Genomic DNA, 57,671 nt, shown 5'->3' on the forward strand with positions numbered 1-57,671 from the left:
CCTTTACTTTATCCTACTTCTTCTGTTTTTATTTCTTTCTTCGCCTTGTCAGCGAATCGGGATGCAAAAGTAGAAGTTGTTTTTGATTGCTGCAAGAAAAATCTAAAATTTATTTTCTTCTTTTTTTCTTACGCTGCTCGTCTTTGACTCTTTATTTGCGAGCAGGGTTACAAAAGTATATACCCCAATCCTTTTCTCCAAATATATTTTCAACTATTTATAGAGTAAAATCATGGTAAATCAATAACTCTCTCTATATCATCCAGAACAACAAATAAACAAATACGCCTTCTTCAACAGTAAAGTTGAAGAAGGCGTATTTGTTTATTTATAGGCAGAGACTGTTTCAATAGTGCCATTAGGTCGATGTGTTAATTCGGTAACTTTCACACTTCTTAAATGAGTTTTACCACCGGATAAAGAACTATCATGATAAAATAGATACCACTTCCCTTTAAACTGAACAATAGAATGATGATTTGTCCATCCAATAACAGGTTTAAGGATTACACCCTGATAAGTAAATGGACCATAAGGACTATCTCCAATAGCATATACTATATAATGTGTATCACCTGTAGAATAAGAGAAATAGTACTTGCCATCATATTTATGTAACCAAGAGGCTTCAAAAAAACGACGATTATGATCTCCAGCTAATAAAGGTTTTCCGTCTTTATCCAGAATCTGCACATCTCTTACTTTTTCATCAAAGTGGAGCATGTCTTTGCTAAGTCTGGCAACTTTAGGACTTAAAGCTACTTCATTAGAATCGGGCTCTTTACTATTTACATCATATTTGCCAGAACGCCATCTCTGTAATTGTCCGCCCCAGATTCCACCGAAGTACATATAATGTTTACCATCTGAATCCGCAAATACAGCAGGATCAATACTAAAGCTTCCTTCAATGGGTGTAGGTTCAGCTTTGAAAGGCCCTGTTGGAGAATCACTTTTAGCTACTCCTATCCGAAAAATATCTTGTTTGTCTTTTACAGGGAAATATAAATAGTAGGTTTTATTTGCATATGCCGCATCTGGAGCCCACAATTGACGTCCTGCCCAAGGAATATCTTTGATATTTAATGCGATGCCATTATCCTTTACACTTCCAGATACGCTATCCATAGATAAAATATGATAGTCTCTCATATCAAAATGATCTCCATTATCATTTTGGGGAATTCCAGCTTCAATATCATGAGAAGGATAAATATATAGCTTTCCATTAAATACATGAGCAGAAGGATCAGCAGTATAAATATCTGTAACCAATGGATCAGATATAGGATTCAAGCTATCTTCTTTAGTAGATGCTGTATGTACAGAGTCGGTAGCAGCGGATTCCTCTTTTTCGGAACTCTTGCTTGTGCAGGCACTCGTAAGACCCAGGACAAGTAACACAATGAAAGTAGGTACTTTTAAAGAGAGGTGTTTGATCATTTTTCTATAAGTAGATAGGTGAAAGATTAGATTGTCTTACTCTTTCGCTAAAGCGATCTGAATATGATCCAAATATAGAAAAATATTAAATGTTATCCTGACACTTTTATTATTTTTATAGATAATAGCATTTTTTACAGACTTTAATTAAGCTATTTTATACAGATAGTAGCTACTATTTAAATGAAGGCATTAAAAAAGCACCCCTGCTGGAACTATACAAATAGTTTGGCAGGGGTGCTTTATAGTTTAATAGAAAAACTATTTCTTCTTATTTTTAAAAGGAATACGGATTTTCATTTTTTGTGATACTGGCTTTCCGTTTTCCTGAGCAGGAGTCCAGCGGGATGCATCTTTTACAGCTTGTACTGCGGTTTGATCTGATTCGCCACCAATACTTTTCAGTACTTTTACATTGGTAAGACTACCATCAGGTTCAACAGTGAAACCTATTTTTATAGTACCAGATCCATAAGAACCAGCATTAGGAGATGCTTCCAGTTTTTGCTCTATTGTTTTCATAAACTCAGGCATACCTTTTTCGGGTTGTGCGGGAGTATAGGCTGTTTTACCACTTTTCTCATCTTCACTTCCTATTACTACTACCTCACTCAACGACTTCATATCAGGAGATAAGCTGGCATTGATAGTACCATGTTGATCCACAGGAATACGGTATGTTATATAACCTACAAAACTAAAGGCTAATTCTCCATCGGCCGGAACTGTAATTGCATATTCTCCATTCTGATTAGTATACGTTGTAATGTTTGTTCCCTTTACAGTAACAACTGTTCCAGGAATAGCCATGCCATCTTCTGCATCCACTACTCTTCCTTTTACTATGCGCGGAGTTTGTACTCCTCCTGTTGTAGCTTTTACTTTTGATTTAGCGAATGTATTTGAATCGTCAATAGCAGTAGTATTCTTCTGTGCTGAAGGTTTAACGGAAGCAAACGAATTTCCCTGGACAGATTCTGTTGGAGGCACTGCCATCTTTTCTTCCAGCAAAACAGGTTGATTGGATGTAGCAACTGGCAGGTCTTCTTTTGCCATCATTGTAGCTGTTGCAGTAGTTGCAGGACTCTTATCTTTAGATTCTATTACAGTAGATTCTAATACATTTTCAGCTCTTGTTATAACAGCTTTATGTTTTTCACTTGTAGCCAGAAACGATTTAGTCACATTTTTATCAGCCTCTACTTTATCAGATTTCTTGAATTCGCTATTAGTAGTAGCAGGCTCCTGATAAGAAGGTGCTTGCTCCAATGCAATCTCATTTTGGTTGCGTTCATTAGCTAAAGGTGTTGCATTGGAAGAAACAACGGGATGTTCATTCTGAGTTTTAGCCAGAGAAGGAGTTATTTTCTCTGAATATTTAACATTGAACATTACAACAACAGCACAGCATAACAACAAAGCCACTGACGCAGCAATGGCATAAGGTTGCATACCAAAAGGAATGCTAATACCACCTCGTTTTTGTTTCTGTTGGGAAATCCGCTGATGTAAACGTGATTTCAAATCGTTCATATTGCCCTTCATCTGCTGTGCACTTTGTTGAGTGCCCAAACCATCAACAGCATCTGCTGTGAATGCATCATTGGCTAATTTGGATTCCACAGGGTAAGAAATATCGCTATTCTCTTTGCTAAAGAGATATTTCTCAATAATATCCTGAGACAAAGGTGACTGTAGGGAAGGGCTATTTTTTTTATGTCGGGTCATTTCACTTAGCTATATACCTGATAAGTCTAATCTACTTCATAATTAGGAGTTAAAAGCTGACCGGAAGTCTTATCCGGTTTTGTCCAGATAGAGCTTAAGATTTCTCTTTCCATTCTGCAAATAGCTCTTAACCTGTTTAAAATCGAAACCAGTCATATCACATATCTCCTTGTATGACTTCTGGTCGATATAAAAAAGCTCAAGACAACGCTTTTGTTCTTCGGGCAATTCGTTCATTCCATCTTCTATCTGTGTCAACCGATACTCTATGTCTTCCTCTTCTGGATGCGATGCAACCTCAAATTCCATATTCTCATCAGCAGATAAATAAATCGTTCCCTGAGAAGTATAGGTTTTATGTACCCGTAACTGCATCAGACAGTGATTGCGTGCCAGTGTATGCAGCCAACTACTAAAGTTTTTTACTTCGTGAACTCTCAATTCAGTAACCAGCTTTTCAAAAATCTGCATGGTGGCATCTTTGCTGTCGTCTTCCTTTTTCAGATACTTCAGGCAAACCCCAAACACCAAATGCATATATCTTTCATAAAGCTCACCCAGTACTTTCAGATCACCAGACTCACGGTAACGCCGTAAGAGTTCTGCATCATCAGCTGGGGCTTTTTTAGGTGAACGGCGGAAAAAGAGCATGCAGCGACTGATTTAATAGTTAATGAATAAAATAATTTTCTCTCGACTATACTTTCTGCTCCACTTAGTATCAAGGTTCAAATTTGCTCTTCCTATAAAATTACAAACATCTCCTTAAATAGTAATACTATCTATTTATTCGATAGAGAAGATAAAAGTAATATTTTTTTTCACAAAACTAATAACTATACTATATTTTCTTTAATTATTTAAATTCAATCAAAAGAGCAAAAACTTCTCATTTTACTGTCTGCGCATACAATATACTGTAGATCAACACCATACTATTTGAACTGTATACTAATCTAAAAATCCTTCCCGTTAAAAATCCAATAGCATATTTTTAGCCTTCCTCAGATTTGATTGCACACAATTACAGTAGAAAAAATCGTTCCACATGTAAGCGGAAACAGAAGATTATCTGCAGGTTGATCTGGATTATGCGTAGAGTAAGTCTTGCTGTGAATTCACCGCAAATGATATATTGAAGAGTTAATTATGGTTGATCGAATCAAAACATTTTTGCTTATAACAAATCGTAGATATCACTAATGCACTGAATAAACCATAAATTTTGTATTTGAGCGGAATTAATCGCAAAAAGATCTCATGCACATAGTTCAGGTCAAAACAAAAAATCCATAGAACTATGCACATGAAAACTATTTCACAGCTGTATACAAACTAATATTAAAAGGCTAGCAAATAATCTTTGCAGAATAGGTGTGGAAATAAGAATAGGCATGCATCTATTGTAAAAACATCTAAAACCTATCACTCATGAGTAAACTACTTATAGTGCCTACCCTATTTTGCCTATCCTGGCTAGGTTTTGCCCTTATTCATACACACAAAACCATTACAGGTACAGTAACAGACTCTGTCACCCATCAAAAACTGGCAGGAGTAAAAATTACAGTATATGGTACTGCTACAGAGACTAAAACCGATGGGCAGGGAAATTATTCAATTCAGGTAGTAGGTAATAAGTCCGTTCTGGTTTTTACATACAGTGGGTATGCTCCCAAAAGTCTATCGGTAAATAACCTGTCACAGATTGATGTAAAACTTGTTAAAGGTCAACGTAGATCGGTAATATCAGCAAAAGACAAAGCCTATCAGCCAAAATATGAGACCAAACAGGAAGATTTAACATTGAATGAAACTTCGATTACAACTCAAGAAGGAGAAACATCTAAAGAGATGTATTTTATGGAGCCCAATATAGCTTCCAAAGTCGCTCCACCAGCTATAGCTTCTGATTACAATACAGAATCGTATAATACTATTCATGAAAATATATTCCAGGAAGCTCTTCGCAATCCGCTTTCAACCTTTTCCATAGATGTAGATGCTGCCAGTTACAGCAATGTAAGACGTTTTGTTGAGTTGGGCCAAGCCCCTCCCAAAGATGCAGTCCGGATAGAGGAAATGATCAACTATTTTGAATATGACTATCCTCAGCCTTCGGGAAATGTGCCATTTTCGATTACAACTGAAGTATCAGAATGCCCATGGAACCCAAAGAACCGACTTGTACATATTGGGTTGCAAGGCAAAAATATTCCTACCCAAAATCTGCCTCCTTCCAATCTGGTTTTTCTGATTGATGTTTCCGGCTCAATGCAGGATGCCAATAAGTTGCCGTTGCTTAAATCAGCCTTTGGATTACTTATTGAACAGCTACGTCCTCAGGACCATGTGGCAATAGTGGTGTATGCAGGAGCTGCAGGTTTGGTGTTACCTTCTACTTCAGGTAATCAGAAAGAAAAAATCAGGAATGCACTTAATCAGTTGGAAGCTGGGGGATCGACTGCGGGTGGACAAGGCATTGAATTGGCCTATAAAGTGGCTCAGGAATACTTTCAAAAAGATGGTAATAACCGGATTATTCTCGCTACTGATGGAGATTTCAATGTTGGTTCATCCAGTGATGCGGAAATGGAAAGGCTGATAGAGAAAAAACGTAGTACAGGCATATTTCTGACGGTATTGGGCTTTGGAATGGGTAATTACAAAGATTCTAAAATGGAAATTCTAGCAGACAAAGGAGATGGCAACTATGCCTATATTGATAACCTGCTGGAAGGCAAGAAAGTGTTTGTCAATGAATTTGGAGGTACATTATTTACTATTGCCAAAGATGTAAAGATTCAGATTGAGTTTAACCCGGCACAGGTTAAAGCCTATCGACTGGTTGGTTATGAAAACAGAGCCTTAAAAAACGAAGACTTTAACAATGATAAGAAAGATGCAGGAGAGTTAGGTTCGGGACATAATGTAACCGCTCTGTATGAAATTGTTCCTACAGGAGAGTCTTCAGACAATTCATCGGACACTATAGATCCACTTAAATACCAAAAGAATGTTGTTGATCCCAAAGCTTATAAAGCCAGGGAAATGATGACAGTAAAATTACGGTATAAGAAACCAAATGAAACTACCAGCAGTCTTATTGAAACAACATTGGCTGATAATAAAACACCTCTGAGTAAAACGTCTGACAATTTCCGGTTCTCAGCAGCAGTAGCAGAATATGCTATGTTATTACGTGATTCAGAATATAAAGGTACCGCTACTTATAATCAGGTGATCACATTAGCTACTCAAGCAAAAGGTAAAGATGAGGAAGGGTATCGAATTGAGTTTATCAATATGGTAAAGGCTAGTGAATTTCTACAAGCCAAAAGATAAGTTGATAGTACCTTTTGTTGTACAGGTCTGCCCTAAAACAAAGCTTCCCCAGCAGAATTACCGGGGAAGCTTTGTAGCAAAAACATTCTGGCATTCCAATAGAATGAGATGTTTATCGTGTCTTTGTGCATAAACTCTTAATTCCGGCAAGATAGGAAAGATTCAAACTATTTAGCCACCGTATTTTCACCCTTTTTTTATTGAGTATTTTTCCTTTCTTTGCGGAATTAATTAGTGCAATCTCCTGCCTTTTATAAATCGCATACCCAAAACAGCTTACAGATCGTTTGTGATACAATGCTGGGTCAAACCTATACCTCGTTTTCAGAATAAGATACAGGTACTCATTTTGCGTTGATTTTTGTTTACACAACTAAGCTAGTAACGCTCTTCTTTCAGAATTAGGAAATTCATGTAGTTAACTACATGAAATCAAAGAGTAAAATTGGATTCTATAAAAGAAAGTCGTTTGATAAATACAAAACATAGTATATTTTTCAGTACATTTCACACCCTAACAATCTGAACTACCAAATGGTAATAGTTCGTGAGCAGTTATACTATGAAAGCGCCAGAAATTCCATCAAATGAAGAATCTCGTCTACAGGCCTTACAAGGATATCACATTCTGGATACTCAACCTGAAAAAGATTTTGATGATATTGTGAAATTGGCGTCTCAGATCTGTCAGACCCCCATTTCGCTCATTTCACTTGTTGAACAACAACGACAATGGTTTAAATCACGTGTAGGAATAGACTATAAGGAATTACCCAGAGAGAGTTCTTTTTGTGGGCATGCGATTCTTCAGGATGGAGTATTTGTTGTAAAAGATACACACACTGATGGTAGATTCATAGATAACCCTTTGGTAGAGGGAGATCCAGGTATACGGTTTTATGCCGGTGTCCCTCTTATTAATCCAGATGGTTTTCGCCTCGGAACACTCTGTGTCATTGACAAAGTACCCAGAGAACTTACTTCCGAACAACAATTTGCCCTTCAGGTATTAGGCCAGCAGGTAGTACACCAACTCGAACTTCGCCGACGCAATTTTAGTCTGATATCAGCCATTGAACAATCCCAAGCACAAGCCAATCGGATTAATCATTTGAATGAGATGAACAGCAAAATCATTTCTGTTATTTCACATGATTTGCGTAGTCCACTAAATACCATTCGGGGAATGATTAACTTTTTGGAAATTGAAGAAGGATTTCCTGCACAACTTCAGCATTTAATCCAAAAACTTAATGAAATGCTGGATTCTACAGATGAGATACTGACAACTCTTGTTCAGTGGGGTGCATCTCAGCTTTCTGGCAATGACATGATCCATTCAATAGTAAATCTGCATGAACTGGTTGAAAAAGTAAAATTGGAACAGGAATATAAGGCAAAGCAGAAAAATAACACAATTGTTAATATGGTAACCCTTGAACAGATTCGTGCAGACAAAGATATGCTCTGGTTTATTTTGCGTAATCTGGTAGGGAATGCGAATAAGTTTACGGATAGCGGTACAATCAAGATTTCAGCTGAGAAGGTAGACAAACAAATTAAAATAAGTGTCAGCGACACCGGACATGGAATAAGCAAGGATATACTGGGCACCTTATTTTCCCAACGCCAAACCAGTAGAGGCACACAAGGTGAAAAAGGAATAGGCTTCGGATTGATTATGTGTCGAGAGTTTATTGAAAAACTGGGTGGAAGTATTGAAGTTGTAAGCGAAGAAGGAAAAGGAAGTCTATTTGCATTTACAATTCCTCATTGATTGTTACAATAAAATAATAATTCGGAAAAAATTAATTTATATATTTTTTTGTTAAAAATCTGTTCTTTGATTGTATTTTTTCTCTTATAAAATTGTCTGGTAACATAACATTAATTATATTTGATGTAACAACTGATTTTTGTTTTTCTTCTATAAGTTTTTTTTATGTTAAAAAGGACAAGTATTTTTCCGGCTGTTTTTGCAGGGAATCTCACTGTAATCAGCCAATATAGCTTGGCAATAGCACTCCTCTCTGCTTCTGTCATTTACTTAGTAAAGAATTTTTCATTACATGTCCATCCCAAATAAGAAACGGAATAAATGAGTTGTATTCTTAATTACAATAATACTAAGTAGTAGTATTGTAATAGTGGTATATACAGACTATCAAAATCATTATTTCTTATTTCCCTGCAATTTCAGTTCTTAAAATATAGGTTCGCTTCTCAATGTCAATTAATCTGTTCTATATCTAAAATAGCTTTTTTTGTAAAGTAAACTTTTTTCACTATCCAATAGAATATCTCTCATCACTTTACAACATACAGACAAAAATACAACCTTATCATTATAAGTTTATTAATAAGATTCCAATTAGGTAATTCATTATCCACTTATACTTTAATATTAATCAGTATAAAATTATCTATATAAAAAAACTTTCATATTTACTTATAGCGCTTGTATAAGAGGCAAAGATTTGTTTCTCACTGAGTTACTCCAAAAATTGAGTTACTAGCTAAAAGGAAGAATAAAGATAAATGTAAGCTTAGACTTTGGATAAGCCTTGACCAAGAACAATAAAACTCAGATCATGGGTCACATAATAGTGGCAAATATTCAACAAACAAAGAATACTAGAGATTATTTCTTATCCTCTATTCAATAGAGACTTAATAAGTATTTAAAAATACCATAATTTCCTACTCACTTGCAATCTATTACATTCGCAGATAAAAATAATTAATCATAAAGCACACACATATCAATCTTTTTAACATGTTACTCCACAATAAAAGACGATACAATATAGTTTAATATAACTCACAACCTCTTACGACCTATGGATTTCTTAATCTTCAATTCCACCAGCCCTTTTAAGATAATATCCAAACATATTGAACTGGTAAATACCAACGATATATGTTACCTAGAAGTAGACAATACATTCGAAAATATAGCTTCAATAGTAGAATGGAATATTGCATTGACAGTGGAAAATGAATCCCTGAAGGAAAGAATTAAGATTTTGGAAGATCGTTTAAAGATCACTAATCTCAATAACCAGGAGTAAGACCTTGATAAATTATATTATACCATAAAAACATTTTAAGATCACAACCATCATTTCGCTGGTTGGAATAAGGTGATAACCTTAATATTTAACAGACTATCAACAAGTTAATCTAAAAATCGGGATAAACGACTTGTGAGTTAAAAAAGATTAACTTGATAAAGTTATTCAAATTCCATCTGAATTTTATAGCTTAGAGCTGAATTTCTCCTGCTTCTATTATAATAAATCTCAATCTATGCAAAGCATTCCACTGCACTGTTGTTTCGCTAGTTTTAGTATTCTCTACTGAGAAAAAAGTGCTATTTTGTAAGCTTGCTTATGGTCCATTGTTATAGGAGAAGGTCAAAAATATGCAATATTGCTACTTATCACTCATAAAATCTATCAGTATCATCCTTTTCAAGCTGATAAAATAGTTTCATTGTACTTTTCAGATTTCAGACTTTGTTTAATAAAATCATAGATAACCACCTCATTCAATCTTGGATGGGTAATCAAAATCCTATTGCAGCACATATGTAAAATGCTCTCAATTATTCTACATTTCCTATCATAGGATAAGGCTTGGATAATAGAATAAAACTCGCTACTTTGAGCATCTCTATCAGTTATAATCTGCTTAATCTGACTCATCAAAATGGGAGTTTGTTCTTTTAGAAACTGTTTAATTTGTCTAAAGTTATTGGCGAGAATCTTTTTATGCTCAAGAACAGAAGTCAACTGAAATTCATTTTTAAAGTTTGAAGATAAATTTTCTATAAAGTTGCTCTTTTCCTCAGGGGACAGCCCCACTTTTTCCAGTATTCCCTGACAGCTAAGAAGAGCTACTATAATCCTATGTCTATGTGAATTTAAAAGTTTGACAGTATTTAGAGTTTCCAGTATGGCAATAGTACAATAGCTATCCATGTAAAAAAAGTGTTCGACCTGATCATAATCCAGTGTATAGCGATCTATTTCTCTTTTATAACTATCCAATTGGATAGACCAGATACTTCCAGCTTGAATATAATTTTTAAGCTTTTTATTGACCAGATCTAGAATCCGGAAGATTTTGCTTTTTACTTTTACTTTTAATCTTAAACGTATATGTGAATCAGGAGCATTGAACTTAACAAAAAAGTATCCTTCGACAATTTTCTGACTAATAAGACTTATTAATACTTTTTGTAATGAATGTACAATGATCTCATCCATTAATTGGAAATTGCAAAAGATATTAACTTGTAACCACTGACTTCCTGGAAAAAAATCAGTTACAATTTGTCTATTTATAGTTATATCAGCAGCATTAGCAGATAGGTTTAATTCGTTTTTGTTTAATTTAAGTGGTAATACAAATTCATGACTGTACTTTCCGGTTTCATTAGTAATGAAACACTGATTAGCGCTAAACAAACACTCTTCAATCTTAAGAGATCTGTTTTTAGATAATTCTTCCCAGAAAAGATCAAAACAAACTTTACTCTCCAGATTAATATATAAATTGAGATCATTGCCACCTTTGATCAAAAACTGTTGTGGAATCTTCACTTCTGAGAAATAATTTTGGACTTTTGTATAAGATGGTAATTGTTTATTTTCAAAGAGGTGATCAAAATCAGACAACTCAATTATCCATGACTCTTTAGAGAGGATACACTTTTTATATACTACTCTTGGAAGATGTTTAAAACCTCCCATTAAATTTCCCCAATTCCAATATAACCCGTATAGACCATCCTGAAAGTGCAAATCTGAAAGGAAATAGTAAAAATTAAGTGCCTGATAGGTATAGTTATGAGCACTAGTCAGACGAGGCTTAACAATTCTATTTAACGATCTGGATTTTAAGATAACTTTATTATCACTACAATAGACAGTTAGATCATCAATGTTCAACTTAATAGCTGAACTATCTGAATTATTGAGAAGTGGTATTTCAAATTTTCGAAAATCAGTTTTGGTAACCACATTACTTGCCTTCCCAGAAGGAGCATGAATGATTTCAGCAAAGATAATATCATTTATTCCCTCTTCTTCAGCATTAATACATTTTTGCAATTTTTGATCCAGATCTGAGTCCAGATTTGCGAATCTGCTTAATAGATTAATACTTGAAGGGCCTCCTGTATAGATATAATCAATTAAAAAATTGCCTTTATCAATTGCATCTTCATCTTGTGCAATCAATCGAAAACAACTAAACAAAGAAGAAGGAAGGTCCTTAGCTGATGTTTCTGCACTCTTAAACTCAGATAGATCTTCTTCGCTTAAAACCAGCATGCTTTTCTCAAAAGCATCTTTAGACTTCAGGTATTTATTAAATAAAAACAGATCCCAACTATTTAACATAAACTGATCAGCTGAATTATTGCTTAAACCTGCTAATCCTTTTAAAAACTCATTACCACCTGTATCAAGATGACTTTCCACTGGATACCCAATACCAGTTATTGTATCCAAAACATCTGCTAGATTTACTTCCTTACTACCATACCTTTCTCTGAACTTTTGTATAAAGGTTCGTAGTCTCGAGTTGGAACTATCTGCTTTTAATTTATTCAGATAATGGATACAATCATAAATCTCTGTCAATACATTCTTGTTAATTTGCTTTTCCTTGAAAGATAAATACATATCTGAATGGAGCAAATCCACATTAGAGTAGTACTTATCTAAATTTTTCAGATATTTACCAATCTGAATATAGGAATGGAAACCCTGTCCGATTTTGGTTTGGTTCAGTCTTTCAATCTCAGCTATTGCTAAAAGCAAATCCTGATTATCTGCTTGCTGTTTGAGTCTCTTTTGAAAGTCTTTGGTAATATTATCAGATAATATATCTGGATAAAAGTCTGGAAGCAAGAGATAATTATCAATTAAATGAAAGATAAACTTGTCAACATCCTGTTCTGATTGAGTGACTCTATTAAGTATAAACTTCCGAATTTGAGAAAAATTTTTTTTTCTTTTAGTGTACTTAATTATACTCTCAATCAAACTTGTGTTTTCTACTGTCATTTTAGAAAATGGATAATTATCTCCTTTTATATAATGAAGACCTCTAAAATTCTTATAGATTGTATTATTGCTAAAAAATTTCCCCTTAAACAGAAATTCTTTATCTGTGTATTTCCTTTTTAAATATTGAGTTATAAAATCAAAATTTAGGCGAACCTTTTTTTTATGCTTATCGCTACGGTTTAACTCAATTTTAGTTGAATCTGCAATATTTATAGATGCCAAACCTGCAGAAACTCCATAGGGTGTGCTTCGGTGAGAAATTCTTAGATAATATTTAAGAAGTTTGTTGACAACTTTTTTATCTGAAGCAGATAAATCTTGCTTCCGGTGCATGAGCTTTTCATAGGCATGAAATAATTCCTGTGATGAAAGCAAAAGAGCTTCTTTAAATAAGTCATTATTTAGAAAGTTTAATAACTCCAAATCTGAGTGGATATCTGCTAAACAAGATGTATACTGTTGAGTATTACCATTTCTGGAATAAATAGGCAGCAAAGGTGTCCGGATTATAATAAAACCAAAATCTTCGATCATACATTTATTGTTAAAAATTAGTGATTCAAATGAATTTAAAAATTCAACATTCATTGTATAGGTTAACAGTAGCTGTGAAACCCTATCTCATATAAATTTTGAAGACTTTTTATTGTATGCATCCTAAAGAAGAATTCTTATATCCAAACTATATATCCATCAGTCCATAAACGAAGAAGACATACAATTGACCTATGTATGCATTAGTAGCTACACTCTTTCAGCTTACTCTGCAACTACTGTAGATAGGGTATGGAAATTATTTAACAACATTAAATTATGCCATTTGGGTGATAGAAAAGATTGATCTTGAAATGCAACCAGACAAGCTCCCGACTTTCCATAAAGAAGGGAAGTATCATCAATAATCTTTTTTAAATCCAGGTTTTGGAGAGTACCTTCTTGTAATGTTTTAATTGTCTTTAAAGAACTATAAAGTAATCTCAGATAATAGAAATACTTACTGGAGAAAGTTCTTTCATGAGTAAATTCATAGAAAAGTCTATAAAAAAGACACACACCTGCCAATCCATGACAAATACCAATGTCATAAAATCCCTCTATATACTGAATCTGGGAGTCAGTGATGTTCCGTTTGCAAGAATGTAAAGCAATCTCTAATGCACTATAATAAATTTCATTATCTTTTAGCACTTGTGCTGCAACAAAAAGAGAGTAGGCAACTCCTAAATCTCCATAACACCACCCAAGTCTACTGGTTTGCTCGCTTATGTTTGCATTCGAGAAAGATGACAAACCGTTTTGTTGTTTTTTGGAAAGTAACCAGTTAACAGCCCCTCTAATCATTTGTAAAGAAACCATTTTTCGTGTATTTACCTGTACATCAACATATATATCTCCGGCAAGGTAAAAAAAACACAAGGTACAAATGATACTGGGTATACCATGAGCTAATCCATAATTTTGAATTTTCTCTCCCTTAAATTTCTTATCGTAGTAGTAGTCATACCAAAAATTCCCGTTACTGTCCCTTTCCGCTATCTGTTCAATACCTTCAACAATTGTAGTAACCACTTTCGTGTTATTTAACCGCAGGTACGGATAATCTAAAAATACCAGAGCTTTCCCTATCACGCCATACAACAAATCATAATCTCTATTCTCAATATCAACAGAGACAGACTTTTCTAATTGTCGAGAAATATAATTCATCAATTCTTCTTTTGCTGATGTCATTTGCAGCAACTTATGCTGTTTCAAATATTCTACCAGCCATAATATACCAGCAAATCCGCTTGCCAATGAAGAATCCTGACGTGAGATAACAGTCGGTATATCATCAAAATAGCTGGTGATTAATAAATCCAGTCGATCTTTGAATTGACTATTCTTCGTTCTATGATATAAAGAGGCGTTTAGTAAAATGGGCCCACCTAGTCCTATATATAAAGAACAGGAAGAGTATGATGGAGTGGCCTGAGCTGTATCACATATGAGTTGATTCAAAATACGCTACAATCTTTATGTTTAACATTAAATATACTGCAATATAAATATTTAATAAAATATAACGAATTAATTCATTATATTTTATTTTTTATTCAATATATTTACAAAAAACATATAAAGGTATGTCAATATGCAAATTGCAATTACTACAACAGTAAAATCATGTTCAGCAGAAACGCTGGCCAACTTTGCCAGTTATCATTTAAGTATCGGATTTGATTATATTTTCTTTTTTTTTGATGATGAAAATGAAATCCCTCCAGATGTTACGATCAAAGAGGAAAGAATTATTATTATCAAAAATGATGACCTATTACAGCGCTCATGGCAAAAGACTAAGCTAAGACATATGTTAGAATATACGTCTAGTGATTTAATTGCGCGTCAAGTACTGAATATAGAGGCAGCTATTAATCTTTCGCTTCAGTTAAATGTCTCCTGGATTTTGCATATTGATGTAGATGAACTATTTTATGCACCTGCCTATAACAATGTTAAAGATCATTTTAAGTATATGGAACAACAACATATACAATCTATTAACTATGTGAATTATGAGGCTATCTGTGAAAAAACCTATATTGATAATTATTACAAGGAAGTTACGCTTTTTAAAAGAAATCCACTCACTTTAACTTTAAAGCAGAAAGATCTGATTCAATGTCACTATCCAGGAGGGATGAAAAATTTCTTCTTGTTTTATGGTAATGGTAAGCCTGCCGGTAAAGTATCTGCCAGACTTACACCAAACGGGCCTCATTTTTTTAAGAATGCTATTCAATTTTATCCAAATACCGGACCAATTATATTGCATTATCCTGTTTGCGGCTTTGAAAATTTTTATAACAAATATCATACACTTGGATTCTTTCCTGATCTATGGCTAGGTGAATACTCTATTGAGCAACAGTTGCCCTTCCATATTCGCGCCAGAAATATAATCCATTCTCAAACAAGACAGCAGGCAGAAAAATTTTATAACCATGAGGTAGTTATTAGTGATCAGAAACTTATTGAACAGTTACTTATAAATGAAATTTTTTGTAGAATTCATAAGCCTTCACAAGCTTTTAAATAAAGTAAATTTGAACTTCACAACAAGATATATATTTAATTTATTGAGGAGTAACAAACTTTTGGCTGCTTAAATTAATAACCATCAGTAGCAACGGTTTTCTACTGCTTTTTGTAGACGCTTTTTCAGTTACAAAAAGCAGCTCTATTGCTACTTATTATTATATTTAAATTAAGTAGCGTACTTGTTTACTCTTCTGAATGAAACTATATTTGTATTCAAGATAATGAAATACCTTAACAAAAAATTACACGACAGGTGTTATAAAGTATTTTGTTAAGTGTTATTAGCCAACCTGTAGATTAGCTACCAGAGCTGTAAAAGTAAATCCAGGTCCCTGCCGGCTGTTAAGCGTAAATATACTCAAGTCCTTATATAGGCTTATTTTTATTATTTTTTATCTAAATATTCCTCATATGAAAAGTCCATGTATTGAAAAAAAACATTATTTATTTAATTTCATCTTATTGATATATATGGGTTTATCAGGTATGCAGGTATACAGTCAAAAGAAGGATAAAAACACCTCTGTATCTACCAAAGAAAATAATCTACAGAGCTCAAGCTCCAATAAAACCTTATCTCAATTACCTACTGACTTTATCGATGTATCTGCTGTGAAAGCTTACTTTGTCATTGCAGATCGATTTAGAGCTCATCAGGAACCAACTGTACAAGAATGGACATCTTTGTTTACTTCGCCTATTCACACAATGATGATAACAGCAGGTGTCTTAGATACAACAAAGTTTAAGCATGACATGCAACTAATCTACACTGAGGGTATGGCCAAAAACAAAACAGAAGCAAAGAATGATGCAAAAAATGTACAAACTGATTCTGATTTAGCTCATCATTTGAAGTATCAAAAGCTTGAGAAGCAACTTCTTGCCCATATTTCCTTTTTGGAGGCATCTTCTATACAACAAAATATCTTTAGTTACCTACAACCTTTTCTTCCTGCTCGTTTACTGATAAAAGACAAACTACCTAAGCAATATTATGTCTTTTATGGTAATGAAGATGCAACTGCAGGCCCAGGAATGGTCATCAACGACTTATTACTTTCTTACAAAATTGATAGATATAAATTGGGTATTTTATCAGCACATGAAACCTTTCATGCCATTGTTTCAGAAGCCTTTACAAACTTATTAAAGAACGATTTTTCCAATCAGGACCCTAATGCGATTCTATTGTATTTTTTGAGCAATGTATCACAAGAAGGGGTTGCAGACCTGATAGACAAACCAGCACTAACACAGTCAAATTCTCCTGTATTAAAGGAAATGGAATCCTTGACTGAAAATGAAATTATGCTTAGTAAAAGCTATATTACTAAGCTTGATAGCTTAATTCAAGCCAAGAGTACCAATATTGATTATAATTTATTATTTCAAAAATTTAGCAAACACGGCGGACACATTCCAGGAAGGGTTATGGGGCAAGCTATCAAACAGGCAGGCCTACTTCCTACCTTAATCCATTCAATAGAGGATCCCGTTTTATTCTTTGAACTTTATAATCAGGCTGTTCAAAAAAACAAATCCGAATTACCATCTTTATCAGTAACAAGTCTATCATACTTAAGAGAGATTAGAGAGCGTTATCTTAAGCAAATATGATCTGTTTTGATAATAATACTGAAATAGGTATCATCATCTTTAAAATGTAGCCTTACTTTGAGATTATCTTGAGAAAGGTTATCACCTAACCACAAAAGTTAATCAGAATGCTCAATCAGGCAGACTGCAGATTATTCAAGTCTATATTGTTACGATTCTTGTTATCGGTAATATTTTTGTAATGTTGAACTATATCTTTCAGATCCTTATTAGTTGAAGTTAGAACTTCAATTGAGTTCTTATAGGCATCAATGGTTAATCCTTGGTAGTTGATCATGCTTTCCAGAAACTGAATCTTATGTTTAAGTGTTTCAACGATTTCTTGTTGTTTTTTCTCCTGGTTAAAATCCTGATCTGTTTTAGGTACAAGATGATTCTGTTCGGAAGCGTTTTTATTCTCAATTACAAGCATTTTTCCTTTACCTTGTAAGAGCCAAAGCAAATTCAGATCTGGATAAGAATCAGTAATCTGAAGTAGTTTTTCTATACTAAAATTTTTACCGTGAACAATATTGGAAATCTGGGCACCTGAAATCCGGGTACTTCTTCCAAACTCGCTCATCTTTATATTCTTAAAAGTTAAATATTCTTTTAAGCGTTGTCCAACTAATCTCAGTTCCAGTTCCATACTATCTACATTAATGCTGTCCATAATTTACCAAAATAATTTAGTGAGGCTTCATATTTATATTATATCTCTGTATATAGATTGTATTGAAAAACCATTTTAGCTGAATTTAAATTCAACTAAAGCAAAATTATATTAAAAAATGATTCATTCAAATTTGTCTGTTGTATGTTTACATTATATTATTTTTTAATGTAGAATACCAAAAGTACTATAGCTGTAAGACTGACAGGAATCTATTGGGTTTATTATGAATTTCTGTTCAAATATATTTATAAGATATAGTATCTTCAGGCCAACCTTATATATCAGAATGAATGTGCCTATATGATATTATTTTTATCAAAGATGAGATTCTTTTATCATATATCTGAAGCTAAAAAAATGATATCAGAACTAGTATAATAGGAGATGTATAGACACAAAGATAGTAGTAATTACAAGCTATATTTTCCAATACCGCCTGTTATTGCTATCCAGCATTAAAGTAGCTATCTAAACTGAGGAAATACTTATCTTGTTCGTGCAGATAATTCTTATGAGATCTGTTTGTAATTTAATCATGTAATACAACATGTTTTCCAGACTTTCTCATAAAGCGTTTAAGATGTGATTGCCTGATTGTAATTATAAGTATCAGAACAATTCAAATTGTGGTAGTAATGTCTTTTTTATAAATCCCATTGTTACTATCGGGGATTAAAGAAACCATTATGGAGTATGAAACATTTGTTCAAGTCCAACAATAAATTTCTCTATAAGGCGCTTATCACGAGTTATAATTTCAGCAGAGGCAGTCATCCCTTGTTTAAAAACCAGTGTTTTATGATAAGATGTAAATAACCCTTTAGGTAAACGAACTCTGGCAAAAAATGTATTGTCACTTGAAGGAATCTGAGAGATAAAATCAACTTCCCCCTCTACTAAACCAAATTCCTGAAATGGATAAGCTTCAAACTTTATAAGCACTTTCTGGCCTTTTTTTACTTTTCCAAAATTACTCTGAGGAATCTTAACCATTCCCAACTCTCCAGAAGTGGAATTTCCAATATAAAACAATTCCTGACCTTCCTTAACCATTTGATCCTGCTGAAGCCAGTCAGATACTAAAATTACTCCATCCATAGGAGCCTGTATTATATATTGGCTTTTCCAAATAGTAATCTTGCTTTTTAAAATTTCAATAGATTGAATAATATTGGTTTTATGTTCAGCAATTACTTTATCCAACTCAAGTAGCTCCTTATATATACTGGCTTGTTTTACATTGTTATCAATCAGTTGAGTTTGTAGTTGCAAGAGAGGAACTCTTTTAGCTAAGTACTTACTTTCTTCTCTGTTAAGTTCCAGGTGGGTAATAACTTTTTCTGATGCAAGTTTTTTCTGAACCATGAACTCAGTCTGTGCTAGCTCTGAATCTTTCTCAAGAAGTACTACCTGATCTTGCAGATTCTGTTGTGTTCTCGTAAGAAACTGAAGATCCGTCTTTAAAAAGAGTCTTTTTTTCTCATAGTATCGATTGGAAAATAGAGAAAGGTATTGATTATATGCCTGATTAAATAGTTTAAACTCAGACTGGATCTCTCCCAGATTTTTAAAATTTATCTCTTCAAGTCTGGCTAGCTGATCCGGATTAGCAGAGATAATAATGGTATACAAAGAATCCAATTTTTTATCTAATTCAAGTATTAAAGTATGTTCGGCAGTACTTTCTAGAAAAGCCAAAATATCTCCTTTGTGAACCTTATCATTTTCATTAACCAGCAATTTTACCAATCTGTTGTTATTTTTGGCAGTTACTGGTTTAGCAGCATTAGCAGATGTAAGTTGAAAGGGTACTATAACAATGTCTGGATACTTTATAACTACAGACAACAGGAGAATGACCAGTAATAATATAAAAAAAATACTATTACCTGATCGAACAATTATGCCAGGTACTTTGCTTACAATCTCTTCAATTTCATAACTATGAATTTGAGAGTTCTGCTGTGGATAGGGTGTCATATTTACTAACTTAAGAATCCATAGGATGAAACAATCAATCGTCTAGTTCAAGTTGGTTCTTTATCAGTTCATAATATTTCCCTTTTGCTTTAATAAGTTCATTGTGGGTACCTTCTTCAACTAAAAAACCCTGATTTAAGACAACTATCTTATCTGCATTTTTTACTGTACTTAATCGATGGGCCACTACAATGACAGTTTTACCGGAAAAGAAACCTTCAAGGTTTTGTGTAATAATCTTTTCATTGGTAGCATCGAGAGCATTCGTCGCTTCATCAAAAAAAATAAAGTCAGGATCTTTGTAAATAGCCCGTGCAATTAATACACGTTGCCGTTGTCCTTGGCTCAGCCCCACCCCTTCAGTTCCAATTTTAGTATTATATGACATTGCCAGACTTTCAACAAATTCTTGCAAATTTGCTTTTTGTATAGCCTCCAACAAACGTTCAAAATCAATATTTTCTTCCCCTACAGCAATGTTGCGAGCGATAGTATCTGAAAAAATATATCCATCCTGCATAACTACTCCACATTTACTTCGCCATAAACTAGGACTGAGCCTTTTTAAGTTAGTATTACTTACATGAATAGAACCTTTCTCAGGATTATAAAACTTTAAAAGTAATTTTAACAAAGTTGTCTTTCCACTCCCGCTCATACCTACGATTGCAGTCTTCTTTCCTTCTTCAATCGTTAGGTTTATATTCTGAAGAACCAACCTATCTGTCCCTTCATAGGTAAAACAGATGTCTTTCAAGGTAACAGTTCTGCCTTGGGGTAAGAAATTTATCAGGTTAGCAGATATAGGTTCCTCATCAGGTAAGGTATGTATCTCATTCATTCGTTCAAGACTAATTTTAGCGTCCTGCAGATTTTGGAAGAATTGAATTAGCAAATAAACTGGTGAATTAAGCATTCCAGTCATATATTGAATAGCAAGCATTCCTCCCAATGTAAGTTGCCCATCTAGTACCAATTTGGCCGAAAGAAAAGTGATGATAATATTTTTGCATTCATTAATCAAAAATCCACCCATACTCTGATATTGAGATAGAGTTAAACTCTTCACATTTAAGTAAAATGTTTTAGCCTGAACCCGTTCCCATTCCCACCGTTTTTGTAACTCAGCATTTGCTAGCTTAATTTCCTGCATACCCGCAATCATCTGAATCAAAAGGCTTTGATTTTGCGAACCAATATCAAATCTTCTTGTATCCAGATTTCTGCGTTGTTTGAAGAAAATAGTAATCCAAAACCCATATAAAAGGCTCCCAACACAAAAGACTACAAAAATCAGCCAATTATAATAAGCTAAAGCAAAGCTAAATAAGATAAGATTAATAAATGAAAAGAGAGTAGTCAGAGCTGTTCCTGTCAGAAATGACTCTACACGCTGATGATCGCCGATTCGCTGAATTGTATCTCCAAACATTTTTACATCAAAGTAAGACAGCGAAAGCCGCATAAGTTTGGCTAAAAAATCCGAAAGCAAAGAGATATTGACTCTACTACTGATATGAAGCAGAATCCAGCTTCGGACAAAGTCTACAACTGTTCTTCCTGTAAGCAACGTCAGTTGAGCAGCTAAAACCAGATATATAAAATTAAGATTCTGTGTATTAAGACCGACATCAATGATTGATTGTGTTAAGAAAGGAAAAATCAATTGTAGAATACTTCCAGATAAAATTCCTAAAAAAAGCTGGAACAATAACCGTTTATAAGCAAGTAAATATTTCAGGATATGATCAAAAATCAGGGCACTTCCGATTGGTTGGGGTTCATCCACATTGTCAAAAAAAACAGGTGTGGGTTCTAAAAGTAGAATAATACCTTCCTTTCTTTCATTATATGAATTATTTAACCATTCTACTAGAAATTCATCCTTTGTATAGGTAAGTAATCCCCTTTCTGGATCGGCGACATATAACAGTTCACCAGATCGTTTCTTTGAGGGTAGAAAAAACTTATCTTTTATTTTGTTAGTGACTTTATAAACTATAACAAAGTGGTTTTGCCTCCAGTGTACAATACATGGTAATGTAGCCTCTTTTACCAAACTATCATACTCAATCCTTGCTCCTGTTGTTCTGAAACCTAATTTCTCTGCTGCTTTGCTGATATTTAGTAAAGACACTCCCTCTCTACCCAAATTGGAAATTTCTCTTAAGGACTGAAGTTTGTAGCTTTTGCCATAGTATTTTGCAATCATCTGCAGACATGTAGGGCCACAATCCATGTAATCATATTGCTTATAGAAAGGAAATGCCATCTGATCTCTTATTAAATAACCTTGTACTCATTATTTGTTTGTATATAACACTAACTCTATTGCACATCCACTGTATCAACAGTAGGACCACAGATTACATGGGTTTTATTAGAAACCGATTCCTCTATTACTGGATTAGATTCATATATAAGATTAGCAGGCTGTATATCTGAAGGGTGTATATTCATGAAGACATTCTTTACCAATTTCTCGTACAAAATCCCTTCAGCCCATACATAATTTACTTTTCCCCAACGTGTAGCACTATTTATGTCAGGAAAAAAGCCACTTCCCTTAAAATTAGCACTTGTGTTACAAAGTACAGGGATACCTGTTAATTTATAATAATGAGTCAATAAGCTGTACAACGTCTCATTATCCTGCCAGTTAACAGTCTGAAGACGAGCAGTTTGATCTGTATGGCAGATAGAAGGTATTCGCAGTTGCCACTCTTCGCTAACATGATGTTCAAATAGCATAAAAGGGTCACTTCCACCAGGCCTAAAAATGGTACTGGCTTTATCTTCCAGACAAACCGGAGCTATAGGCCTGTAAGATTCCCTGTATTTTATTTGATTCAATATATCTTTTATAAATATAGATGAGGCACTACAGAGAATGCTGCGATTACCTAAAGCTCTTGGGCCCAGCTCCGCTCTGGACTGTAGAAAGATGACAGGTTCGCCTGTATCATGTAGCAAGTGGGCTAGTTGTTCAAGTGTACAGTTTTTTTTCTCCCATCCTTCATAAGGCTTATTAACTAATAATTTTGGCCCTTTATATACATCCCAATCAAGTTTAGGTGTATGCCAACTCAAACGGTCAGAATATTTTTTTGTATATAGCCATTCGCTACAGGCAGTACCAATGGCACTACCTGAATCGTTTGGAAATGGGCATATCCATATCTTGTCAAAAAAGTTTGCAGATCGTAAAGCATTATTCCATTTTATATTTAGCGCAGCACCACCAGAATAACATAGGTTTTTAGAAGCCTGACTGGTTTTCATCAGAATCCTAGATAAATTATCAATGAGCATCTCTTGCAAAAATCCATGAAAAGAAGCCAATATATCCTCATCATAAAAATAGTGTTTTGACAGTTCCTCTCTGAAACGAGTAGTGAAATGATAAGGATATAGGGAAACGTTTTTGAGTTCCTCCTCACTGGCTGATTGATAAATATTATGAAAAAGCTTGATAAGGGTTGAATTCTGCTTACCAAATGCGGAGAATGCCATTACCTTTCCAGCAACAGATAATTCATCTTTAATTACATTTTCATTAATCTTGAATGGGCCAAAATGCTGCGAGAAGATAGAATAAATATTTACTCCCAATTGAAAAAGCTCATCTATATAGGTTATTTCCCAATTAGCCCCTGAAATAAAATAGAGCTTGGGAAACATACCTCCATCCCATACCAAAACGTATGAATCTTCTCTGTCAGCAGCAAACGGACTGGTACAATAACAACTAAAAATATGGCCTGCTACATGTGAATAGCTCGTATACGAAAATATCTTGTTACCGATAGGCAGCCCTGTAAAACTATACCGATGAGAAACGCTATGTATACTGGTCTGCTGATAGGGAGCAACGGGCAGCTTAAAAGGTAGAGACAAATTTTTTGTCTGAATCTGAGCCAACTCTTCGCCTACCCATCCATCTACTACATACTGATCTATATCTTCTACTCTGTAGCCATTTTCATTAAGTATGTTTTCAATGAATGAAAGATCTTCAATTATTTTAAACCGATTGTTGTTATTAACTTTTTCAAGTTCAATACAAAATTTAAGTTCGTTGTTTTCAATTAAAGCAATTGAACTATCATGAGTTAGTTTAAGACCACAGATACGCATATGAGTAATGGTTTAGGCAGTTAGTTTGTAATTTTATATCACCTCTTTTTGTTCAGCCCTCTATCGATATCCATAATAGGATACGATCATTGGAACGGAGAATTATTTACCCATAAGTTGCAAGCGTATTTGACTCCCGTTTTAACAGGAAGACCAGCATGTGCAGAGTAAGGTATAATATTTTCATACTCATCCATATTCTGGAATACTACACAGCGGCCTGTTTTAGGGGTTATTCTGATTCCTAATTCGGGAAAGCTGGTTTCGCCACCTTCAAAGGTTTCATTCAGATAGATCAAAAAAGTGTGAGTGCGTCTAATATCTTTATTAGAGTCAAAGTGATATTTAAATTCCTGTTTAGGGTGATATCTTACACATTGTAAAGATTCAAAATAGCTGAGATCTTTTTTTATCAGTTCTGATGCTTTTTGATAAATATGACAAAAAACTGGATCATTTCGACTTTCTATATAAGCACTGTAGCTGGTTCTGTGCATAGAAATTTCCTTGCCCTCTTTTCCTAACTTACTCCGGTTAAATAGATCATTTTTCTGACTAGTCTCTATAATATATTCACTTTCTGCGTTTGTAAGGAAATCATCAATAATGTGCAGGGATTTTTTATAATCACGTTTGGCTTTTTGTTCAGCTTGCTTGTTCTTCTTAAAAAATTCCTCTCCTGCAGTATTGTCAAAGTCTGGCACTAAAACGACTCCTGACCACTTTGCTTCAAACAAACTTACCGACTCACAACAGTGGCCCAATGACGGATGGATATACTTCACTTTGTCAGAAGTAACAAAGGTCACTACAACAAAGGTTGCGATGTTATCTTCCTTTAGATAAGCAATGATAGGTAGAGGTACTTGCTGCAAAGTAGCAGAATCCAGCTTACAACCAAGACCTTGAATATGCCATTCATTTAATACTGTTACTAAATCACTTAACGAAATATTAGGAAAATTCGGGTTTGAGTAGAGTGCATTTCTAATTGTAAATCGTGTGACATTAACTTTTAATAATTCTATTAGAGTAATTGCAGAATTAATTGTTTCATCAAAGTAAACAAAGTCGGGCAGGATAGTATTCATCTTAGCAGTCAGATTAAATTTGATATATTAAAATAACTTGTTTCTTATCCTCCTTATATGATGTATCCGAATTTATCTCAATAAAAAGATCCTGTTCCCAAACGCTTATAAAACATCATATTTATATAACTACATAATTCTCTCTTTTATCATCTTTATTTGCCCTAAATGATTTAACTCATCTTCCATAATATGAAACAAACAATAATAGTTGTTTACCGGGCTACCAAATGGATAACGTGTTTCAGAAAACAGCCATTGGTCATCCTTATATTTTAAACTTTCATAGGTTTTATTGCGAGTTTGCTCTAATATATTGATGTAGTAATTTAATTCATGTCCATTAACGAGTCTTAGATACAACTCTCCACTTAATGATCCTTTCCAGAATTCTTTTTCATTAGGAGTAAGATCCCGAACTTCAAATACTACACATTGAAATAAGGTTTCTAATGCTGCTATATGTCTGAGTAGTATACCAATAGAGTTAGCCTTTGAGTCTATATAGAAGTCCAGTTCATATTGTGTTAATGCATGAATACAGGTTAATGTTGAATACCTAGAATACCTTAATAATGAGACAAGATTGCCAATGCATGGTGTATAACACCCATCTGGTGGCATTATATTAAATTTAGTAATAGTATACGTAACGTTTTCTTTATCCATTACTAAAGGTATTTAAATATAATGAAAATTGCAAAATATATTAAAAATACTTTGTTTATATTTTCATTATATTTAATTTTAAAAACACCATTTTAACAACATATCTATGAAAAAACGTTCTCTCTCAGAGCTTTCTCTGAACATTTTATCAGAAAGCGAATTGTCTTCTGTAAAAGGAGGCCAGTCAGATTCGGCAGGTTTAACCTCCAGATGCTGGGGAAATACCTCAGGATGTTGGGGTGCAAGTGTAACTACTATCGGCGTTCAGTGCCAACCCGCACCTGCACCCACGCCTACACCGACACCTACAACGCCTACACCGACACCATCACCTTGGTCTGCTTAATAAATAGAAGACTAGTTAACTTAGTATTACAACCACATCAGCTTTTTATGAAGCTGATGTGGTTTTTTATAGAATGTAACTGACTATAACATTGGGAGATCCTTATATTCCAATTAAAATTTCACCAGAAAGCTTTCCATGGTGCTAGTATCTCCAGAAAATAGCTCATAAATCAAACCTATTTGTAACAAGCAGATTAGAAATTCTATAATACCTTACATTATACAATATCATATTTTTACCCTCTTGTTTTGCTACAGATCATTTAAACCTCTATAAACAATCGTTCGTCGATAGTTTGACTATGTTAGTCTTAAAGTAGTTAACTTATTACTTACCTATTCTATTCCAGCAGAATCTATCTGTACCAATCCAACAATATTTATTACATCCCTTAAAAACCTCTCTCGATCATGGAAGTTATAGAAATGTTCTCTCTGCCTGTTATCGCTGCTATATTCTTCGCTATGGGCTTATTGAGCAGCTACATAGGACGTAGCAGTAAACACAAGCCTAGTTAATAAGAAGAAATGCTTAGTATATATAGTGGTGGAGATAAGACTCTTTTTTCTCTAATCCAGATAAGATACCTGTTTATAGAAAACACAAAAGCCCTTCCAGAAGAAGGGCTTTGTTGTTAGTAATATCTGAGTATAACACTAAAGTATTAACTCTACAGCGATGCAATTTGCATATATGCAATTCTATTTACAAGTAGGTGTAAGGAAATTATTATTTTTGTAAAAACCTCATACTAAGACCTCTACCTAAATCAATAATTGCAAACATCCTACATCAGTATAGAAAATAAAGTCGAAGGTGTGTAGGTAGCAGAAAAGGTAAAGCTAGGGTATATTTGACACACAAAATGATAGATCTATGTAAAATGTGACCACACAAATGTATCTATAGGGCCGTCTTCATTGGCAATAAACCAACCCATATAACGCATCGTTTCTTTGTCTTCAGGAGTTATATCTGTTATGGATTTACCTCCTGGTGCACCAGCCCAGATCTGGTCATGTTCTGTTTCAAAAATATGCGTATCCATTTCTTCTGCATCATATTTTGCAATTATGGTTAATCCTGTAAGTATTTGATTAAGTGTAGCCATTTTCAGACTTGAATTAATTTTTCTCCGGTGATAAGATATTCTGTTTTATACTTTTAGTTAGTTCCTATTTTACCCCTTTCTGCCTTCAAAAGAAAAAAGAAAGCATCATTGTATTTATATAGATTACTACTCCAACTACTCGCTACCTGAAGTTTATACATATACTATTTTATCAAAACCAACATCTGTAATAGCAGTACAGAAATGCAATGCTTTTTATATAAAACTTATTTAAGTTTGTATAAACAAAAAAGGTGTTATCCTTTTTAATTGAAATTCAGGTGTATGAAAAATCCCGCCAGCTTTGCATGTGGGATTTTTTTTGGAAAAAATTCACTTACGCTGTAGTCAATGTACAAATTTCTAGATACAAAAAAAATAGGCCATAAATAAAAAAAGTACAACTCTGCAATGCCACTCATAAGATTGTACTTTTCTGAATTATTTTTATATTTTGCCAATATCTCCTAGCATTCTTGCTATTATTCTCATAAAGGCACTAACTAATCCTCAATTAATTATTTGACTAACTGTAACCAAAGCACAAAATTGTCTAATTTTCTCCATATGACAAAGAACTTAGGACTATGTGATATAGAATTATAGACTACAATTGATATTCTCTCTATTTTATATCTGATAATAACTATTCTGAAAACCTCAAGCATTTACTATTGTTAAGGAAAACTGATTTCTCACTTTTACTCTGCAGAGAGAATACTTTAACAAACAGAGCCTAGAACTTTTTAAGAGAGGGGTGTTAAATGGAAAGAGCTAAACTTGCCAAAATGAACAAAAAATTCTTAAACAGCTTTCTGTTAATGAGAATAGTCATAACAACCTGTATACAGATTATCTCGGAAAACAACCTTAACTCCAGTTGCTGTTTTGGCTCTTTTTCATTCCTAACCTATGTGCATGTTAAACAGGAGGACAACCGTAATTCCGGTTAGCTTTTTATACAACTGGAGTTATAGTTGTTTCTCTGAGTAACTGTAATTCCAGTTGTGCTTTTCGCCAACTGGTATACAGATCAAATTAACATACCAAGCGTTACTAACCATTTTAACACGAGGAGTTTACACATATCGGCTAACGTATTTATCATTTATGAGTAGAAATCCTGTAAATCCCTTAATGGTAGTTAGCTCAACATACCAAAACGACACAAGGCAATCTGCCCTTGCAGGAAAAGGAGCGCTCACTTCCCTCCCGCTTTTTTCTATAGTCTTTAGATATTACTTTTCACACAGATCTGAACTGGTTGATCACTGGAGAAGGCGAACCCATTCGTTCTTCTGGCATCAGACGCAAAACCACACAAACCGCTGAAAACCAACCATAACTGTAGTTACGACAATCGCAACTACAGTTGGACTGGTATCTGGATAATACCAATCTTTGTATCAGAAAATCGGTTAGAAAAGGGACTTACTTCCCTGTCTGCAAGCGATTCTGGATCTTTGATAGTAGTGCAACTAAAAACCCCTCTACCCTACCGTTCCCGTGTTCACTAGTCTATTACGATAACTTTCCACAAACCCAACTATGGCATTGCCGTTACCCTTACTGACAACCAAAGCCGACTGTGGCAAAGTTCTTGAAGAGCTTACAGACCTGAAAAGCGATCTGGAATTCAAGAAGATTACCCTAACCCATAGCCGTGAGAATGCGTATGACAGAGCCTCGATAGTAAATTTCCTAAGTTGACAGTACTGTGTGGATGTCGGTTTCCTATAGAAAGGTCGAATACTATTGGATGGCTTTCTCAAAAACAACCTGATAGTCCGGAAAAACTTCTTTGATAATCGTGAGTATGACTGTTAACTCTGCAATCGTGTTTTCTTTATGCCACCAGAAACGATCAGGAAGGTTTGTATCTTTTTAAACAATGTAGGCTATTTGTATATCTTCCAGCAGCCCAACTTGTGTAGGCTTCCAGTCCAGAATTGTATACGTCTTTTGACTTGATGAGGCACAATTTATAGAGGCAAAGTGTAAAAACCAGCTAAAATGTTTTTCAGCATCTGCTCCTTCCAGACCTTCTGTCGGTAGTTGTATACCCTTGCCAATTCTCTCGGCAATGTCTTTAAAGGTAATACCTTCTTCTGCCACTGCATGGAATACTTTCTGTTTAGGCTGCTTTTCTACAATCAGGCGGTATACCTTTGCAGCATCCAGCCGATGCACAGCAGGCCATCGATTTTGTCCATCACCTATAAAGGCAGATCGACCATTTGTTTTCGCCATGCCGATCAGGATAGAGATAAAGCCGTGATCGCCATGACCATGCACTGTAGGAGGCAAACGTACGATATATACATTTACACCTTTGGCAGCAGCAACAGCAGAAGCCTCTTCAGTGGCAACCCTTGGTAACACTTCCGAACTCACTGCAGGCTTATCATCTTCAGTTAGAAGACGATCGTATCGAAGCAGTCCTATTCCTGAGGTTACCACCAGTGGTTTTTCGGTGCCTGCTAAAGCATCACCTAATGCTTCGATGACAAGGCGGTCAGCCTCACAGTTAGCTTTAAATTTCGAAAAATCGTGGTTAAACGCTGTGTGAATAACTGCATCACAGCGAATGGCGCATTTTTTAATCGTTTCCAGATCATTCACATCACCCAATTGAACTTCGGCACCCATATCCTGTAGCTTTTGGAAAGCAATTTCAGAACGTACCAGTCCCAGTACAGTATGCCCTGCGGACAATAATTCATTTACAACAGCGGAGCCTACAAAACCTGAAGCTCCTGTAACAAATACATGCATAATAGTATAGTTTAAGGTGCTGCAAAGTAAAATAAACCCTATCCGAAAAACGTGGTCATTTGACCATACTTTGCTTATCGATACAATTGTGCGTGACGTATTCTCGTGAGTGTTTTGAGGGAAATGCCCAGATAGGCGGCTATCATATGCAAAGGCAGACGGGCAATGAGGTGAGGATTGTTGCGGATAAAATCATCGTACTTCTCTTCGGGAGTAGCACTTATCGCAGTTAGTAAACGTTGCCTATTTTCGTATATTTTCCTGGAAATCAATTGTTCCGAATACTTTTTTAATAGTGGAAGGCTAGCCAGCAATGCATTGAAATCATTCTTCTTCCAAAGAACCGCCTCGGTAGGCTCTACAGCTGCTATATTTACAATAGAAGGTATTTCCAGATCATAGCTTTCAATATCTAGTGTCCATTCCTTCTCAGATGAAAATTGCACTATATGTTCATTGCCATTGACCCCGATACTATATGTACGCAATATACCACTGACAATAAACACCTTATGACGGCAAACGTCCCCAGCCTGAAGCAACAACTCATTGCGACGCAGTTTTCTGGGTATAGCACTACTCAGAATAGACTGTATCTCTTCATCAGGCAATCCCAAATACTCGCTAAGATATTTTTTAAATTCGGATAACATCACAGACAGCAATGAAATAAATTCAGAAAACAATCGTAATTTTATAAAGAAGCGATTATAGACAATAAACACTAAATAACTTAAATAAATCCTCTCTTGAAAATTTTACTCTACCTGCTACCCTTCTGCTTTTTGGTAGGTGGCAATCCTGAAAATGATCATACCCATAAATCCACTATACATAGAATAGATGAATGGCATACCATTACTGTTTCAAAGAATGAGCAGATTTATGTTTATATTAAACAGGATTCACTATACAATTTGTTTATTACAGCCTATGACAAACACAGAAATGTGTATGGCTCTCAAGCTGTCATGTTCTCTGATGTAATCAGAAAACCTACTCTCATTACGGCTGTACAACTGGACAATACAACAAAAGAAAAAGAGTTTGTAATCAAATCTTTTAATAAGGGTTCTACTTATGGTGCACAAAGTCTATTTATTATATGGACAGACGATTATACATGGTATGTAACAAGAGACATATTCCAAAGAGCTATGTTAGAAGACCGCAACAAGGATGGCGTTTATGAAATAGTAGAATACTATGGTAGTTCGAATAAAAAAGGCAAAGTGTACCGATTCAGAAATGGAGGCTTCCAGGAACTGTAGTAGAGGAGAATTACTAAGCATTCCAAACTGCGTTTTTCTATCTTTTAAAGACGAATGTTATTCTTGTCTTCCCTGTGGCCTTGTAACAAAGCTCACAACCTTGCTTGTAGGATTCTCTTAGAATGTAATCGCTACCCTATTTGGTAAGAGACTTTTTCAGAAGGACAAAGATGGTATTCTTCCAGGAAAGCAACACCAATTGAAAAAAAAATTACGATTGCGTTCATTCTGAGACTACAAGTGAATACCATTTATCAGCTTGTTCTAATCACAAAAAAGATAATCGGGATTAGCGTTAGCACCGTCAATAACAGCAAATAAACCTTGGAGATGGATTTTTTGTATAAAAGGATAGATTTAATCACCAGGAAAATAAGTAAGTAATACAATGTCAGAAGAAACTGCACAAAGTAAACTACATAAACTCCAAACTCTCCATCTACAGAGATGAACAATGTGGCAAAAAGAAGCAGGCAAAAGAGTAAATTGGTATACTGTAAAATTTTTAAGAATGCCATACCATAACATCATACTTGTATTAGTATAGCTACCTGTTTTTTAATTAAACATATGTACTTAGATATCCAGCAATTTTGCCTAACCTAGACAATTCTTTCTGTAAATCTAGATTTATCTAGTCAATTTGGTAGTCTCGTCTTCTACCCTTATACCTTTTGCAAGAAGATACTTTACCATAAACTCTACTTCTGCTGCGTTCTCTATAAGCCATACAGAGTCAGAACGTTTATTATAAAGCAGGCCACCAGACAAGATGTAATCTTCAAGGTAAGGTATTATATGCTCTTCCATAAAAGCTATTACTTTTGGTTCATCCACAGACAAGAAGGAAGCATCCAGTTTGTATACAAATCCTTGTTTATCTAATTTATCAGCAACGTCATCTTTCGCTCCTATAAAGTCAACCTCTATCTCATTATTTACAAGGAAACATTCATTAATCTTAAATACATCCAATCTGTCAAATATATCTCTACTTTCTGTTAAAGAAAGACCTGTTTCTATCGAAAGAAATTTTATTCTTTCCATTCTATTCTGCGTATGTTGTATTCCCAGTAATGTTATTTTAGCCATACCAGATTAACGGAACATATAAAATGATAATGTTTTTTCTGTATCAAGAGCACATTAATCAGCCAGTATAATAATATTCTTTATATGATTTTTACTACCTTCATCCAAACCTATTGAATGTCTAATGTAGTTGGATTTGTGTGAAGATGAATTATCCAATGAACAATCCATTCTTAAAAATACTTTCGTTGATTTGTTTTAAAGGTAAATCAAATGTAGAGAAACCGACATAGGCATAATAATCATATCCAAACCCAATTTCGCAGATCCCATTATCGCTAAGTAATCTGGACCACACACATTCCCTTAAATTAAGGATTAATATATTTTTCATCTCATCCATACTATATACCTTATCCAATTCAAAGTTTTCAAATATAGTGATCAACGCAGGATCATTCTCTAACATTTTCTTATAAATAAGGGCTTTTGTTTGTACTGTTGTAAACTTCTCACAAGCTATCACGACAACCTGTTGGGTATTACATAAACGCAAGATCTCTGTGATTACTTTAATGTATCGCCCTTCTGTCTCTAAAGTATTCTTCTTTTGTAAAAACAGATTCCTCATATATTCTCCCTATATCACTAAACGAAGTCCATTCATCTTTTGTGTATGCGCCATTTTCATTCCTGTAAATAGGATTATATTTACTAATTCTCCATTCTAATTCCATAGAGCTATTAACTGAGGTAAATTCTACTATTGGTTCAGATATAAACAACAAAGGTAAAATCAGAAGTATTCATTAAAAGAAGTATTTGTTCTTGCCGTTAATAGTAAGATTGATCTGAAAGTAACCTGTACCACTGTCTGGAAACGCACCCCAATCTTCAACCACTCAACTTGGAGATGTTTCTTCAAAATATTTTTGTAAAATCAGATCCATTTTAACTTAAGTTAAAATTATTGTCCTGAGCAGTTACCGAAATTTACAGTGTTTTGTCTGCTATTTATGTATCAGACATGGATATGTACTAACTCACTTGATCTATAGAACCAATGACTGATAAAAACGAAATCATAGCACAGCATCTGAAAAACTTTGCTGCACTTACTGATAAAGATATAAGTGAAAGTCTGCCGTTCTGGAAAGCTCGAAAAATCAACAAGGGTGATTTCTTTAACATGCAGAGTATGGTTTGTAATGACCTCGGTTTGGTCGTAAAGGGAATCTTCCGGATTTACTATCACGACCCGAAGACAGAAGAAGACAAAAACCTTTTCTTTTTTTCGGAAAATCAGTTCGTGGTTTCTTTTAGAAGCTTTATATCACAAAATCCCTGCTGGTATTTTATAGAAGCAATGGAAGATTCTGAAATTGTCTTTATTTCCTATAAGGATCTCAACAGTCTTTATGAAACCAATCCCAGCTGGGGAAAATTTGGCAGGCTATTAGCTGAATTGTTCTTTTCCTATGCACAAACCCGTACAGAAGAATTTATGTTTTTTTCGCATGAAGAACGATACCTTAGATTGTTAAAAGAACATCCCAATATTGTTGAACGTATTCCAGCCTATCATATTTCTTCTTTTTTAGGCATTACAAACCCTTCGCTGAGCAGGATCAGGAAGCGTATTAAACGTTGAAACACAATAGTTTAAGGCTTACCTTAATAAAAGCTGCTGGTTTCACCTTAAACGGAAGCACCAGCAGCGTCATTCTAACTTGGAATCAACCTAAAAATTCGCTTATTTAACGCATCTGATTAATTGACCTTGACAAACGGATAGCTGAAAGGAGATAGTAAAATGCACCAAATGCAGAGTAACCGGCAAGATTAGCAATACCCGTTTTCGGATCATGTGCCAGAAGGATAAAAGAGACCCCCGCAAGCATAGATTGCCCGCCACTGATAATCATGGGCCATTGTCCACCCACTACTTTTCTGCGTCGTAAACCTAAAACCAGTTGGATTAATCCTGTAACAATTGCCCAAACACCAAAAACCTGTATGGTTTCAGGAATACCTTTTTGTAATGCCAGACCTACCGCTACTGTAGTTACCGCACTAATGCCAGCATTAATATATAACATCTTTTTTGATGAGCTGCTTTGATTAGCACGAATATCCATAAAAGTCCCGATCAAGTCCCAGGCCGGATAAATGATCAGTAGAATACTGGCTATTTCTACTGATGTTTTGGCGAAAAGGCTAACAAGTATCACCCAGATTACTGAAAATATTGTGCGGATGAAATAGAGTTTGCGTAATGCTCTTGCTGTTTCAATGGGTTGTGCTTCCTTTGTTGAACTTGAATATGTGGTAGATGTCATAACTTTAAATTTTAAGTATTTTGATAGGCTAAAGTTCGACAGTATTATTCAGTCCGTTTTTCACTTAAGTTAAAATGGACAATAGGAAAGACAACTTCTTATAAGTACCCGTAGTATATTTGTTGATAGTCTGGAACTGATAGTAAAGATATATGGGATTTTGATACCATCATGGGCCTATTCAAACAAAGAAAAAAGCTCTCTCTTACATTGGGAGCATTTTGTGGACTCCTAAAACGTCCTTACTATAATAATTCAAGTGCTTCCGTTTGTCTGATCTGAAATAGTACATGAGTACTGGAATTACCTTCTTTTCTTTTACAGAGTAAAGTGATGAAGATACATTTGTGGGTACGATGCATTCTTAGTGATTCACTCCATTAGACAAACATATGAAACTATCCCTTGGGCAAACTGCTCCAGAATTTTCTACCACAGACGTATACGGAAAACAAATTAGTTTAAAAGACTTTCAGGGACGCAAGCTATTGCTGGCGTTTCAGCGAAACGCTGCCTGTCCGTTTTGTAGCTACCAGCTTTTCCGACTCAATAAAATCTATCCTCAGTTACAGGAAAAAGGGTTGGAAGTATTAGTATTCTTTGAATCACAGGCGGAGGCCATTCTCAAAAGCAGCTTCCTGACAGATCAGAAGCTAACTATCATTTCCGATCCGAAACGAAAAATCTATACACAATACGGCGCAGAGATAACTGCTGATAAGATAGAGAAAGTATTTGCCATTCCCAGCCGCATGGAAGATCTCCAGGCGTCACAAGCTTTGAAGTTAGCCAGTACGGAAAAAGAAGATGGAGTTAATCAGGCTGCCTTACCAGCTGCTTTTTTACTGGATGAAAAAGCAATCATTCGTCACATTCACTATGGACAGGATCTGGGAGACAATATTCCATTGGATGCGGTTTCGGCCTTTGCCAACCAAAAGTAGTTTGTAGCCAGTACAAAAAATTACAAAGACGCTTCTCAGTAGTCCAACTACTAAGAAGCGTCTTTGTCTTTACAGAATATCTACAATCTGGATGCAACTCTTATTAGCTGATTCGGTTTATGATATTAGTTTTATCAGGACTCTAAAATGGCAACTATTTTTTCCCCTACCCCTTTGGCTGAAGCAGGGTTCTGACCTGTTACAATATGGCCATCCGCAATACTGTTGGCAGACCAGGGAGACGCAGCATGAAAGATAGCACCTTGGTTGGTAAGAGCCGTTTGCAGATCGAATGGCACATCAGGTCTGGCATAGTTATCTTCTTCTTCAGTTGTGAATGATGCGATGTTTTTGCCATTGACTAAATAAGAACCATCACTCAGTTTTACATTCAGCAACGATACCGGACCATGACAAACGGCTCCCACAACTGCATTCCGTTCATAGGTTTCTGCAATTACTTTTTTCAGTAGTGCATTTTCCGGCATATCGACCATTGGGGCTAGCCCTCCCGGTACAAATACGGCATCGTATTTACTCACATCTACATCTGAAAGCTTAACAGCTTTTTGCATGGAAGCCCAGCCTTTACCGGTTAAAAATGCTAGATTATCAGGATCATCTGCCAGATTCAGTGCATCCAGATAAGGAGTATCTCCTGTTAAACTGGCAAAATCTATCTGATATCCTGCTTTGTCAAATTCAGCATAAGGGTGTGCTACTTCAGGTAAAAAGGTACCTGTTCTTCTGTTATGAGGGCCAATAGCATTGGCGTTAGAAACGATAATAAGAATTCTCTTTTTCATGATTTTAACTTTTAATGGTTTGGAAATGAATTAATTGAGCGACTTTCAATAAGACAAAGGTAGGAGTGCGAAAGCACTTGGAGGAGGATTCAAATCACTAAGAATGAGTGATTTGAATCACACTTTTCAGTGTATGACATTGTAAACACTGCATATACTAGAGGAAAAACCTAAATTTGGCATCACTCACTTATGTAAGCAACTTCAATAACTCAGAAATATATGTTTGAACAGGTTCGAAAAAAGTTTTCGCTTGAAGAGAAAAAATGGGACGACTTTGTTGGTTGTTTCAGACACATGAAGGTTCCTGCCAAAACTACCCTTCTAAACGAAGGCGAAATATCCAAAAAGATGTTTCTTATCGAAACAGGTTGTATTCGTGTATGGTTTAACAACAAAGGAAAGGATATCACTACACAATTTTTCTTTGAAAACAATATGGTTGGCTCTATTGAGAGTTTCAGAAAAAACATTCCCAGCCTTGTAACCATGGAAACTATCGAACCAAGTACGATCTGGTGGATATATAAAAAAGATATGGACAGATTGATTGAGGAGATAAAAGAAACACCCGTATTGCGGGATCTGTTTATTGATGCCATATTTGACCGGACATATGACTATATACGACAGTTCGTATCCTCGATCAAAGACACACCTCAACAACGATATCTTAACCTCCTTAACGAAAGGCCTCAGATCGTTCAGCGTATTCCTCAACATTATATCGCTTCTTATCTGGGCATTAGCACGGTTCACCTGAGCCGTATCAAAAGCAAACTGGCAAAAGACGGAATTTAATAACAAATGTTATCGTCTGCGGGTAGTGGAACATCTAGCTTTGTATTGTATTTCAGAACAAAGGAGATAAAATATCTCTCAGAATCTTTAACATGAGATTATTCTCTCCTTTGTCTGTGAATGCTACAATTACATTTAGTATAACAATTCAAAGCTAATCAACAATGAAAGCAGCAGTAATATTTTCCCAAAGTGGTATACCACAATACACAGAAAATTTTTCAGAACCAATCACAACCAGTGATGAACAAGCTATTATTTCGGTAAAAGCCGCAGCAATTAAGAATCTGGACAAAGCAAAGGCAAGCGGCAAACACTATTCTACAGAAAGCGAAAAAAGCCAGGCAATCATACCCGGAGGTGATGGAGTAGGATTGTTGGCAGACGGAACGAGAGTGTATGCATTGGGTGTCACCGGAATGCTGGCAGAAAAAGCAGTAGTAGAAAAAAACAGAATGATAAAGTTGCCGGACGGCATTGATAATGCTACTGCGGCAGCCCTGCCAAATGCGGTTGCAGGCTCGGCTATGGCATTACGATTCAGTGCCAGAATGAATGGCGGAGAAACCATTTTAATCAATGGAGCTACAGGATTTACAGGCAAACTAGCCATTCAGATTGCGAAATTATATGGTGCTGGAAAAATTATTGTAACAGGCAGAAACGAATCAGCCTTACAAGCCCTGCAAGCACTCGGTGCTGATGAATATCTGTTAACTACCCTTGATGAAACCTTTGTGAAACAGCTCAAGAAGATTCACCAGCAGACACCCATAGATATCGTAGTAGACTATTTATGGGGTCGTACAGCAGAGCTTATTTTGGAAACTTTAAAAGGTACAGGTGCATTTACACACAGAACCCGCTTTGTTTCTGTTGGCTCTATGACAGGTGATACCATTCAACTATCTTCACAAATTCTCAGAAGTGTTAATTTGCAATTATCAGGTTCAGGCTTGGGTAGCTGGACAAAAGAAGAAATGCAGCTTCTGCTCACCGAAATCATTCCCGAAATGTTTCAATTGGCAGCTGATAATAAATTAAAAGTAGACACGATGAGTATTCCTCTCAAAGAAATTGAACAAGTATGGGATACAGATATATCAAGTGGGACTAGATTAGTGGTAGAGATATAAAGGTAGAGATATAAAGGCAGACTATAAAATATCATTCTCTAGAAATGGAAAGAACCTCAAAGCTTTCAATACAAAAGTTTCTTGTTTTTTAAAGAATTGCTTCAGCATTCCTGTCCTCCTGAAAGGATCTCCCCTCTCTGTCCTTCTGAAAGAATCTTGTGACAAATAGAGTGGCGTTTGGTTTCTGAGTGAAAAAATACACTCCAATCGGAAAGGCCGCCGGTCTTGTCACGGGTTCCTTTCAGGAGGACAAAAAGGTGAGTCCAGAAAGGCAGGAAGGTCCTTTCAGGACAAGAAAAGTTTTTTAAATTTATTATGTTGATAGTATTGATCTGTCTTTTTTAAAAGTTGTATATTCATAGCAACCTTAACCACAAACCAAATGGAACCGCACTTTGTATTAACTGACAACGAATTTGAAGAACAATTCCACGCCTACTTGCTTGACCCACACCTCTTCACTCACGAAGCTCATTTGCGACTTGCCTGGATACATATTCATAAGTATGGTGCAGATGCAGCCATTGACAATATCCGTTGTCAATTACAACAGTTTGTTGACCATTTGGGTGCAACAGATAAGTATAACGAAACAGTGACGATAGCTGCCATAAAAGCCGTGTATCACTTCATGATTAAATCAAAGACAGATAATTTTAGGGACTTCATTACGGAAAATCCAAGACTGAAATACAATTTCAGAGAGCTAATGGCATTTCATTATACAACTGACATTTTTAACTCACACCTGGCAAAAGAAAAGTATCTGACTCCGGAATTACTACCTTTTGATTAATGCTTTTATAAGGCACCTGTTCATTAAAATAAGAATATACAGTCTCGTGCCCTACATTTTCCATATGAACTGTGTTATTAATCTTTGTGAGTGAGAGAAGTAGTTATTCATTTTTGTTTCCTTTCAACAGGAAATAACATTAATAGTATGATGGTTTTATTGCTCCAACATACATTTAGATCAACTAATGGATAAAAGCATCTTCATAATCCTACTCTACTTTATACTACAAGTAAATACCATAGCACAAAACATTCCTCTTTCTATTACGCTGAATCAGAAGGCAGATATTCGATATAGCAAGGCAAAAAAGATAGAAGTACACGAGCATGCCTACTTTGGAGGGAGTAAACCTGTTGCTGTCACAGAATATATTCAGTTTTTGAATAAGAATAATCTGGTGATTTCAGAAGAAAGTCTGGAAAAGACCAAGTTCTTCTATAACCACAAATATACCATTGATAGCTTAACAGGTTTGAAGCTTTTTCACGCATCTGAGAGATGGGACCCATTCTTAGGCCATAATCTGTCTCTGTATGTCTATCACTACGATCAGCATGGCTTTCATATAGGAGTTACCCACTATAGCCCTGATACACTGGGAAGGAAAATCAGTAAAACTATTCTTAAAGTCAATGAAAGAGGACATCCTATAGATTTAGCTTTTTTTGATAGTAAAGACAGCTTATCTAAAGGGCCTAACAGTGCAAGATATCTGTATAATCAAAATCAATATATCTTAACTCATTTATCTGTAGATGGAAAGAAAGTAGAAAAAGATACACTTGTTTTAAATCCATTGGAGGACTATAAATTTAAAAATCCGAATAAGAAGTTTAACCAACAAGGGGATCTGCTTTGGGAAAGTATTTCCAGAAATAGTTACAAGTTATATGAATACAAGTATGATCAGCAAAATAATTGGCTGGAAAAGAAAGAATATATAGTGACAATAGATAAGAATGGAAAAAAGAAGAAAAAATCAGAACGATTTTACACCCGAAAAATAGAATACTGGAAAGAATAAGATAGAGTAAGCTTATAGAAAAAAGCACATTTATGATAATTCATCAACAATAGAAATCACATAACTAAGCCAGAAAATACCTGCCAGAACAATGCTTATACCTATCAATTTACTCTTTTTATACTTTATAGCTTGGACAAAAGCAATGGAACCTATAGTTAACAATATAGGCCCAACAAGAAAAAGACTATAGAAAAATAACAAAATTTCTCCTTGTTCAAACTGAATACCAATAGACATAAACATATACCACAGAACTACAGGTAAACAAATTCCTAAAGCGGATATAATATATTGTTGATTAGAGTACATCTTTTGTATACTAATAGTATGCTTTATAAAAACCAGGATTTTTTACAATGTTCCAGAAAAGGCTACATAAACCAGGATAGCACCACAAAAATAAGAGTACCTCCCCAACAACAACCTCCAACAATAATCCAAAGCCAGCAGACTAAGTACTCTGCACTATCCACTTCGTAAATATTGCCTTTGTAATAACTAATCGTAACAGACTCTCCTTTAACATAAACACTAAAACCACCAGCTCGAAGCGTGGCTTGTTGAATCTGTTGGTTCTGATCAATAAATTCAATTACAGCAAAAACATCCATATGTCGTCCGCCCCATTTCTTTTTTATATCGATTATCTTACCTTTTGCATGGTAGCCCGACTTTATAGCTTCACTGAGTTCATTAAGTGTCAATATACCAACACTAAAAAATCCCAGTCCAAGAAAGAAAAAGAATAAATACATAGACAGCTTTATTCTTTTTATGTCCAGTTAGATCAATAGGTAACTTTTGCCAACATCTTATTTCTTTTAGATGTGGTAAATACCTACTTGCGGTAAATACTTAATTACAAAAACAGGTATTTATTCGCATTTCTCAAAGACACAACTTTACAAGCTTTGCAGCCAAAAGAATACAGCGCTTACCCCATTACTGCATTCCAAAACAGATGCAGATTGTTTGTATATAGATAAATGACTATCACTTTAATAAGACTAGTAACCGGCTATTCATTCGATTTTATATTGCCTAATTGGGAAAATGTCCCCGCTGTAGGAGAAGTTATAGAGTTATATATGGGTAACTTTGGTATACAGGTTCCCTCAGACCTTCCATTTATAGAGCAGGAAAAACGTATGCGTATGGTTGAAAAATTATTTCAACTCCTTCCTATTGTACGGATTAAAATTATCCGTAAGGAGATATTTTCTGAAGATCAGCAGATCCATCTGTACATGTACAAAGAAGATAGCCAAAGTAGCCACGAAAAAAACTATGATTCCAATGACAAAATCATTGCATTAATGAGAGAGCTTTCTGAAAACGCATAAGGTTATCTCTCAATCATCCCAATGATTAAAAAGCTCATACCCAATATTCTCTCCATGAAAAAGCCGGTAATCAAATTGGTTACATCTTATTGTACTTAATGTTAACTCAATCTCTTTCCGCTCAACTCCAATCTGTTTGAGTTTATACTCTAATTCTGCTTCACTAGCAAAGGACAAGTTTAAAACCTCAGGGGTCAATATGTTGTATTCAGTATGATGAGATGTCAGAGATAGAGTAAGGGCTTGTTCAATTTCTGGTTCCCGGACAAAACCGGCCTTAAAGAATCCGTTATTCTCTAGTAAATCAGCATCAACTATTCCGAATATAGGAGCATATACATTGGAAACAACTATCCTTTGTCTTTTAGGTCTTATCTGTGATTCCAGAACTGCATGGTGGAAAGTGGTTGGATACTGATTTTCAACAATTTCTTTAACTAGCCACTTTCGGCTAGTATATGCCTCTATATCGTAAATAACGGATCTGAATAAATGTTTTGGATAGTGCTTCTTCATTTGAACCAATAAGCGATTTGTCTACCATAGGGAATAACCATAAGTATACTAAATTACACCTTCACTCTCCTATTTATGGGTATAGTATTAAATAACAATAGCCTCTACAATACTGTAATGAGGCTATTATCTAAATGGCTAGTATATCGTCTATCTATTTCTTTGTTTCCTTAAAAGTAGTGACGTTGTATAAAAACCCAATACCCAATACTTGTTGTACTTGTATATCTCCACTGATATCAGAATCATAGATACTGGTTAAGCCGAATGTAGAGCTAAAGAATCGGTTGATCTTTGCGGTTAAAGAGATATCCAGTCTGTGATCCGGATCGAATGTCTCATAGTTCAAAAACATCTGGTAACGAACTTTCAGGTTTACATTAGGAGCAATGTCCTTATTTAATTCTGACTGAAGTTGAAACGCCAGCCATTCAGTACGTACAGTCTTACCCGCAGCAACACCATAAGCTACAGCAGTAGGATCTTGTACAAAGACACCCGAACCAGCGACCGTCTCCCGATATCGGACTGCATCATCTGTTACAAACGTAAAACGGGGAGCAAATGGTGAGACACGCAGAGAAAACCAATCGACAGGCTTATAGGCCAACCCCCAAGCAAATGTCAGGAAGGCAGGTGAGAAAAATCTGGATACAAACAAGTCACTATCTTTTGTACCATCATTATTACTATCACGCTCTCCATATTTATAGCCGGCAGCAAAGAAAGAGTTAAATGTACCAGACATAAACAGGTCGAGATGATTGGCAATCTTATACCCTGCCACCGAATTCAGATAAAGCTGATCAGCAGCTTTTCTTACTCCAATATTCTGTTGTTTCACGAAACCGAGTTGCAGATCTGCTACATTGTCCCATGACCATTTTTCTTTTTGATACAAAGCACGCCCATTAATCAAACCTCCCAGAGAAATAGAGTTTACACCACCCCCAGCCCAGTTAGAGCTAAAAGATGCCTGATTAAAATTGATTCCACCATTAAAGGATTTTTGCCAGTATGTGGTATCTGTCCGAAGTGTATCTGTTTGTGCATACCCCACAAAGGTTATTGATAAAAACAGAACAGTTAATAGTTGTTTTTTAGTCATGCTGCCTACGATTTAGAATTGAAATAAGTGGTAAACGAAAGTATTGAAATAGCACATTTCAAATACTAACTTCTTACAAAGGAAAAAGTTTTTATACCTGGCGACAAATATACATTAGTATATAAAAGATCCAATACAATGTATTTAAAGATAGAACTCTGATTTATAGGACTCTATAGACATTTACAGTATATTCCAGACAGTTGTGTGTTTCTTTCAGCTTGAAAAAATCGTAGAAGAAGCACTACAGATATAGGATTTTTAAAATATACGAATGTATTCACTTATAAAAAATAATACCCTGTAGAGATGTTATTCTACAGGGTATTAAGACAAGAATTTATCTTTTTGGATCTAATAGCTCAATCCATATTGTTTAAGTACATCTTCAGGAACTCCATCCCATTGATTGGGTGTATTTCCCATATATCCGATATCCTTAATTCCCATCTGGCTGCTAAAGAATCCCGCAGCAGTCAGATTACGCATTAGGTTAAAGAAGGCAACCCCCTGGCTCATTTCGGGTTTAGCCTGTTCCGGATAAGCTATATCATCTACTATCTCAATGCGTTGAGCAGCAGTACACAGAGCAAATGCTTTTCCAAACCGTTTATTGGACTGCTGATTAATCCATTGTAATCCTCCTGTCAGAGGAGTCTGGAGCGAAGGAATATCTTTTGCCATAAATTCAATAAACTCAGGCACCTTAGCTTGTGACGCACTTCCCGAGCGTGCATCAGCAGGAATAATAATATCACACAAGATGCGAATAGTTTGTAATTCCGTATCTGTGAAATACTTTTCAGACATCAGCTTTGCGTCCCGGATCGCTTCCTTTTTGGTACGTCCACCTGGAATAGTTACAGGTGTCTGCGGTGGCTTGGTGTCTACGGGTGCTGTAACAGTAAGACCAGCAAGTGAACTCAGCGTTAAAGCTTTAAGTGACTCTCTACGTTTCATATCTTAATTAATGCTATCGGTTTTGATCATATCCAGACAATGGTACTTTAGTCAGCTAGTTTCCTATATATTTCCCTTCTTCACCTCTTCAGTCAGGTATTCTGATGTACGCATAGAAGAAGCGAGAATAGTCCATGTTACGTTTTTGTCACCTTGAGATACAAATGGGGCTGCATCTACCACAAATAAATTTTTCACAGCATGCGCCTGCTGAAATTTATTCAGTGCAGATCGTTTCGGATCATTTCCCATACGTACCGTTCCAATCTCATGGATAATTTTACCAGGAGCTTCCAGTCCATAGTTACGATCAGCACCTGGCTTCTGTCCTAATGGAATTCCACCCATTGCATGAATAATCTCCTCAAAGGTATCCTGCATATGTTTTGCTTGCTTTACTTCGTAATCAGACCACTTATAGTGGAATCGCAGTACAGGAATACCAAATCTATCCACTGTAGTAGGGTCAATCTCACAATAGTTGCTTTCCAATGGTACAGGCTCGCCTCGTCCGGCCATACCGATAAACGCCCCATAAAAGCGACGATAGTCTTCTTTCAGTGAAGCACCATATCCTCCGGCAGGCTTCATCTTACCATCTTTTCCAGGTACCTTTCCATTCACCCCTTCCAATCCAGACATAAAGCCATAGGTTGGCATTCCCATACCTCCCCCATATTCAATATGATACCCTCTTGGGAAATCCAGTTTCTTGTTATCCAGCCACCAGGGCGTATACACGTGCATTCCACCTACTCCGTCTTCATTGTATCTTTTCCGATCCATCAATGCAGGTACAAATGCAGAGCGTCCTGCCCCTGTAGAATCGTTCAGATACTTACCAATGATACCACTGTCGTTAGCTAGTCCATTCGGGAATCGAGCGGATTTAGAGTTCAGTAACAAACGAGCAGACTCACAGGCACTGGCTGCCAGTATGACTACTTTTGCTTTTACCTTATATTCCTGCAGGTTAACTGTATTGACATACGAAACGCCTGTACATAAACCAGTCTTGTCGTCTGTCAATACCTCTCTTACCATGGCATTGTTAACCAGTGTCAGTTTACCTGTTTTTAAAGCAGGTTTTACCAGCACAGACGAAGAAGAAAAGTCTGCATAGGCCTGACACCCGCGATTACACTGATGGCAATAGAAACACTGGCCTCTTTCATCATTGATAGGCTGGGTCAGGATAGACAAACGAGATGGAATTACAGGTACTCCAATATCCTTTCCGGCTTTTTTCAGCATCAGCTCATGTAGACGTGGTTTAGGTGGAGGAAGGAAAATACCATCTGGTTCATTTGGAAAGTTCTCCACTGTTCCAAAAACACCAATCAGCTTATCTACTCTATCATAATAGGGCTTGATATCATCATAGGTAATTGGCCAGTCGTCTCCGATTCCTGTCAAAGTACCTCGTCTGAAATCGTCCGGGCCAAAACGAAGAGAAATACGTCCCCAGTGATTGGTGCGTCCACCTAACATACGGGAACGGAACCAGTGAAACTCTGTTCCGGGAGCTGCAGTATAAGGTTCTCCCTCAATCTGCCATCCGCCCCATGCCGCATCAAAATCCCCGAAAGGACGGGTTGTACTGGCACCTCTCCGTGGAGATTCCCATGGCCATTTAAGCTGCGTAATGTACTTAGCATCAGCAGGATCATAATAGCCGCCGGCCTCCAATAACAAAACATTTGCTCCTGCTTTGGTTAGCATATAAGCTGCCATACCCCCACCAGCACCAGACCCAACAATGCATACATCAAACACCTTGGGTTGCTCCTGAATATTAAAATCGGACATGATGATAAATTAGAAGGAATTGAAAATATTTTTTATAAAACTAATACAATTTTAAAGAATATTTACTTTATAGTGAAAACGAAAGCAACAAAAAAAGCACGCATTAATGCGTGCTTTTTTTCATCAGAGCCAAAACGTTTATTCAACAGCAATGAAAGTATAAGTAAATGATCTACCGCCTCCAATGGGAAAAGTGACTTCCAGCTTACTATTATCCAATTGTGTTATTTTCCAGCTTTCAGAGATAGATACTCCATAGAAATAGGCTATATAATAACTTGCAATAAAACCATTCGACAAATAAATCTCCGTTTCATCAGAACTTAGCACCCAGGATCCTACTTGCCAGATTGCGGAAGTACTACCTGGACATGCAGTACCAACATCTTCTGCAGTATATATTTTGTTTCCATCGTTTCTAAAGCTGATGATATCATCTTTTTCACAATCACCAAGTACATTGTTATACCAGTCAGTAGGAGCTACAGGTTGTCCATTAACAGTATCTAATACCAAAGGGTTATTAATTGTCAGGCTCTGTATTTTCCACTTTTTAGATGCCAGTAAATCTGCCTTGGTACTAGGAGAAGGATCATCGTCTTTGCTACAGGCAAAGACAGTCAAAGCAAGAATGGCCAAAAGAAAAAGTTGTCGAAATTGTCTCATGGTTAGGTTCGGATTAAATTATCTTGTACAAAATGAAAAATCTGTCTATAATAAACAATATTTCTCTGCTCTATTTATACTAAAAATGCAATTCTATACCTCAAGGTCACTTCCACACTATTAAATTTTTATAATTTTTCGCATTACCTTCCAGCCATTCAACTGAAATTCTACAATATATATTCCAGAAGCTACTGATCCCAAGTCGATAGTTTTCACATATTCTACATTTGTCTTTTGCTCCTTTACACCTGCTACCTTTTGTCCAATAAAATTATACAGTGAAATTTCAACGTTACCTCTTATCGAATTGGATAATGCAAACTGCAATTGATCTTCAGTAGGATTAGGGCTGACAATCAGATTTCGTTCGATAGGATTGGGTTCTACTGCGGTAGGATTTCGTACAAAAACAGTAATAGAAGCTTCTGTATTACATAAATCTACACCTGTTCCCGTTACAGTATAAGTAGTTGTCTGTGTAGGATAAGCTACCACCTGTGCACCCAGTGAAGAACTCAATGTAGCAGCAGGTGTCCATGAAAATAAACCTGCGCCTCTGGCATTGAGCGTAACTGGCTGTCCTGCATCTATAAATAGGGTTGAAGCACCTACTTGTACTGAGGAGTTCATTCCTACCTCAGCACTTATAGCATGTGCCACATTAATACCTCTTGAGATAGAATAGGTTTGCCAGACACCCTGAGAATTACGTTCCCAGGCAGTGATCTGAGAGGACTGACCATTTTGATTGGAAACAACCGCTACAGAATCTTTCTTATCATAGTTCAATACTATACCTACAAAAAAAGGATAACCACCAACAGGTACGTTTCGGTCAAACGTAATCTTTGTTTCTCTATTTTGAGCCACATCCTGCAAAATAGTTCTCAGTGGTATGTCTTTCTGTTCAAGAATTTGCCCTGGACTACTTTGCAAACCACGTGCATTCCATACCACAACAGTCACTGTTGATTCGGTGGCAGATCCTTCAGCAGCATAGGCATAGCCAAAACGGATAGAGGTACCACTTACATTCTCATAGCCAAGATTATTGCCAAAATATTCAGCTTTCGCCTGATCCTTCCGGGAGTTATGCCCTGTTATGTAACCTGTTGCAGGAGAGGTTTCTTTCAGGACAGTAGCGGTGCCTTTAAAGTTTGTAATGGAATTGCACAAACCTGCTTCTAATACTTCAATATAATCTGTGCGAACTAATGGAGCAGAAGATCCTATAGAGTTTGTAGCCACCAGTGTCACATTAAACTTACCTGGAGTATCATATGTTACAACTGGGTTTTGAGAGGTTGAGGTAGATGGATTGCCACCTTCAAATGTCCATTGCCATTGAGTTGGCAGGTTAGCAGATAGATCTGTAAAGGTTACCTTACCACCACGTAATACTTGTTGTTTATCTACCCGGAAGTTAGGAATAGGAGCTTCTACAATGGCATTACCACATACATTAGATGAAATCAGTTCGCGTCTGCGTGGACTGATCTCCATCACAGCCAGCATTCTTGTTTTTTGTCCTCTTGTAAAGATATTCGAACAGGCATCGTCCGAATAATCCATATAGTTTTCTACCATATTGGTAGTACCACAAGAAACTCGTCCTTTTTGGCACCCGCGACTTTCTGACTGTTGAGTAGGTGTATCATCTACATAATCTGTAGCACAATTGCCATCCCCCCATATATGGCGTAAACCTAACCAGTGACCTGTTTCATGTGTAAGCGTACGACCCAGATCATAGGGAGCTTGCAGAACAGGAAAACTACCTTTGTCTTTAGACCCAAAGGCTGTATACTTAATTACTACCCCATCTGTACTTGCAGGACCACCATCTTCAGGCATACCACCTAATCCTGATTTGCTGGGAAACTGGGCATATCCCAGCAAATTTTGTGCGCTGCCTGTAAAATCAGCAACCCAGATATTATAATAACGATTAGGATCCCAAACGGTTAATGGTTTTACTTCGCCATCCATCTGTTCTTTGGTAAATGCAGCCCGGGAACCTTGTCGACGGTCAATACCTTTCTCTGCCATTGCTACTCCCTGAGGATTGAACGCGGCCAGACAAAACTCTATTTCGATATCTGCACCACGAGAGTCCGTATTAAATCCACGTGAACCTTCTTTCCGACGAAAGTCTTCATTCAGAACAGCTAACTGCGCCTGTACCTGAGCAGCACTGATATTACGTCCTTGTCCCACAGCTTCTCCATTATGGATAATATGAACTATAACAGGAATAGTAAGCACAGTAGCGGTAGTTCGTCCTGATTTTTGCCGTAACTCTATCTCTTTGATTTTTCCCTGCAACTCCATCTCAAAATCGATAAGGCTTCCAAGCTTAGGGTATTTCTTTCGTAACAGAGAGTCCATCTCCATCGTGGCACAACGGTCAATCGTATGTTGCCCCATAACAGGATAGATTAGCGAGACAACGAAAACACTGAGAAAGAATATTTTTAGTACTGGTTGTATCATAATGCACTGTCTTTATCCGTAAGTATTCTGTCAATTGTACCTGTCTTATTTAGCCACTTGTCTGTGCTGTAAAAATGAACCGATAACTGGCATCTATATCAAAGAAATAATATTCAACTGTCAAAGAAGTAGCAGTAAGTTCTTTAATTGTAAAAGGAACTGCAGTAGTACCTGTAAATATTGGTAATGGAAACTGTAGGGTTGCTGTTGCATTAATCACAGACCAATTCCCTGTTACATACACATCGGGATCACCTGAACTACATTTTGAAGCTCCTTCCTGTGCTTCAAAAGTCCTATCTCCATTTGCGTAAAACACATATAAATCATCTGCAATACAGGGATGAAAAAACTGATAAGCGCTACCTGTCTGTACAATTCCCTCATCTACAATCTGTATGGAAGTAAGTAACCATCCTTTACTGGTTTTACCAGTCAATAACTGAGAATAAGTATATGGTTCCGGTTCAATCTTTTCTGAGCAGGCAGAGCCACCTATAAGAAGGCCTCCCCAAACCAAGCAGGCTTTCCCTATTCTCCAAGCCCTCTTTTGTATAGATATATACATATATATTCAGCGTTAATTTTTTTGTGGAATGAAAGTCAAAGTTGGTAAAGCAACAACCGTATCTCTGTCCGGATTGGTAAGAGGGACCTTTAGTTGAATGTTTAATAGCAGATTTCCATTCTGAGGATTCCACGAACCTGTTCCACTCAACTCTATACTACTATTGAAATAGCTATTGTTCTGTGCAGGTATCTCTATTGAATTGTCTTTTTTGTCAATAAGGCGTAATGTAGGATGATCTGCATCAAATGAAAAAATATCGAAGTCTGTCCGGTTTGCCAATCCAATATTCCAGTTGGATAAAAGGAACTCGTTACAATCTGCACTGGTAACCTGAACATTTGGCACAGTAATCGTGGATGATCCTATCTTACGGGTACCAATATAATAACCACCTAAAATGCAATCATCTTCGATGGTATAGGTCATACGCCTACCTATATTGTTGTTTTTGCCAAAACCTACAATTAATGAGGTTGGGCTTACATCTGTCAGTGTAAATATAACAGTCTGTGATTCCAGCCGATCATTTGCATTATTAATCAAACGTAATTGAATCTCGCCAAAGCTTTGGTTTGCAGGTATCACTACAGTGCCTTTTGTTCCCAGTATTGTATAATCTATACCCTCACGAGCTGTGCCACCTATTAGGTATTTTACTGTGACAGCCTCATCTAACTGAGGACCTACATTGTGTATCTGAACTTTGATAACTTGTGGATAACTTTCCTTGATTGTAGCTACAGTATCTGTGAAACGTATATGATAAGGCCCTTGAAAAGTAATTTTATCAGCCTCACAGGAAAAGACAGAGCCTATCAAGCCTGCAATAAAAACGATCTGTATAACCTTTGTAAGTAGTAATTTCTTCATTTGCATTGTACTAAAAAATATAATTTCGGATCTGTGCTTGTTATCTATCAATATCCTGGATTCTGGCTTCCTCTCAGTGCGGGGTTACGTTGTATCTCTATTTGAGGAATAGGCCAGACATTATAGGTATCTTTCCAGTTTGAAGAGAATGTTGTCATCACAGCATTTGCTCTACCAGTACGAACCAGATCATACCACCGATGTCCTTCAAATGCCAGTTCATACAACCGTTCATTCTCTATTGCAGTCAGTATATCCGACTGATTGCCTGAAACAATGGTATTTGCTTTTGCACGAGTTCTAAGTACATTAATATCTGTTATAGCCCCATTTGCCCCTGTTAACTTTCCCTGACGTGCTCTGGCTTCTGCCCGAATCAAATACATTTCGGCCAATCTGAATAATACAATGTTGTTGTTATCCTCATCGGAAGTACCATATTTAGCAACAGAAAATCCATTATCATTACCTCGTTGATTCCGTACATCGAAACTTACAGTCAGATTACGCTCTCCAGATTCATTACTAAAAATCTTCAGAAGAAATGAATTGGCAGGAATCACCTCTCTCCTTCCAACAAAAATGTTATTCAAACCATAAGTAGAAGTACCTGGATCATCTGTTATGGTATATCCCACTTCCAGAATAGACTCACGGGTAAAATCCTGGGTAACTATTGTATTGAAATTAGGTTCAAGTAAATATTGTCCTGAATTAATAACCTGTGTAGCAAACTGTTCTGCCTGCACCCAATCACTCTGATATAAATAATATCTGGCAAGCATCGCTCTGGCAACATGTTTTGTAGCATACCCTACTCCTGTAGTGGCAGTGTCTGGTAGATTTTCTATGGCTTGAGTAATATCTTCCAGAGCAAACGCAAGTATTTCTTCTTTAGAAGAACGGCCAATATTACTATTTGCATCCACATCTGTAGTAGTTACCAGTGGAATACCTCCAAAAGTATTTGCGCCAATAAAATAGGCATATCCTCTTAAAAGACGAGCCTCTGCCAGCAAGTGATTCTTATCTGTAGTAGATACACCAGCTAGACCTGGTAAGCGTTCTTCTATAAAATTAGCGATGTATACCACATTATATACTCCTGCCCAAAATGTTGCAGCTGCACTATTAGTGGAAAGTATTTTTTTGTTACTTAACTCATTGTATACAGTAAATGTACCATTATGAATAGCCAGATCAGCTGTCAGATCACCTGCTACAACAGATAAGGCTGCTGTACCACGTAAAGCATTATACAACCCAATCCGCACCTGAGGCACATCATCTGGCGATGTTAGTACAATATCTGCAGAAAGAATATTATTAGGCTTGGGATTCAATAAGTCCTGACATCCGGTCAAAAACCAGCCTGTAAAGCATACTAGAAATATCTTTTGTATAGAGAGTTTCATTTACTGAATTCTTTTACTATTAGAAATTAAAAGCCAACCGTTATACCTGCCATAATAGTTTTTACCTGAGGAAAAGTAAAGAGATCTATTCCCTGAGCCGCAGTAGAACCGTCTAATGTACTTACTTCAGGATCAGCTCCTGTATAACGGGTAAGAGTAATCAGATTGGTTGCAGATAATAGAACACGAATTGATTGCACTTTGAATCGGGAAAGCCATTCCTTAGGCACATTGTATCCCAATGATATATTTTTCAACCGGAGATATGAACCATCTTCTACAAAACGACTACTCATATACGTATTAGGATTATCCTCTTCACTTCTGTCCGGATTGTATTGATAGCGGGGAATATCTGTTATATCACCTTCTTTACGCCATCTGCGTAAGGCAGCTTTGGACTGGTTGTTGAGAATATCCTGTCCGGAATTAAGTAGTGTTGTATTACTAAAATTGAGAATCTCATTTCCATACGAAAACTGGAAGAATACACTTAAATCCAGATTTTTCCAGGAGAAGGTATTAGTTATACCACCAATTAGCTTCGGCTGGGCATTGCCTATTACTTGAGCATCATCAGCAGAAATAGTTCCATCACCTGTATTATCTCTATAAATAGCATCACCCGTTGCCGGATCAACCCCTAAAAACTGCAATCCCCAAAATGTTCCCAGTGGTTCACCTACCTTAATTATATTCGTATTGGAAGACCCACTAGCTTCATAACCTCTGTAAAGAGGTAGGGAGTCAGCAAGAGATTCTACTCTGTTTTTATTATGGGAAATATTAAAATTAGTACGCCACTTAATAACTCTATCAACAATAACAGCATTAACAGATAACTCAATCCCTTTATTGGAAACCGAACCAATGTTTCCCTGAAATCCTCCAAATCCTGTAGTAGTAGGCAATGGAAATGTGTTTAATAACTTAGAAGTTAAGTTGCTGTATACATCCAACGTTACTCCCAAACGTCCACTCCATAAAGAAGTTTCTATTCCTACATTTATTTCGCGAGTCTTTTCCCATTGTAAATTATTATTTCCCAATGCAGAAGGAGATAACCCAGTTGCACCATTATAGTTAGATCCACCAAATTGCGTTAAGAACTGAAAATCTCCAATTCGTTCATTTCCTGTAAACCCATAACTAGCTTTTAACCGCAAGTCATCAAAGAATGTATATGCCTTCATAAAATCCTCAGAAGAGATACGCCAGGCTGCTGAAACAGATGGGAATACTCCATATCGTTTACCTCGCCCAAACCTTGAGGAACCATCATAACGGGCAGTTGCCCCAAATAAATATTTGTCTTTAAACTTATACTTTGCTTCTCCAAAAAAGGATACGAGTCCGTTGGAAACTAAAAATGAACCTCCATCATCAACAATCGCCCCCGCTCCGGAAATGTAGGTAAATTCATCCCGAGGATATAATCGCCCTTGTACAGAGGTAGTTCTCTCTGTACGTTGTAACAGTTCATTTCCCAACAAAAAGTCAAAACTATGTTTATCATTTTCACCTTTTGTAAAGGTATAGGTCAACAAGTTGCTATTATTTAATGTTATATATGTCCCACTCCCATATATACCATACCCCTTGCCTCCAACTGAAGGAAGGTAACCTCCAATAGCCGTTGTGGAAGGCTCAAACTGATCATCTGTTACTCCATTATAATCTGTACTTACCTTGGTACGAAACCGTAAATTTGGCAGGAATGCATATTCTGCGGTCAAACCAGCTACAATTTTGGTGGTAAATGTCTGAAAACGTGGCAATAGTGCTTGTCCCACAGGGTTAAAGTTAGGAAATCCGGGATATCCGGGGCTGTTCGGACCCAGCAATTGCCCTTGTTCATTATATGGGCTATAGTAGGGTAAACTTTTAATAGCTCCAGAATAAACGCCATCCAAAAAATTATCTCCCTTTACCCGATCATTACGTGTACGAGAGATCATCAGATTGTTTCCAAAGGATAATTTATCAGTAGCTTTATGATCTAAATTTAATGTACCAGAGAAACGGATGAATCTATTGTTTAACTGTACCCCTTCTTCATCCCGATAATTAATACTTGTATAGAAACGAGTACGTTCATTACCGCCTCTGGCACTAAGTTGATACTGCTGATAGATAGCTCTACGTAATACAGCGTCGACCCAATCTGTATTGGTAGCATCTGTCACCCCTGTAATTAACCCCAGCTGATCCGGATCGCCACCTCCGTTTATAACAGCCTCACGCTGTAATTCGAGAAGTTCTTTTGAATTCAGTAATTCAGGCTTTCTCACGACCTCAATAAACCCTCTTTGCACATCTCCTTCAATCGTAGTCCGACTATTGGATTTTCCTCTTTTTGTTGTCACTAATACTACACCATTTGCAGCCCGAGATCCATAAATCGCTTTAGCAGAAGCATCTTTCAAAATCTCGATGGATTCAATATCGTTGGTATTAATGGTGGAAAATGCATTGTCGTTCTGTCCACCAAAGTCTCTCAATCCCAATGCACCATCTTCAACAGGAATACCATCTACAATAAACAAAGGTCTATTGGAAGCTGAAATAGAAGTACTTCCTCTAACCCTAACTGAGATTCCTCCGCCTGGTGTTCCTGAAGATTGAGTAACTTGTACACCAGCTACCTGTCCTTGTAAAGCCTGATCCATTCCCATTACTGGAATATCCTTAAACCTATCACTCGTTATAGTTGCAATAGAGCCACGAATATCCCGCCTTTGTTCTGTCTTATACCCTGTTACTACTACCTGAGTCAGCTCTGTCACATTGGGCTCCATCTGTACATTTATGGTAGCTCGGTTACCAATAGGAACCTCCATTGTTTGTCGACCAATAAAGCTGAAAACAAGCAGCGCCTTTTCGGGTACGTTTGAAATCGAGTAATTGCCACTGACATCTGTAAGAGTTCCATTGGTAGTTCCTTTTACAGATACAGAAACTCCAGGCATTACCTCATTGTCTTCAGACTGTGTTACCTTACCAGTTATCGTGCGGGTCTGCTGGGCAGAAAGCTCACAAAGGAGTAATACAGAAACAAAAAATGATAAACCAAATCGTAAAACTATAGTCATGCAATAATCATTATGAATGTGGTCAGGCAGATACTATTTCTAAAGAATATTCTTACTAAAGGTACACTAGATCTCTGCTTATCTATTTTCCGGATTTTCTATAATCCATATGTAAACCAACAGATAGTATGCAAATACCCTGTCTATTGCTAGTTTTGACCGTACAAACAGATTCTTTTTTAGAAAACAAGCAGATGAAGAGAAGACTTGTACCAAGGTACTATTTTTTACAAAAAAAACACAGCACGTTGTTATAAAACATTAAAATTATCCTGTTTTATTATTTTTTCGTTATTGCATTTCCTTTTTTTGTATATTCGTTGTCAATGCATAAACTGAGCATATGCTATTTAGCCGAGCCCGAACTATCCCGTTTCAACTACGCCTGTTACAGGCAGATGATGCCAGTCAGCTCTTTTATACTATCCATACGAACCGCGCCTATCTGAGACAATGGCTCCCATGGGTCGACGGAACGTTGAATGTAGATGATTCTCTCGCATTTATTGAAGACACGATTGCGCAATATAAACAAGGAGAGTGTGTCGTAGCTGCAATCTGGTGCGAAAACAGGATTGTGGGATGCATTGGTTTGAATAATATACAAACATTCCATCAAAAAGCTGAGATAGGCTATTGGCTTGCCCGTAACTATCAGGAAAAAGGAATTATTACTCGAGCTTGTCGGCAAATGATCAATTATGCGTTTGATGAACTGAAACTTAACCGGGTTGAAATCCTTGTCGCTGAAAAGAATCGGCGTAGTCGCTCAGTAGCCGAACGACTTGGCTTTGAAGAAGAAGGTTTATTACGAAACTATTATCGGCATCGTCAGGAATTTGTAGATGTAGTAATCTATGGCATGTTGAAAAAGTACTGGAAATCAAGTTAGTTTTTTTTATCTGTTAACTTTTTGACTGTTACATCTGAGCTCTTTGTAGTTAGTCCATCAAATAAAAATAAACCATACAGCCATACCCAGGCATTGACAACTCCTCCTACTCCCATCAGTATATATGTGCCACTATGAAACAAAACACCTACTGGTAAGACTACCCAACGGGCAGTAGGAAAGAAAACGATAAGAATAAAACTTAACTGAAAGAGCAAAGCCATTGCCGGTAAAACTATACAGAGCCAATCATACCTGGCAATCCACATTCCAGTGAGTGTTGGATGTAAATACAAGTAGTTTTGAAACGTTTCGGGGGCCAGCCATTCAATCCCACCTACCAAAAGTTTTTCCAAACCAGCCTGAAGATATACTACCCCTATTACCATCCGGATCAATGGCAAAGCCCATTGTGTATAGGAATGTTTGGCTTGTATAATCAAAAGTGGCATAAGCCACAACACATACGTCAGAGGTGCAAATGCATGATCCAGTTTCTCAAAGCTGTAAAGCCACCCCTGCAATAAGGTAAATACTATTGCTACTACAATTGCGCATATACTACTCTGAAAACGAAACAACATTCCAAGACAGCTAATTAATAATACTCCATACCAGATACCTATCCATACAGGAGAAGGGAATGAGAGGTGCAATAATCTCAGTAGCAATAAAGGCTTATATAGTACCTGCGCCTCATAAAGATGAGTTAGAACGATATACCAGTCATAGGTAAAATAGATGACACAGGTATATACAATCCATGTGTATAGCTGAATATTCTTCTGCGAAATTCGTACCTGCCACAGTTCATCTAACCAGGTTATACCAGATTTCCAATAGTTTCTAGCAAACCAAGTAAATACCAGGAAGCAAGTAATCAATCCCAAACGGATAATGATCTGATCGGCATGTCCAAGAAAAAAAGAAAGCTCAAAACGATGTTTTTCTATTGGAAACCGGGGATACAGACTATTTATCAGTAGATTGAACCAATCAGGCGCCCTACCATAAAAGCTTTGCACTACCAGATTGCGTATCCATAGTATATAGACCAAAGTTGTGACCACCCAGATGCTACTCCATCCTATTACTAACTTTTTATTCATGTAAACTGGGTTTAAAAGAAGCCACAACAGTGGTATCTACCTCGTGGTGAGCCACCTCACTTACCATACGCAGCAACTGCCACTCAACAATTGTATCCGCATGCGGGGTAATGCAATAAATACGTCTCAATAGTGTATCTGCTTCATGACGATAGTAATAATTACGCATCAGGTATGCCAGACTACCCAACCTCGTTTCTTCAGGAGATAGTATATATGTTTTATCTGCATTACTGATTATTCGCAGGGCAAAAGACTCTGTTTGTATCTCACGACGTACAGGTTCTGCAAACATTCCAAACCGGAACAAAGGATAAAGATCTGTTTGAAAAACAAAAGGTATCCATACTAGTAGCAACACAGCGGGTATGACAATCTTCCCTGTTTTCATAATGCATGATAAGTGATGCGCCAAAGTTGAAAAAAAATGTTCATCTTCGCTAGTTATGAAAACAACTTCAGGCAAAATCCGGATCATGCAGATTATAGGTAGTCTGCTCATACGATCAGGATTCATACTAATTATTGTACTACTCTTGGTAGTAAGTTGCCTGTTAGTTAGTTATTCTTATTCTGACATTATCCAATGGATTACTCAAACT

Annotated in this window: 48 protein-coding genes (1 of these 48 running past the window's edge); 17 read left to right on the top strand and 31 right to left on the bottom strand. The window is 36.3% G+C overall.

Annotation, left to right across the window (positions count from 1 at the left end; genetic code table 11):
• Nucleotides 1-324: 324 nt before the first annotated feature.
• The 3 genes from QNI22_RS21525 to QNI22_RS21535 all read right to left on the bottom strand — a co-directional run bounded on the left by QNI22_RS21525 (nt 325) and on the right by QNI22_RS21535 (nt 3,822).
• A complete protein-coding gene (locus QNI22_RS21525) occupies nt 325-1,443 on the bottom strand; it encodes a glycoside hydrolase family 43 protein (protein WP_314513878.1) in 1,119 nt (372 codons plus the stop codon).
• Nucleotides 1,444-1,704: 261 nt separating this feature from the next.
• Complete coding sequence (locus QNI22_RS21530) at nt 1,705-3,171, bottom strand: energy transducer TonB (RefSeq protein ID WP_314513880.1); 1,467 nt, start codon at nt 3,169-3,171, stop codon at nt 1,705-1,707.
• 69 nt (nt 3,172-3,240) lie between these two features.
• Nucleotides 3,241-3,822: an RNA polymerase sigma factor gene (locus QNI22_RS21535; RefSeq protein WP_314513882.1), complete on the bottom strand. Its 582-nt coding sequence runs from the start codon at nt 3,820-3,822 to the stop codon at nt 3,241-3,243.
• A 780-nt stretch (nt 3,823-4,602) separates the two neighbouring features.
• Here QNI22_RS21535 and QNI22_RS21540 point away from each other — a divergent pair.
• From QNI22_RS21540 to QNI22_RS21550, 3 genes are all read left to right on the top strand, one after another.
• Nucleotides 4,603-6,516 (top strand): YfbK domain-containing protein, encoded by a 1,914-nt coding sequence (locus tag QNI22_RS21540; protein ID WP_314513884.1) that lies wholly within the window; start codon nt 4,603-4,605, stop codon nt 6,514-6,516.
• Nucleotides 6,517-7,078: 562 nt separating this feature from the next.
• A complete protein-coding gene (locus tag QNI22_RS21545; RefSeq protein WP_314513886.1) occupies nt 7,079-8,293 on the top strand; it encodes a GAF domain-containing sensor histidine kinase in 1,215 nt (404 codons plus the stop codon).
• A gap of 1,063 nt (nt 8,294-9,356) precedes the next feature.
• On the top strand, nt 9,357-9,587 hold the full coding sequence (locus QNI22_RS21550; RefSeq protein ID WP_314513888.1) for a hypothetical protein: 231 nt from the start codon (nt 9,357-9,359) through the stop codon (nt 9,585-9,587).
• Between the two features lie 402 nt (nt 9,588-9,989).
• Here the strand turns inward: QNI22_RS21550 and QNI22_RS21555 are convergent, their stop codons facing one another.
• Together QNI22_RS21555 and QNI22_RS21560 are read right to left on the bottom strand one after the other, a co-directional pair.
• Nucleotides 9,990-13,130, bottom strand: coding sequence for a lantibiotic dehydratase (locus tag QNI22_RS21555; RefSeq protein ID WP_314513889.1), 3,141 nt, complete (start codon nt 13,128-13,130; stop codon nt 9,990-9,992).
• Between the two features lie 225 nt (nt 13,131-13,355).
• On the bottom strand, nt 13,356-14,597 hold the full coding sequence (locus QNI22_RS21560; protein ID WP_314513891.1) for a lanthionine synthetase LanC family protein: 1,242 nt from the start codon (nt 14,595-14,597) through the stop codon (nt 13,356-13,358).
• Between the two features lie 133 nt (nt 14,598-14,730).
• Here QNI22_RS21560 and QNI22_RS21565 point away from each other — a divergent pair, with 133 nt between their 5' ends.
• A complete protein-coding gene (locus QNI22_RS21565) occupies nt 14,731-15,678 on the top strand; it encodes a glycosyltransferase family 2 protein (RefSeq protein ID WP_314513892.1) in 948 nt (315 codons plus the stop codon).
• 413 nt (nt 15,679-16,091) lie between these two features.
• Complete coding sequence (locus tag QNI22_RS21570; RefSeq protein ID WP_314513894.1) at nt 16,092-17,300, top strand: DUF5700 domain-containing putative Zn-dependent protease; 1,209 nt, start codon at nt 16,092-16,094, stop codon at nt 17,298-17,300.
• Nucleotides 17,301-17,415: 115 nt separating this feature from the next.
• Here the strand turns inward: QNI22_RS21570 and QNI22_RS21575 are convergent, their stop codons facing one another.
• From QNI22_RS21575 to QNI22_RS21600, 6 genes are all read right to left on the bottom strand, one after another.
• Nucleotides 17,416-17,952 carry a helix-turn-helix domain-containing protein gene (locus QNI22_RS21575; RefSeq protein ID WP_314513896.1) on the bottom strand — a complete coding sequence of 179 codons (537 nt, stop codon included), beginning with the start codon at nt 17,950-17,952 and terminating at the stop codon, nt 17,416-17,418.
• A gap of 687 nt (nt 17,953-18,639) precedes the next feature.
• On the bottom strand, nt 18,640-19,935 hold the full coding sequence (locus QNI22_RS21580; RefSeq protein ID WP_314513897.1) for an HlyD family secretion protein: 1,296 nt from the start codon (nt 19,933-19,935) through the stop codon (nt 18,640-18,642).
• 34 nt (nt 19,936-19,969) lie between these two features.
• Complete coding sequence (locus QNI22_RS21585; protein ID WP_314513898.1) at nt 19,970-22,207, bottom strand: peptidase domain-containing ABC transporter; 2,238 nt, start codon at nt 22,205-22,207, stop codon at nt 19,970-19,972.
• A 56-nt stretch (nt 22,208-22,263) separates the two neighbouring features.
• Entirely contained in the window at nt 22,264-24,072 is a 1,809-nt protein-coding gene (locus QNI22_RS21590; protein ID WP_314513900.1) for a carbamoyltransferase N-terminal domain-containing protein, read from the bottom strand.
• Between the two features lie 86 nt (nt 24,073-24,158).
• Nucleotides 24,159-25,163 carry a 2OG-Fe(II) oxygenase gene (locus tag QNI22_RS21595; protein ID WP_314513902.1) on the bottom strand — a complete coding sequence of 335 codons (1,005 nt, stop codon included), beginning with the start codon at nt 25,161-25,163 and terminating at the stop codon, nt 24,159-24,161.
• A gap of 129 nt (nt 25,164-25,292) precedes the next feature.
• A complete protein-coding gene (locus tag QNI22_RS21600; protein WP_314513904.1) occupies nt 25,293-25,787 on the bottom strand; it encodes a mycothiol transferase in 495 nt (164 codons plus the stop codon).
• Nucleotides 25,788-25,938: 151 nt separating this feature from the next.
• Here QNI22_RS21600 and QNI22_RS21605 point away from each other — a divergent pair, with 151 nt between their 5' ends.
• On the top strand, nt 25,939-26,178 hold the full coding sequence (locus QNI22_RS21605; protein WP_314513906.1) for a hypothetical protein: 240 nt from the start codon (nt 25,939-25,941) through the stop codon (nt 26,176-26,178).
• Nucleotides 26,179-27,055: 877 nt separating this feature from the next.
• Here QNI22_RS21605 and QNI22_RS21610 read toward each other — a convergent pair.
• Nucleotides 27,056-27,292 (bottom strand): hypothetical protein, encoded by a 237-nt coding sequence (locus QNI22_RS21610; RefSeq protein WP_314513908.1) that lies wholly within the window; start codon nt 27,290-27,292, stop codon nt 27,056-27,058.
• Between the two features lie 1,548 nt (nt 27,293-28,840).
• Here QNI22_RS21610 and QNI22_RS21615 point away from each other — a divergent pair.
• Nucleotides 28,841-29,002 carry a hypothetical protein gene (locus tag QNI22_RS21615; protein ID WP_314513909.1) on the top strand — a complete coding sequence of 54 codons (162 nt, stop codon included), beginning with the start codon at nt 28,841-28,843 and terminating at the stop codon, nt 29,000-29,002.
• A 174-nt stretch (nt 29,003-29,176) separates the two neighbouring features.
• Here the strand turns inward: QNI22_RS21615 and QNI22_RS21620 are convergent, their stop codons facing one another.
• Both QNI22_RS21620 and QNI22_RS21625 read right to left on the bottom strand, forming a co-directional pair.
• On the bottom strand, nt 29,177-30,067 hold the full coding sequence (locus QNI22_RS21620) for an SDR family oxidoreductase (protein ID WP_314513911.1): 891 nt from the start codon (nt 30,065-30,067) through the stop codon (nt 29,177-29,179).
• A 74-nt stretch (nt 30,068-30,141) separates the two neighbouring features.
• Nucleotides 30,142-30,720, bottom strand: a complete 579-nt coding sequence (locus QNI22_RS21625) for a Crp/Fnr family transcriptional regulator (protein WP_314513912.1) — start codon at nt 30,718-30,720, stop codon at nt 30,142-30,144.
• Nucleotides 30,721-30,816: 96 nt separating this feature from the next.
• Here QNI22_RS21625 and QNI22_RS21630 point away from each other — a divergent pair, with 96 nt between their 5' ends.
• On the top strand, nt 30,817-31,338 hold the full coding sequence (locus tag QNI22_RS21630; RefSeq protein WP_314513913.1) for a hypothetical protein: 522 nt from the start codon (nt 30,817-30,819) through the stop codon (nt 31,336-31,338).
• A 630-nt stretch (nt 31,339-31,968) separates the two neighbouring features.
• On the opposite strand, the gene QNI22_RS21635 is transcribed toward QNI22_RS21630, so the two are convergent.
• Together QNI22_RS21635 and QNI22_RS21640 are read right to left on the bottom strand one after the other, a co-directional pair.
• Nucleotides 31,969-32,430, bottom strand: a complete 462-nt coding sequence (locus QNI22_RS21635) for a hypothetical protein (RefSeq protein ID WP_314513914.1) — start codon at nt 32,428-32,430, stop codon at nt 31,969-31,971.
• A 151-nt stretch (nt 32,431-32,581) separates the two neighbouring features.
• Nucleotides 32,582-33,001 carry a hypothetical protein gene (locus QNI22_RS21640; protein WP_314513916.1) on the bottom strand — a complete coding sequence of 140 codons (420 nt, stop codon included), beginning with the start codon at nt 32,999-33,001 and terminating at the stop codon, nt 32,582-32,584.
• 432 nt (nt 33,002-33,433) lie between these two features.
• Here QNI22_RS21640 and QNI22_RS21645 point away from each other — a divergent pair, with 432 nt between their 5' ends.
• On the top strand, nt 33,434-34,021 hold the full coding sequence (locus QNI22_RS21645) for a Crp/Fnr family transcriptional regulator (RefSeq protein WP_314513918.1): 588 nt from the start codon (nt 33,434-33,436) through the stop codon (nt 34,019-34,021).
• A 106-nt stretch (nt 34,022-34,127) separates the two neighbouring features.
• On the opposite strand, the gene QNI22_RS21650 is transcribed toward QNI22_RS21645, so the two are convergent.
• A complete protein-coding gene (locus tag QNI22_RS21650; RefSeq protein WP_314513920.1) occupies nt 34,128-34,709 on the bottom strand; it encodes a DUF308 domain-containing protein in 582 nt (193 codons plus the stop codon).
• Between the two features lie 392 nt (nt 34,710-35,101).
• Between QNI22_RS21650 and QNI22_RS21655 the strand changes: the two genes are divergently transcribed.
• Nucleotides 35,102-35,653: a peroxiredoxin family protein gene (locus QNI22_RS21655; RefSeq protein ID WP_314513922.1), complete on the top strand. Its 552-nt coding sequence runs from the start codon at nt 35,102-35,104 to the stop codon at nt 35,651-35,653.
• A gap of 134 nt (nt 35,654-35,787) precedes the next feature.
• Here the strand turns inward: QNI22_RS21655 and QNI22_RS21660 are convergent, their stop codons facing one another.
• A complete protein-coding gene (locus QNI22_RS21660; RefSeq protein ID WP_314513925.1) occupies nt 35,788-36,459 on the bottom strand; it encodes a type 1 glutamine amidotransferase domain-containing protein in 672 nt (223 codons plus the stop codon).
• A 222-nt stretch (nt 36,460-36,681) separates the two neighbouring features.
• Here QNI22_RS21660 and QNI22_RS21665 point away from each other — a divergent pair, with 222 nt between their 5' ends.
• The 4 genes from QNI22_RS21665 (at nt 36,682) to QNI22_RS21680 (ending at nt 40,219) form a co-directional block, all read left to right on the top strand.
• A complete protein-coding gene (locus tag QNI22_RS21665) occupies nt 36,682-37,260 on the top strand; it encodes a Crp/Fnr family transcriptional regulator (protein WP_314513927.1) in 579 nt (192 codons plus the stop codon).
• A 164-nt stretch (nt 37,261-37,424) separates the two neighbouring features.
• Nucleotides 37,425-38,396 carry a quinone oxidoreductase family protein gene (locus QNI22_RS21670; protein WP_314513928.1) on the top strand — a complete coding sequence of 324 codons (972 nt, stop codon included), beginning with the start codon at nt 37,425-37,427 and terminating at the stop codon, nt 38,394-38,396.
• Between the two features lie 382 nt (nt 38,397-38,778).
• Entirely contained in the window at nt 38,779-39,192 is a 414-nt protein-coding gene (locus tag QNI22_RS21675) for a hypothetical protein (protein ID WP_314513929.1), read from the top strand.
• Nucleotides 39,193-39,379: 187 nt separating this feature from the next.
• Nucleotides 39,380-40,219, top strand: a complete 840-nt coding sequence (locus QNI22_RS21680; protein WP_314513930.1) for a hypothetical protein — start codon at nt 39,380-39,382, stop codon at nt 40,217-40,219.
• Nucleotides 40,220-40,593: 374 nt separating this feature from the next.
• On the opposite strand, the gene QNI22_RS21685 is transcribed toward QNI22_RS21680, so the two are convergent.
• Complete coding sequence (locus tag QNI22_RS21685; RefSeq protein WP_314513932.1) at nt 40,594-40,977, bottom strand: DUF3592 domain-containing protein; 384 nt, start codon at nt 40,975-40,977, stop codon at nt 40,594-40,596.
• 231 nt (nt 40,978-41,208) lie between these two features.
• Here QNI22_RS21685 and QNI22_RS21690 point away from each other — a divergent pair, with 231 nt between their 5' ends.
• The gene (locus QNI22_RS21690; protein ID WP_314513934.1) at nt 41,209-41,565 is read left to right on the top strand and encodes a hypothetical protein; all 357 of its coding nucleotides are present in this window, start codon (nt 41,209-41,211) and stop codon (nt 41,563-41,565) included.
• 9 nt (nt 41,566-41,574) lie between these two features.
• On the opposite strand, the gene QNI22_RS21695 is transcribed toward QNI22_RS21690, so the two are convergent.
• The 10 genes from QNI22_RS21695 to QNI22_RS21740 form a co-directional block, all read right to left on the bottom strand.
• Nucleotides 41,575-42,081 carry a hypothetical protein gene (locus QNI22_RS21695; protein ID WP_314513935.1) on the bottom strand — a complete coding sequence of 169 codons (507 nt, stop codon included), beginning with the start codon at nt 42,079-42,081 and terminating at the stop codon, nt 41,575-41,577.
• A 154-nt stretch (nt 42,082-42,235) separates the two neighbouring features.
• Nucleotides 42,236-43,189, bottom strand: coding sequence for a DUF3078 domain-containing protein (locus tag QNI22_RS21700; RefSeq protein WP_314513936.1), 954 nt, complete (start codon nt 43,187-43,189; stop codon nt 42,236-42,238).
• A gap of 354 nt (nt 43,190-43,543) precedes the next feature.
• Nucleotides 43,544-44,149: a gluconate 2-dehydrogenase subunit 3 family protein gene (locus QNI22_RS21705; protein WP_314513937.1), complete on the bottom strand. Its 606-nt coding sequence runs from the start codon at nt 44,147-44,149 to the stop codon at nt 43,544-43,546.
• Between the two features lie 63 nt (nt 44,150-44,212).
• On the bottom strand, nt 44,213-45,958 hold the full coding sequence (locus QNI22_RS21710) for a GMC oxidoreductase (protein ID WP_314513939.1): 1,746 nt from the start codon (nt 45,956-45,958) through the stop codon (nt 44,213-44,215).
• 138 nt (nt 45,959-46,096) lie between these two features.
• Entirely contained in the window at nt 46,097-46,624 is a 528-nt protein-coding gene (locus QNI22_RS21715) for a hypothetical protein (protein ID WP_314513941.1), read from the bottom strand.
• A gap of 120 nt (nt 46,625-46,744) precedes the next feature.
• Nucleotides 46,745-49,120 (bottom strand): M43 family zinc metalloprotease, encoded by a 2,376-nt coding sequence (locus QNI22_RS21720; protein WP_314513943.1) that lies wholly within the window; start codon nt 49,118-49,120, stop codon nt 46,745-46,747.
• Between the two features lie 49 nt (nt 49,121-49,169).
• Complete coding sequence (locus QNI22_RS21725) at nt 49,170-49,688, bottom strand: hypothetical protein (protein WP_314513945.1); 519 nt, start codon at nt 49,686-49,688, stop codon at nt 49,170-49,172.
• Nucleotides 49,689-49,700: 12 nt separating this feature from the next.
• Nucleotides 49,701-50,561, bottom strand: a complete 861-nt coding sequence (locus QNI22_RS21730; RefSeq protein WP_314513947.1) for a hypothetical protein — start codon at nt 50,559-50,561, stop codon at nt 49,701-49,703.
• Nucleotides 50,562-50,608: 47 nt separating this feature from the next.
• A complete protein-coding gene (locus QNI22_RS21735; RefSeq protein WP_314513949.1) occupies nt 50,609-51,976 on the bottom strand; it encodes a RagB/SusD family nutrient uptake outer membrane protein in 1,368 nt (455 codons plus the stop codon).
• 26 nt (nt 51,977-52,002) lie between these two features.
• Entirely contained in the window at nt 52,003-55,068 is a 3,066-nt protein-coding gene (locus QNI22_RS21740) for a SusC/RagA family TonB-linked outer membrane protein (protein ID WP_314513951.1), read from the bottom strand.
• Between the two features lie 343 nt (nt 55,069-55,411).
• On the opposite strand from QNI22_RS21740, the gene QNI22_RS21745 reads away from it, so the two are divergent.
• A complete protein-coding gene (locus QNI22_RS21745) occupies nt 55,412-55,960 on the top strand; it encodes a GNAT family N-acetyltransferase (RefSeq protein WP_314513954.1) in 549 nt (182 codons plus the stop codon).
• Here the strand turns inward: QNI22_RS21745 and QNI22_RS21750 are convergent.
• Together QNI22_RS21750 and QNI22_RS21755 are read right to left on the bottom strand one after the other, a co-directional pair.
• Nucleotides 55,957-57,069 (bottom strand): hypothetical protein, encoded by a 1,113-nt coding sequence (locus QNI22_RS21750; protein WP_314513956.1) that lies wholly within the window; start codon nt 57,067-57,069, stop codon nt 55,957-55,959. The genes QNI22_RS21745 and QNI22_RS21750 overlap by 4 nt on opposite strands.
• On the bottom strand, nt 57,062-57,460 hold the full coding sequence (locus QNI22_RS21755; protein ID WP_314513959.1) for a hypothetical protein: 399 nt from the start codon (nt 57,458-57,460) through the stop codon (nt 57,062-57,064). Before QNI22_RS21755 ends, QNI22_RS21750 begins: the two co-directional genes overlap by 8 nt.
• A gap of 55 nt (nt 57,461-57,515) precedes the next feature.
• Here QNI22_RS21755 and QNI22_RS21760 point away from each other — a divergent pair, with 55 nt between their 5' ends.
• Nucleotides 57,516-57,671 carry the start of a hypothetical protein gene (locus tag QNI22_RS21760; RefSeq protein WP_314513960.1) on the top strand. 1,608 nt of this gene lie beyond the right edge of the window, so the window shows 156 of its 1,764 coding nt (coding positions 1-156); its start codon is at nt 57,516-57,518; its stop codon lies beyond the right edge, outside the window.

The sequence above is a fragment of the Xanthocytophaga agilis genome, assembly GCF_030068605.1.
Lineage (GTDB): Bacteria > Bacteroidota > Bacteroidia > Cytophagales > 172606-1 > Xanthocytophaga > Xanthocytophaga agilis.

Bases quoted from the DNA above. Each gene is read 5' to 3' on its own strand.
- QNI22_RS21525 (WP_314513878.1), bottom strand. From the start codon at position 1,443: ATGATCAAACACCTCTCTTTAAAAGTACCTACTTTCATTGTGTTACTT.
- QNI22_RS21530 (WP_314513880.1), bottom strand. From the start codon at position 3,171: ATGACCCGACATAAAAAAAATAGCCCTTCCCTACAGTCACCTTTGTCT.
- QNI22_RS21535 (WP_314513882.1), bottom strand. From the start codon at position 3,822: ATGCTCTTTTTCCGCCGTTCACCTAAAAAAGCCCCAGCTGATGATGCA.
- QNI22_RS21540 (WP_314513884.1), top strand. From the start codon at position 4,603: ATGAGTAAACTACTTATAGTGCCTACCCTATTTTGCCTATCCTGGCTA.
- QNI22_RS21545 (WP_314513886.1), top strand. From the start codon at position 7,079: ATGAAAGCGCCAGAAATTCCATCAAATGAAGAATCTCGTCTACAGGCC.
- QNI22_RS21550 (WP_314513888.1), top strand. From the start codon at position 9,357: ATGGATTTCTTAATCTTCAATTCCACCAGCCCTTTTAAGATAATATCC.
- QNI22_RS21555 (WP_314513889.1), bottom strand. From the start codon at position 13,130: ATGATCGAAGATTTTGGTTTTATTATAATCCGGACACCTTTGCTGCCT.
- QNI22_RS21565 (WP_314513892.1), top strand. From the start codon at position 14,731: ATGCAAATTGCAATTACTACAACAGTAAAATCATGTTCAGCAGAAACG.
- QNI22_RS21570 (WP_314513894.1), top strand. From the start codon at position 16,092: ATGAAAAGTCCATGTATTGAAAAAAAACATTATTTATTTAATTTCATC.
- QNI22_RS21575 (WP_314513896.1), bottom strand. From the start codon at position 17,952: ATGGACAGCATTAATGTAGATAGTATGGAACTGGAACTGAGATTAGTT.
- QNI22_RS21580 (WP_314513897.1), bottom strand. From the start codon at position 19,935: ATGACACCCTATCCACAGCAGAACTCTCAAATTCATAGTTATGAAATT.
- QNI22_RS21585 (WP_314513898.1), bottom strand. From the start codon at position 22,207: ATGGCATTTCCTTTCTATAAGCAATATGATTACATGGATTGTGGCCCT.
- QNI22_RS21590 (WP_314513900.1), bottom strand. From the start codon at position 24,072: ATGCGTATCTGTGGTCTTAAACTAACTCATGATAGTTCAATTGCTTTA.
- QNI22_RS21595 (WP_314513902.1), bottom strand. From the start codon at position 25,163: ATGAATACTATCCTGCCCGACTTTGTTTACTTTGATGAAACAATTAAT.
- QNI22_RS21600 (WP_314513904.1), bottom strand. From the start codon at position 25,787: ATGCCACCAGATGGGTGTTATACACCATGCATTGGCAATCTTGTCTCA.
- QNI22_RS21605 (WP_314513906.1), top strand. From the start codon at position 25,939: ATGAAAAAACGTTCTCTCTCAGAGCTTTCTCTGAACATTTTATCAGAA.
- QNI22_RS21610 (WP_314513908.1), bottom strand. From the start codon at position 27,292: ATGGCTACACTTAATCAAATACTTACAGGATTAACCATAATTGCAAAA.
- QNI22_RS21615 (WP_314513909.1), top strand. From the start codon at position 28,841: ATGGCATTGCCGTTACCCTTACTGACAACCAAAGCCGACTGTGGCAAA.
- QNI22_RS21620 (WP_314513911.1), bottom strand. From the start codon at position 30,067: ATGCATGTATTTGTTACAGGAGCTTCAGGTTTTGTAGGCTCCGCTGTT.
- QNI22_RS21625 (WP_314513912.1), bottom strand. From the start codon at position 30,720: ATGTTATCCGAATTTAAAAAATATCTTAGCGAGTATTTGGGATTGCCT.
- QNI22_RS21635 (WP_314513914.1), bottom strand. From the start codon at position 32,430: ATGGCTAAAATAACATTACTGGGAATACAACATACGCAGAATAGAATG.
- QNI22_RS21640 (WP_314513916.1), bottom strand. From the start codon at position 33,001: ATGAGGAATCTGTTTTTACAAAAGAAGAATACTTTAGAGACAGAAGGG.
- QNI22_RS21645 (WP_314513918.1), top strand. From the start codon at position 33,434: ATGACTGATAAAAACGAAATCATAGCACAGCATCTGAAAAACTTTGCT.
- QNI22_RS21650 (WP_314513920.1), bottom strand. From the start codon at position 34,709: ATGACATCTACCACATATTCAAGTTCAACAAAGGAAGCACAACCCATT.
- QNI22_RS21655 (WP_314513922.1), top strand. From the start codon at position 35,102: ATGAAACTATCCCTTGGGCAAACTGCTCCAGAATTTTCTACCACAGAC.
- QNI22_RS21660 (WP_314513925.1), bottom strand. From the start codon at position 36,459: ATGAAAAAGAGAATTCTTATTATCGTTTCTAACGCCAATGCTATTGGC.
- QNI22_RS21665 (WP_314513927.1), top strand. From the start codon at position 36,682: ATGTTTGAACAGGTTCGAAAAAAGTTTTCGCTTGAAGAGAAAAAATGG.
- QNI22_RS21670 (WP_314513928.1), top strand. From the start codon at position 37,425: ATGAAAGCAGCAGTAATATTTTCCCAAAGTGGTATACCACAATACACA.
- QNI22_RS21675 (WP_314513929.1), top strand. From the start codon at position 38,779: ATGGAACCGCACTTTGTATTAACTGACAACGAATTTGAAGAACAATTC.
- QNI22_RS21680 (WP_314513930.1), top strand. From the start codon at position 39,380: ATGGATAAAAGCATCTTCATAATCCTACTCTACTTTATACTACAAGTA.
- QNI22_RS21685 (WP_314513932.1), bottom strand. From the start codon at position 40,977: ATGTATTTATTCTTTTTCTTTCTTGGACTGGGATTTTTTAGTGTTGGT.
- QNI22_RS21690 (WP_314513934.1), top strand. From the start codon at position 41,209: ATGACTATCACTTTAATAAGACTAGTAACCGGCTATTCATTCGATTTT.
- QNI22_RS21695 (WP_314513935.1), bottom strand. From the start codon at position 42,081: ATGAAGAAGCACTATCCAAAACATTTATTCAGATCCGTTATTTACGAT.
- QNI22_RS21700 (WP_314513936.1), bottom strand. From the start codon at position 43,189: ATGACTAAAAAACAACTATTAACTGTTCTGTTTTTATCAATAACCTTT.
- QNI22_RS21705 (WP_314513937.1), bottom strand. From the start codon at position 44,149: ATGAAACGTAGAGAGTCACTTAAAGCTTTAACGCTGAGTTCACTTGCT.
- QNI22_RS21710 (WP_314513939.1), bottom strand. From the start codon at position 45,958: ATGTCCGATTTTAATATTCAGGAGCAACCCAAGGTGTTTGATGTATGC.
- QNI22_RS21715 (WP_314513941.1), bottom strand. From the start codon at position 46,624: ATGAGACAATTTCGACAACTTTTTCTTTTGGCCATTCTTGCTTTGACT.
- QNI22_RS21720 (WP_314513943.1), bottom strand. From the start codon at position 49,120: ATGATACAACCAGTACTAAAAATATTCTTTCTCAGTGTTTTCGTTGTC.
- QNI22_RS21725 (WP_314513945.1), bottom strand. From the start codon at position 49,688: ATGTATATATCTATACAAAAGAGGGCTTGGAGAATAGGGAAAGCCTGC.
- QNI22_RS21730 (WP_314513947.1), bottom strand. From the start codon at position 50,561: ATGAAGAAATTACTACTTACAAAGGTTATACAGATCGTTTTTATTGCA.
- QNI22_RS21735 (WP_314513949.1), bottom strand. From the start codon at position 51,976: ATGAAACTCTCTATACAAAAGATATTTCTAGTATGCTTTACAGGCTGG.
- QNI22_RS21740 (WP_314513951.1), bottom strand. From the start codon at position 55,068: ATGACTATAGTTTTACGATTTGGTTTATCATTTTTTGTTTCTGTATTA.
- QNI22_RS21745 (WP_314513954.1), top strand. From the start codon at position 55,412: ATGCTATTTAGCCGAGCCCGAACTATCCCGTTTCAACTACGCCTGTTA.
- QNI22_RS21750 (WP_314513956.1), bottom strand. From the start codon at position 57,069: ATGAATAAAAAGTTAGTAATAGGATGGAGTAGCATCTGGGTGGTCACA.
- QNI22_RS21755 (WP_314513959.1), bottom strand. From the start codon at position 57,460: ATGAAAACAGGGAAGATTGTCATACCCGCTGTGTTGCTACTAGTATGG.